General features: G+C 63.6%; 45 protein-coding genes and 5 tRNA genes (1 of these 50 running past the window's edge). 27 read left to right on the top strand and 23 right to left on the bottom strand.

The genetic code is table 11. The annotated features are described in order from the left end of the window. Positions 1-187: 187 nt before the first annotated feature. On the top strand, positions 188-1,348 hold the full coding sequence (locus tag KI609_RS15425; RefSeq protein ID WP_226450124.1) for an IS30 family transposase: 1,161 nt from the start codon (positions 188-190) through the stop codon (positions 1,346-1,348). A gap of 525 nt (positions 1,349-1,873) precedes the next feature. Next, the gene (locus KI609_RS15420) at positions 1,874-6,169 is read left to right on the top strand and encodes an IPTL-CTERM sorting domain-containing protein (RefSeq protein ID WP_226444466.1); all 4,296 of its coding nucleotides are present in this window, start codon (positions 1,874-1,876) and stop codon (positions 6,167-6,169) included. 529 nt (positions 6,170-6,698) lie between these two features. Here KI609_RS15420 and KI609_RS15415 read toward each other — a convergent pair. Together KI609_RS15415 and hemH are read right to left on the bottom strand one after the other, a co-directional pair. Continuing rightward, positions 6,699-9,185: a Lon protease family protein gene (locus KI609_RS15415; protein WP_226444465.1), complete on the bottom strand. Its 2,487-nt coding sequence runs from the start codon at positions 9,183-9,185 to the stop codon at positions 6,699-6,701. A gap of 122 nt (positions 9,186-9,307) precedes the next feature. Further along, positions 9,308-10,420 (bottom strand): ferrochelatase, encoded by a 1,113-nt coding sequence (hemH, locus tag KI609_RS15410; RefSeq protein WP_226444464.1) that lies wholly within the window; start codon positions 10,418-10,420, stop codon positions 9,308-9,310. A 149-nt stretch (positions 10,421-10,569) separates the two neighbouring features. Between hemH and KI609_RS15405 the strand changes: the two genes are divergently transcribed. From KI609_RS15405 to KI609_RS15355, 11 genes are all read left to right on the top strand, one after another. After that, a complete protein-coding gene (locus tag KI609_RS15405; protein ID WP_226444463.1) occupies positions 10,570-11,241 on the top strand; it encodes an amino acid ABC transporter permease in 672 nt (223 codons plus the stop codon). A 9-nt stretch (positions 11,242-11,250) separates the two neighbouring features. Further along, the gene (locus KI609_RS15400) at positions 11,251-11,904 is read left to right on the top strand and encodes an amino acid ABC transporter permease (RefSeq protein WP_226444462.1); all 654 of its coding nucleotides are present in this window, start codon (positions 11,251-11,253) and stop codon (positions 11,902-11,904) included. Between the two features lie 61 nt (positions 11,905-11,965). Then, positions 11,966-12,772, top strand: a complete 807-nt coding sequence (locus KI609_RS15395; RefSeq protein WP_226444461.1) for a transporter substrate-binding domain-containing protein — start codon at positions 11,966-11,968, stop codon at positions 12,770-12,772. 39 nt (positions 12,773-12,811) lie between these two features. After that, positions 12,812-13,591: an amino acid ABC transporter ATP-binding protein gene (locus KI609_RS15390; RefSeq protein ID WP_319003111.1), complete on the top strand. Its 780-nt coding sequence runs from the start codon at positions 12,812-12,814 to the stop codon at positions 13,589-13,591. A 63-nt stretch (positions 13,592-13,654) separates the two neighbouring features. After that, the gene (locus KI609_RS15385; RefSeq protein WP_226444460.1) at positions 13,655-14,404 is read left to right on the top strand and encodes a sugar phosphate isomerase/epimerase family protein; all 750 of its coding nucleotides are present in this window, start codon (positions 13,655-13,657) and stop codon (positions 14,402-14,404) included. After that, positions 14,401-15,351 carry a sugar kinase gene (locus KI609_RS15380; protein WP_226444459.1) on the top strand — a complete coding sequence of 317 codons (951 nt, stop codon included), beginning with the start codon at positions 14,401-14,403 and terminating at the stop codon, positions 15,349-15,351. Before KI609_RS15385 ends, KI609_RS15380 begins: the two co-directional genes overlap by 4 nt. Continuing rightward, a complete protein-coding gene (locus KI609_RS15375) occupies positions 15,348-16,358 on the top strand; it encodes a 2-hydroxyacid dehydrogenase (RefSeq protein WP_226444458.1) in 1,011 nt (336 codons plus the stop codon). Before KI609_RS15380 ends, KI609_RS15375 begins: the two co-directional genes overlap by 4 nt. A 47-nt stretch (positions 16,359-16,405) precedes the next feature. After that, entirely contained in the window at positions 16,406-17,482 is a 1,077-nt protein-coding gene (locus KI609_RS15370) for a LacI family DNA-binding transcriptional regulator (protein WP_226450456.1), read from the top strand. A gap of 183 nt (positions 17,483-17,665) precedes the next feature. Beyond that, positions 17,666-18,370 (top strand): HAD-IA family hydrolase, encoded by a 705-nt coding sequence (locus KI609_RS15365; RefSeq protein ID WP_226444457.1) that lies wholly within the window; start codon positions 17,666-17,668, stop codon positions 18,368-18,370. Between the two features lie 206 nt (positions 18,371-18,576). Continuing rightward, a complete protein-coding gene (locus KI609_RS15360) occupies positions 18,577-19,425 on the top strand; it encodes a DUF2189 domain-containing protein (protein WP_226444456.1) in 849 nt (282 codons plus the stop codon). Next, positions 19,422-19,634 (top strand): DUF2788 domain-containing protein, encoded by a 213-nt coding sequence (locus KI609_RS15355; RefSeq protein ID WP_226444455.1) that lies wholly within the window; start codon positions 19,422-19,424, stop codon positions 19,632-19,634. The genes KI609_RS15360 and KI609_RS15355 overlap by 4 nt, the downstream gene beginning before the upstream one ends. 131 nt (positions 19,635-19,765) lie before the next feature. Here the strand turns inward: KI609_RS15355 and KI609_RS15350 are convergent, their stop codons facing one another. From KI609_RS15350 to hpnC, 7 genes are all read right to left on the bottom strand, one after another. Next, entirely contained in the window at positions 19,766-20,773 is a 1,008-nt protein-coding gene (locus KI609_RS15350; RefSeq protein WP_413463326.1) for a Bug family tripartite tricarboxylate transporter substrate binding protein, read from the bottom strand. Between the two features lie 116 nt (positions 20,774-20,889). Next, complete coding sequence (gene hpnE, locus KI609_RS15345) at positions 20,890-22,248, bottom strand: hydroxysqualene dehydroxylase HpnE (RefSeq protein ID WP_226444454.1); 1,359 nt, start codon at positions 22,246-22,248, stop codon at positions 20,890-20,892. A 232-nt stretch (positions 22,249-22,480) separates the two neighbouring features. Next, positions 22,481-23,320, bottom strand: a complete 840-nt coding sequence (gene hpnD, locus KI609_RS15340; RefSeq protein ID WP_226450452.1) for a presqualene diphosphate synthase HpnD — start codon at positions 23,318-23,320, stop codon at positions 22,481-22,483. A 117-nt stretch (positions 23,321-23,437) separates the two neighbouring features. Continuing rightward, positions 23,438-24,334, bottom strand: coding sequence for an amino acid ABC transporter substrate-binding protein (locus tag KI609_RS15335; protein WP_226444453.1), 897 nt, complete (start codon positions 24,332-24,334; stop codon positions 23,438-23,440). 314 nt (positions 24,335-24,648) lie between these two features. Beyond that, on the bottom strand, positions 24,649-26,058 hold the full coding sequence (locus KI609_RS15330; protein WP_226444452.1) for an L-serine ammonia-lyase: 1,410 nt from the start codon (positions 26,056-26,058) through the stop codon (positions 24,649-24,651). A gap of 77 nt (positions 26,059-26,135) precedes the next feature. Next, positions 26,136-26,867, bottom strand: a complete 732-nt coding sequence (locus tag KI609_RS15325) for a hypothetical protein (protein WP_226444451.1) — start codon at positions 26,865-26,867, stop codon at positions 26,136-26,138. A 375-nt stretch (positions 26,868-27,242) separates the two neighbouring features. Next, positions 27,243-28,148, bottom strand: a complete 906-nt coding sequence (gene hpnC, locus KI609_RS15320; RefSeq protein WP_226444450.1) for a squalene synthase HpnC — start codon at positions 28,146-28,148, stop codon at positions 27,243-27,245. Between the two features lie 184 nt (positions 28,149-28,332). Here hpnC and KI609_RS15315 point away from each other — a divergent pair, with 184 nt between their 5' ends. From KI609_RS15315 to KI609_RS15255, 13 genes are all read left to right on the top strand, one after another. Next, positions 28,333-29,601, top strand: a complete 1,269-nt coding sequence (locus tag KI609_RS15315) for an efflux RND transporter periplasmic adaptor subunit (protein WP_226444449.1) — start codon at positions 28,333-28,335, stop codon at positions 29,599-29,601. A gap of 8 nt (positions 29,602-29,609) precedes the next feature. Next, the gene (locus KI609_RS15310) at positions 29,610-32,792 is read left to right on the top strand and encodes an efflux RND transporter permease subunit (RefSeq protein WP_226444448.1); all 3,183 of its coding nucleotides are present in this window, start codon (positions 29,610-29,612) and stop codon (positions 32,790-32,792) included. Positions 32,793-32,882: 90 nt separating this feature from the next. Beyond that, positions 32,883-32,969, top strand: a tRNA-Leu gene (locus KI609_RS15305). Positions 32,970-33,044: 75 nt separating this feature from the next. After that, on the top strand, positions 33,045-34,358 hold the full coding sequence (gene tig, locus KI609_RS15300; protein ID WP_226444447.1) for a trigger factor: 1,314 nt from the start codon (positions 33,045-33,047) through the stop codon (positions 34,356-34,358). Between the two features lie 131 nt (positions 34,359-34,489). Further along, positions 34,490-35,098, top strand: a complete 609-nt coding sequence (clpP, locus tag KI609_RS15295) for an ATP-dependent Clp endopeptidase proteolytic subunit ClpP (RefSeq protein ID WP_226444446.1) — start codon at positions 34,490-34,492, stop codon at positions 35,096-35,098. Between the two features lie 102 nt (positions 35,099-35,200). Beyond that, on the top strand, positions 35,201-36,466 hold the full coding sequence (gene clpX, locus KI609_RS15290; RefSeq protein ID WP_226444445.1) for an ATP-dependent Clp protease ATP-binding subunit ClpX: 1,266 nt from the start codon (positions 35,201-35,203) through the stop codon (positions 36,464-36,466). A gap of 126 nt (positions 36,467-36,592) precedes the next feature. Next, positions 36,593-39,025 (top strand): endopeptidase La, encoded by a 2,433-nt coding sequence (lon, locus tag KI609_RS15285; RefSeq protein WP_226444444.1) that lies wholly within the window; start codon positions 36,593-36,595, stop codon positions 39,023-39,025. Between the two features lie 87 nt (positions 39,026-39,112). After that, positions 39,113-39,188, top strand: a tRNA-Gly gene (locus KI609_RS15280). A 58-nt stretch (positions 39,189-39,246) separates the two neighbouring features. Then, positions 39,247-39,320 (top strand) — tRNA-Cys (locus KI609_RS15275). A gap of 175 nt (positions 39,321-39,495) precedes the next feature. Beyond that, positions 39,496-39,571, top strand: a tRNA-Gly gene (locus KI609_RS15270). A 152-nt stretch (positions 39,572-39,723) separates the two neighbouring features. Beyond that, positions 39,724-39,816 (top strand) — tRNA-Leu (locus KI609_RS15265). A gap of 13 nt (positions 39,817-39,829) precedes the next feature. Next, the gene (locus tag KI609_RS15260; protein WP_226444443.1) at positions 39,830-40,468 is read left to right on the top strand and encodes a DUF6806 family protein; all 639 of its coding nucleotides are present in this window, start codon (positions 39,830-39,832) and stop codon (positions 40,466-40,468) included. Positions 40,469-40,644: 176 nt separating this feature from the next. Continuing rightward, entirely contained in the window at positions 40,645-41,169 is a 525-nt protein-coding gene (locus tag KI609_RS15255; RefSeq protein ID WP_226444442.1) for a M48 family metallopeptidase, read from the top strand. A gap of 82 nt (positions 41,170-41,251) precedes the next feature. On the opposite strand, the gene KI609_RS15250 is transcribed toward KI609_RS15255, so the two are convergent. From KI609_RS15250 to KI609_RS15220, 7 genes are all read right to left on the bottom strand, one after another. Beyond that, on the bottom strand, positions 41,252-42,199 hold the full coding sequence (locus tag KI609_RS15250; protein WP_226450450.1) for a glutamate racemase: 948 nt from the start codon (positions 42,197-42,199) through the stop codon (positions 41,252-41,254). Between the two features lie 186 nt (positions 42,200-42,385). Next, positions 42,386-43,954: a fumarate hydratase gene (locus KI609_RS15245; RefSeq protein ID WP_226444441.1), complete on the bottom strand. Its 1,569-nt coding sequence runs from the start codon at positions 43,952-43,954 to the stop codon at positions 42,386-42,388. Positions 43,955-44,370: 416 nt separating this feature from the next. Beyond that, positions 44,371-46,530 carry a putative bifunctional diguanylate cyclase/phosphodiesterase gene (locus tag KI609_RS15240; RefSeq protein ID WP_226444440.1) on the bottom strand — a complete coding sequence of 720 codons (2,160 nt, stop codon included), beginning with the start codon at positions 46,528-46,530 and terminating at the stop codon, positions 44,371-44,373. A 287-nt stretch (positions 46,531-46,817) separates the two neighbouring features. Further along, positions 46,818-47,183 carry a Mor transcription activator family protein gene (locus tag KI609_RS15235; RefSeq protein WP_226444439.1) on the bottom strand — a complete coding sequence of 122 codons (366 nt, stop codon included), beginning with the start codon at positions 47,181-47,183 and terminating at the stop codon, positions 46,818-46,820. Further along, positions 47,177-47,839: a gp16 family protein gene (locus KI609_RS15230; RefSeq protein ID WP_226444438.1), complete on the bottom strand. Its 663-nt coding sequence runs from the start codon at positions 47,837-47,839 to the stop codon at positions 47,177-47,179. Before KI609_RS15230 ends, KI609_RS15235 begins: the two co-directional genes overlap by 7 nt. A gap of 62 nt (positions 47,840-47,901) precedes the next feature. After that, positions 47,902-48,174, bottom strand: a complete 273-nt coding sequence (locus tag KI609_RS15225; protein WP_226444437.1) for an HU family DNA-binding protein — start codon at positions 48,172-48,174, stop codon at positions 47,902-47,904. A gap of 344 nt (positions 48,175-48,518) precedes the next feature. Continuing rightward, complete coding sequence (locus KI609_RS15220) at positions 48,519-48,803, bottom strand: hypothetical protein (RefSeq protein WP_226444436.1); 285 nt, start codon at positions 48,801-48,803, stop codon at positions 48,519-48,521. A 425-nt stretch (positions 48,804-49,228) separates the two neighbouring features. Here KI609_RS15220 and fumC point away from each other — a divergent pair, with 425 nt between their 5' ends. Further along, positions 49,229-50,614, top strand: a complete 1,386-nt coding sequence (gene fumC, locus KI609_RS15215) for a class II fumarate hydratase (RefSeq protein ID WP_226444435.1) — start codon at positions 49,229-49,231, stop codon at positions 50,612-50,614. Between the two features lie 198 nt (positions 50,615-50,812). Here the strand turns inward: fumC and KI609_RS15210 are convergent, their stop codons facing one another. The 7 genes from KI609_RS15210 to proV all read right to left on the bottom strand — a co-directional run. After that, positions 50,813-51,511: a response regulator gene (locus KI609_RS15210; RefSeq protein ID WP_226444434.1), complete on the bottom strand. Its 699-nt coding sequence runs from the start codon at positions 51,509-51,511 to the stop codon at positions 50,813-50,815. Continuing rightward, complete coding sequence (locus tag KI609_RS15205; protein WP_226444433.1) at positions 51,508-53,154, bottom strand: ATP-binding protein; 1,647 nt, start codon at positions 53,152-53,154, stop codon at positions 51,508-51,510. The genes KI609_RS15210 and KI609_RS15205 overlap by 4 nt, the downstream gene beginning before the upstream one ends. Before the next feature lie 15 nt (positions 53,155-53,169). Then, positions 53,170-53,475: a hypothetical protein gene (locus KI609_RS15200; protein WP_226444432.1), complete on the bottom strand. Its 306-nt coding sequence runs from the start codon at positions 53,473-53,475 to the stop codon at positions 53,170-53,172. A 137-nt stretch (positions 53,476-53,612) separates the two neighbouring features. Continuing rightward, positions 53,613-54,446, bottom strand: a complete 834-nt coding sequence (locus KI609_RS15195; protein ID WP_226444431.1) for an intradiol ring-cleavage dioxygenase — start codon at positions 54,444-54,446, stop codon at positions 53,613-53,615. A 294-nt stretch (positions 54,447-54,740) separates the two neighbouring features. Next, positions 54,741-55,772: a glycine betaine/L-proline ABC transporter substrate-binding protein ProX gene (gene proX, locus KI609_RS15190; protein ID WP_226444430.1), complete on the bottom strand. Its 1,032-nt coding sequence runs from the start codon at positions 55,770-55,772 to the stop codon at positions 54,741-54,743. A 77-nt stretch (positions 55,773-55,849) separates the two neighbouring features. Continuing rightward, complete coding sequence (gene proW, locus KI609_RS15185) at positions 55,850-57,214, bottom strand: glycine betaine/L-proline ABC transporter permease ProW (protein ID WP_226444429.1); 1,365 nt, start codon at positions 57,212-57,214, stop codon at positions 55,850-55,852. Further along, positions 57,211-57,671 carry the 3' portion of a glycine betaine/L-proline ABC transporter ATP-binding protein ProV gene (gene proV / locus KI609_RS15180; RefSeq protein WP_226444428.1) on the bottom strand. The gene runs 844 nt beyond the window's last position, so 461 of the gene's 1,305 nt are visible here — the last part of the coding sequence; the start codon falls outside the window, past its right edge; its stop codon occupies positions 57,211-57,213. Before proV ends, proW begins: the two co-directional genes overlap by 4 nt.

Raw genomic sequence — 57,671 nt, 5'->3', positions numbered from 1 at the left:
GCTGTTTTGCGGAGTGCTCACGCACTCCAATTTTCTGGGGCAAAGTCAGTCATCTCTGGCGGCGTGTGGCGGGGAGCTACCGCCGGCAGTGCTTCTCGCCGCGATCTGAACGTGACGGCTTTAGGCGGCAGATTCAACCGGTCGATGCAACACACTAACCACCGCGTAGGCGCAAGGAGTGTTGCAGATGAAACAGCGACCAAGAATCTACTATTCAGATACCCAGAAGGCGCTGATGTGGGAGCGCTGGAAGCAAGGCTGGACGCTGCATGAGATCGGCAAGCTCTTTGATCGCGCCCACTCGTCGATCCATCGGATACTTGCAGAGACGGGCGGATTCCGGCCTGCGCAGCGATCACGTGCAGCAATTGCATTGACGTTGGCAGAGCGCGAGGAGATCTCGCGGGCGATGGTGTCAGGCGAATCGATTCGCTCCATCGCAACGCGGCTCGGGCGAGCACCGTCGACGATCAGCCGAGAGATCAAGCGCAATGGCGGCTGTGATGGCTACCGTGCAACTCAGGCAGATGAAGCGGCTTGGAATCGAGCGCAGCGCCCAAAGCGCTGCAAGCTCAGGCAGAACCGTGCATTGGCCCGGATCGTGGCTCACAAGCTGCGGATGCTGTGGTCGCCGGAGCAAATTGCAGGTTGGCTCAAGCAAACTTATCCTTGCGACGAGAGCCAGCACGTGTCACACGAGACCATCTACCGCAGTCTGTTCATTCAAGCGCGTGGCGCCTTGAAGAAGGAGCTGTTGGAGCACCTCAGACGCACTCGTGGAATGCGCCGATCACGGCACTACACACAGAAGACGGCAATTCACGGAAAGATCGTTGACGCTGTTTCGATCAGCGAGCGCCCCGCTTGCGTCGAGGACCGGGCAGTGCCTGGTCACTGGGAAGGCGACTTGGTCTTTGGCAGTGGCAACAGCCAAATTGCGACACTGGTTGAACGTCAAACGCGATACGTGATGCTGGTGAAGCTGAATGGCAAAGACTCGCAGTCGGTCGTCAAGGCACTCATCAAGAGCGCCAGCAAGCTACCGCAGGAACTGTACAAGTCACTGACCTGGGACAGAGGCTCGGAGATGCATGCTCACAAGCAATTCACGATGGCTACCGACATCCAGGTGTACTTCTGCGACCCGCGAAGCCCATGGCAGCGGGGAAGCAACGAGAACACGAACGGCTTACTCAGGCAGTACATGCCCAAGGGCATGAATCTCTCGGGTCTCTCACAGCTTCAGCTCAACGCCATTGCGAGACAATTGAATGAGAGGCCGCGCAAGACGCTGGGCTTCCACACACCCGCTGAGATGTTCAGCGAATGTGTTGCATCGACCGGTTGAATCTGCCGCTGGTTGCTGTCGCTCAACACGCAGTCGTTGAACGACTGCTTCGATCAAGAGCCAACGGTGAATAGCATAGACGGGTGCTTCTATGACCTTCGAAAACGGGTCCCCCCAAGTGATCACCCATGGTCCGTGGCACCTTGAAGACGATGAGCTAGAGTCGCTTCAATTGAGGGGCGTCCATTATGGCAACCGTTGCAGCCGTTGCCCATCGCGAGCTTTTGGGGCAAAGGCGATGGTTGGTTGGAAGGCACTGTCGCTCCCCAAAAATCCCGAACGCACCGCTTGCGCCCTAAAAAGAATATCTATCGTGGCCTCACCCACAAAACGTGGTGGGAGTTGAATTCGTGGCGTTACACAAACAGGCATTGAGTCAAGAAATTAAAAGATAGTAGTTTCAATAAAACCGTGATTCACTGCGTGCACTTACTAAATGGCGCGCCGCGGCTCTCAATGATAAAAATCCCCCAAATTCTTGCCTTCTGGCGGGCGCTGTTTGTCCTTGCGCTGGCTTGGGGGTCCTTGACAGCAACCTCCTCGGCATTTGCTGGCTCACAACCGCGTCCACTGCTTCAGTCCACCGGTATTTTGTTTATTGAGAGCGATGTTGCCGACTACCAGCGACTGGTGGCTGACGCGAGTCCCTTGTTGAATATCGTCGTGTTGGATGCCAAAGAAGACGGCCTGCAGCAGATGGCACTGGCATTGGCTGGCCGCAAAAATGTTTCGGCCCTTCATCTGATCTCGCACGGTGCTAAGGGTGCGCTCGCCTTGGGCTCCCTGAACCTTGACCGCATGGCATTGTTGGAGCGCGGTGCAGATTTGGAGCGAATACGCACTGCGCTGATCAACGGTGCGGATCTATTCTTGTATGGCTGCGAAGTGGGACAGGGGCCTGAGGGACGGGAGTTTGTTGCCATGCTGGCCAACGCAACCGGTACGCAGGTCGCGGCTTCCACCAACCTGACGGGAGCGCGCCAACTCGGTGGGGATTGGTTACTCGAGCAGCGCACCGGTGCCATGCGCCATGCGGCTTTAAACTTTCCCGCATATATCGGACTTCTGCCCACAGTGGCGGGAACGGTGGCGCTGCCTTTCGGCCATCCTGACGATAATTTTAAGTACGCCAAATTGACGGATGGCCTGGCAGATACCGGCACCGTTGATATTCCCGGCGTCGTGTATGAGTTTTACTTCGCCGATGTCGGCAATACCCAGACCGGGCGCATCACCAACATCGATCTGGCCGGCGGTACGGGGTCGATGATGCTGTATTTCAATATTGGCGCCGGTCAGTACGGTCCCGTCAGGGCGCTGATCATTAAGACCCAGCTGAACCGGATGTTTGGCTTGTCCCAATTTCGAATCCAGGACGTGCAAGGACTCAACGCCATCTATACCGCAACGCCATATCGGAATAACGTCGCTGGTACCGCGCACACCTTTAGCACCAGCAGTAACACCAGTCCCGTATCTGTCAACTTGCCGGCCCAATTTAACAATATCGATGAAATCCGCATTACCAGCAATGGCGGCATAGGCGGGGAAGGGGCGAATCTGTTCCAGGAAGGGTTCAACAATTTTGTCTTCATCGACCCCACTGCCAATGCTGATCTGAGCGCCCTGACCTCCTCGCAGGGCAGCTTTACCTTTAACTCCAACACCACCGCCTACAGTTTTTCGGTGCCATTCGCCACGACCAGCACCACGATCACGCCGACCGTGGACACCCCCGGAGCGACGGTCACGGTCAACGGCGTCACGGTCGCCAGCGGCGCCGCCTCCGCGCCGATTGCGCTCAATCCGGGCAGCAACACCATCACCACCATCGTCACGTCGCCGGACGGCAACGTCACCAAGACCTACACGCTCACCGTCAGCCGCGTACCGTCGACCAACGCCAATCTGAGCGCGCTGGCGACCTCCAGCGGCACCCTGACGCCGGGGTTCGCCGCCGGCACGCTCTCTTACACGGCCAGCGTCACCAACGCCACCAGCTCGCTGACGGTCACCCCGACCGTGGCCGACAGCACGGCGACGCTGACGGTCAATGGCGTGGCCGTCGCCAGCGGCAACGCCTCCGGCGCGATTGCGCTGTCGGTCGGCAGCAACACCATCACCACCGTGGTCACCGCGCAAGATGGTACGACCACCAAAACCTACACAATCACCGTGACCCGCGCCGCGTCCGCGAACGCGAACCTTACCGCGTTGTCGCTCTCGAGCGGCACCTTGTCGCCCGGGTTCAACGCGGCCACCACCAGCTACACGACCAGCGTCGGCAACGCCACCACTTCGCTGAGCGTGACTGCAACGGTTGCCGACGGCACCGCGTCGGTCACCGTCAACGGGGTCGCGGTCACCAGCGGAGCCGCCTCAGGCGCGATCCCACTCAATGTCGGCAGCAACACCATCACGACGGTGGTAACTGCCCAGAACGGCGCGACCAATACCTACACGGCGACGGTGACCCGCGCTGCCTCAGCCAACGCCGACCTGAGCGCACTGTCGCTCTCAAACGGCACCTTGGCCCCGGCGTTCGCCGCCGCCACCACCGGCTACACGGCCAGCGTGAGCAACGCCACCACCTCGCTGACCGTGACCCCGACCGTGGCCGACAGTTCGGCCACGGTCACCGTCAACGGGGTCGCGGTCAGCAGCGGCAACGCCTCCGGCGCGATCGCGCTTGCGGTCGGCAACAACATCCTCACCACGGTGGTTACGGCCCAGAACGGCACGACCACCAAGACCTACACGGTGACGGTGACCCGCGCCGCGTCATCGAACGCCGACCTGAGCGCGCTGTCACTCTCGAGCGGCACCTTGGCGCCGGCCTTCGCTGCCGCCACCACCGGCTACACGGCCAGCGTGGGCAATGCCACCACGTCGCTGACCGTCACCCCGACCGTCGCGGCAGGTACCTCCAACGTTACCGTCAATGGCGTGGCCACCACCAGCGGCAATGCCTCCGGCGCAATCGCCCTCAATGTCGGCAGCAACACCATCACGACGGTAGTCACTGCCCAGGATGGCACGACCACCAAGACCTACACCGTTACGGTAACCCGCGCCGCATCGGCCAATGCCGACCTGAGCGCGCTATCGCTCTCAAGCGGCACGATGTCGCCGGCCTTCGCCGCCGCCACCACCGGCTACACGGCCAGCGTGGGCAACGCCACCACGTCGCTGACCGTCACCCCGACCGTCGCGGCAGGTACCTCCAGCGTTACCGTCAATGGCGTGGCAACCACCAGCGGCAATGCCTCCGGCGCAATCGCCCTCAATGTCGGCAGCAACACCATCACGACGGTAGTCACTGCCCAGGACGGCACCACTACCAAGACGTACACCGTCACCATCACGCGCGCTCTGCCGTCGGCCAACGCCGATCTGTCCGCGCTGTCGCTATCGAGCGGTACCTTGAGTCCGGCCTTCGCCTCCGGCACCACCAGCTACACGGCCAGCGTGGGCAACGCCACCACGTCGCTCACGGTAACCCCGACCGTGGCCGACGCTACGGCCAGCATCACGGTGAACGGTGTTGCCACCGCCAGTGGCAATGCGTCTGGCGCAATTGCGCTGGCCGTGGGGGCCAATACCCTCACTACGGTCGTCACGGCCCAGGATGGCATCACCACCAAGACCTACACCGTGACAGTCTCCCGCGCTGGCTCGGGCGACGCCAACCTGTCGGCCCTGGCGTTGTCTGGCGGCAGTCTCTCCCCGGCGTTTGCGCCAGCCACCACGAGCTACACGATGTCGATCGCGGCTGCGAGCGCCAGCATCACAGCCACGCCTACGGTGAATGAGCCAAACGCCACGGTCACAGTCAACGGCGTTGCCGTGGCCAGCGGCAACGCGTCCGGCGCCATCGCCATGAACACCGGTTCGAACACGCTCACGGTCACCGTCACTGCGCAGAACAGCGTCACCAAAACCTACACCGTCACCGTAACGCGCGCGGTCTCGGCCAATAACGACCTGGCTGCGCTGGCGCTGTCAAGCGGCTCCCTGAACCCCGTGTTCAGCGCGGCCCAGCAGAACTACACCGCCACCGTTCCGGACGCTTCCATCACCGTCACGCCGACGGTGGCCGACAGCAGTGCCAGCGTTACCGTCAATGGACAAGCCACCATCAGCGGCAACGCTTCGGCTTCCATTGCACTCAACGTTGGGTCCAATGTGGTCACCGTGGAAGTGACCGCCCAGAATGGCACCCCGAAAAGCTACACGGTCAATGTGACACGTTCGCGCCCCACCACAGCAACCGGCACCAGCCCAACCGGCGGAGGCTCCGTCAGTGCCAGCCTGGCGGGGCCTGCGGGCTGCGGGTTTGATCGCGCTGCTTTTATTCCTCTCACGGGTGGCGCGGGTTCTCCTCCAGCCGGTGGCACCGCTGGATACGGGTTTTCTCAAGGGCTTTTTGATGTGATCGTGGGAGGTTGTCCCAACGGTGCAGCTGTGACGATCACGCTCACTTATCCGCAGCCGTTCCCAGCAGGCGCGGTGTACATGAAGTACGGGCCCACGCCGAGTCAAAACTCACCGCACTGGTACCCGTTCGCGGGTGCGACGATCACAGGAAACACGGTGACATTGGTGCTTACCGATGGCAGCCTGGGGGACGACGATTTAGGCATGAACGGCTCTATCGCGGACCCCGGGGGGGTGGCATTGGCGCTGGCCGCAGGCAGTGCGGCCTCAATTCCCACGCTATCGAACTGGGGGATGCTTGTGCTGACTTCTTTGCTTGCAGCAATCGCGGGTCTTTTTTCTCGGAGTAGAAAGAATGCGGGCAAGTCAGCGAGCCGCGCTTGAGTACATGGCCGGTACTGGTCGAAATTTTTGAAATGACGCAATGTGATGGGCTTGGTGCCACGATTGTCAAGGGGCGCTGAGAGGCAGCGATGGGATCGACACCACCAGGACTGTGATATGAAAGCGGTCGATGGTGGGGTGCCCGCCGAGTCGTGGAAACCCTGTGTCCGCAGTAATTCGGACAGCCGCTTTTGAGGGGGCAGTGCCAGTCGACGAACTCAACGGCCGCTTCTTGGTGCTTAGCGTGAGCACGCTTGCCCGCACCCATGGTCAGCAATCGCTGCATTGCACCCATTCATGGGTGCGCTCCAACCAGCTGATTCAGACCGAAGTCGCTTATTTCCAATCTAGGCCGACTGCGCAGAATGTGATGCGTCGATCACGCCCACCACTTCACAGGGGATGCTGGCGTGCCGCATTGAATATGGCATCGATTGCACATTCTCAGCGCGCTCAGGCGTTGGAGAAAAACCGTTGCATCAGGTAAGTCTGCCGCTGCTAAGAAAGGAAACCAAAACATGCGGCCGGCCTACGACCTGTCTCCGCCCCCGCGCCGCATCCCCCCACGCCCGCGCCGCGTATGCCCTGCGTTCTGGCACGCCCGCCGGTAGGCGCGCAGCGTTTGTTCTGCCCGGTGCAGCACCGTGTCGGCCACCTGGGCCGCAATATCTGCCTGGGCCTGTAACAACTCCGCCGGGCTCATGCCCGAGGCTTCGCCGGTGAGCAGGGCGATGCCTTCGCTGACGTGCCCCATGGTGTAGACGCTGAACAGGCCGCGCTCCACGGCGTCGAGGATGGCGCGGTCGAGCATCAGGTGGCGCTGGTTGCGGGCGGGGATGAGCACGCCCTGTGTGCCGTCCAGCCCGGCGGCCACGCAGGCCTGGAACCAGCCTTCGATTTTTTCGTTGATGCCGCCCACGGGCAGCACCTCGCCATGCTGGTTGAGCGCGCCTGTCACGGCAAGGCCCTGGCGCAGGGGCAGCCCTGACAGGCTGGACAGCAGCGCGTACAGCTCGGCGCACGAGGCCGAGTCGCCTTCCACGCCGCTGTATTCCTGCTCGAACACGATGGACGCATTCAGTGCCAGCGGCGCCACGTGGCTGAACAGGGCGGTCAGGTAGCTGTGCAATATCAGCACGCCCTTGTCGTGGATGGGGCCGGACATATCCACCTCGCGCTCGATGTTGAGCAGGCCCTCTTGCCCGGCAAACGTGCGCGCAGTGATGCGCACCGGAAAGCCAAACCGGTAGTCGCCCAGGTCGATCTGCGTCATGGCGTTGATCTGGCCTGCCACGGTGCCGTGCAGGGTGATGAGTCGCTCGCCTTCGGTGATGGAGTCGTGCAGCTCTTCTTCGGGCTGGTTGTGGCGTTGGATGCGGGCTGCCAGCGCTGCCTGCACATCGGGCGCTTGCACCAGGCTGGCGTTGCGCGCCTGGCACAGCGTGGCGCTTTCGATGGCCAGGGCTTCGGTGTGCGCAAAGCGGGCGCTTTGGCGGTGCTGGTCGTCGGCTTCGCGGTGGGTTTGCTCCAGCAGCAGGGCCACGGCGTCGGGCGCGAAGTGGGGCAGGCCGTTTTTTTTGCAGCTGTGTGCCACCAGGATGGCTGTGGCGCGGTAGGTGGCGGGCGTGGCGGCAAAGTGGTCTGAAAAATCCACTTTCACGCGAAAACGCCGCGCGGCATCGGGGTCGGCCTCCTGCAGGGCGTAGTACTCGTCCACCGAGCCGATCAGCACGATCTTCACATCCACGTCCACCGGCTCGGGCTGCAGGGCCACGGTGCCGCCGAGGCCATGGGCTGCGCCGCCCCCGCCTTCTTCGATCTGCAGGCGGCCGCAGCGCAGAAAGCGCCGCAGGCGCGGCCACAGGCCTTCTTCGGCGGCCAGGTCGTGCAGGTGCAGCAGGATGAAGCCGCCGTGCGCCTTGAGCAGGCTGCCCGCATGCACGCTGGCGTGGTCGGCCTGCACGGTGTCGGCGTCCGACCCGTGCTCGATGCTGCCAAACAGCGTGCGCACGGTGGGGTTGTCCTCTACCATCACGGGGGCGGTTTCACGGCCGTGGTTGTCCACCACCAGGTTCACCTGGCAACGGGCCTGCAGTTCGTCGAGGGCGTCCTTGCGGTCGTCTTCTGCGTCGGTGCCTTGCTCTGCATCCCCGGGCTCGAACAGGTCGATGTGGTCGAGCACGGCGCGCTCCACTTGGTCGAGCCACTGCGTGAGCTTGACGGCGTCCTTGATCTGTTTGCGCAGGTCCTGGCGGATGTCGTGCAGGGCGTGTTCCACCAGGGGTTTGATGGTCTGGCGGCGCACGCCGGCCAGGGCGTCGTCGCGCGCGCGTTCCAGGGGGCGGGCGGCCTCCAGAAAGCGGGCGATCTCGGTGCGCAATTCTTGTTCGGCCGCGTCGATCTCGGCGCGGCGCTCGCGGGGCAGGGCGCGGGCCTCGTTTTCGGTGAGCGGTTGGCCCTTGGGGCCGGTCAGGGTGAACACCATCTGCCCGCCTTCGCGCGACAGGCGGAACTGGCGCGCGTCGGCAAAGGCCTCGAGCACGGCAAAGGCTTCACTCTCCTGGGTTTGCCAGTTTTTCTCGATGCGCCCGGCCTCGGCCTTGAAGTCGGGGCTGGTCAGGCGCTTGGGGATGTCAACCTGAAGGTTGCGTGCCATGTCGGCCATTGCTTGGCGCAGCTTGCGGCCTTGGCCTGCAGGCAGGCGCAGGGCGCGGGGGCGGTCGGGGGCGTCGAAGTTGTGCAGGTAGCACAGGTCGGGGGGCACGGGGCGCTGGCTGGCTGCCGCCTGCATGGCCTGGCGCAGCAGCGAGGCGCGCCCGCTGCCCACCTCGCCCAGCACGAACAGGTGGTAGTTGGGCTGCTGCATTGCCAGGCCGAACTGTGCTGCGGTTTGCGCACGCCCCTGGCCGATCCAGGGCAGGGGCAGATCCTGCAGCTCGGCCGTGCTGGCAAAGTCCAGCGATTCAGGCGCGATGGTCAGCCGCAGTTGGTGAGGGGCAAGGGAAGAGGCGGGCATGGGGGCGGGTGGTTGGAGAGGCCAGGGCGGGCGTCAGCGGCTGTCGTCTCGGAATATGAATAAAAATGGCTGCTAGCGCTTGATGGATAAGCGCTGGAAGCTATATAAACTATAGCAATCTGTCAATGTGCCACGGGGCAAGCGCCTGTCGGCGCGCCACCCGCCAGCGCGTGGCTGCGGGCATCGGCCAGCGCGGCGGCTGTGGGCGCCTCGGTAGGCCAGCCCGCCAGGTGCTGCTGGGCCACGCGGCTCAGTGCGGTGATCCAGTGGTGGTTGTCGTTCAGGCAAGGGATGTAGTGAAACTCCTTGCCGCCCGCGTGCAGGAACGCCTCGCGCACCTCCATGTTGATCTCTTCCAGCGTCTCCAGGCAGTCGCTGGTGAAGCCGGGGCACACCACGTCCACGCGCCGCGTGCCGGCCTTGCCCAGCGCCTCGATGGTGGGCTGGGTGTAGGGCTCCAGCCACTTGGCCTTGCCAAAGCGCGACTGGAAGGTGATGCGGTAGCGGTCCTCGCGCAGGCCCAGGCGCTCGGCCAGTAGGCGGCCGGTCTTGCGGGCCTCGCAATGGTAGGGGTCGCCCAGGTGCAGCGTGCGCTCAGGCACGCCATGAAAGCTCATCACCAGCTGGTCGGGCTGGCCGTGGGTCTTCCAGTGCGATTCGATGGTGCGGGCCAGCGCGTCGATGTAGCCGGGGGCGTCGTGATAGCGGTTCACAAACCGCAGCTCGGGCACGTTGCGCGTGGCGGCAGCCCAGGTGTAGACGGCGTCAAACACGCTGGCGGTGGTGGTGGCCGAGTACTGCGGGTACAGCGGCAGGATGAGGATGCGCGTGGCGCCTTCGGCCTTCAAGGCATCGAGCTGGCTGGCGATGGACGGGTTGCCGTAGCGCATGGCGTGGCGCACCAGCACCGCGTGGCCTGCTTCGCCCAGCCAGCCGCGCAGCAATGTGGCCTGCTTGGCAGTCCAGTGGGCCAGGGGCGAGCCTTCGGGGGTCCACACGCTGGCGTATTTGGCAGCCGACTTGGCGGGGCGGGTGCGCAGGATGATGCCGTGCAGGATGGGCCACCACACCAGCCGGGGAATCTCGACCACGCGGTGGTCGCCCAAAAACTGCGCCAGATAGCGGCGCACGGCCGGGGCCGTGGGTTCATCAGGCGTGCCCAGGTTGCACAGCAGCACCGCAGTACGTTCGGCCTGGCCGTGGGTGAAGGGGGGGTCTGGGTGGAAAGAAGGCATGCGGCATTTTCACCCACGCGCCCGGGCTGTGGCGGGCGGGGGCATTTGGGCGCGGTCGGCCTGTTTTTTGCCGGGCTTCGGGTTATCCCCGATGTTTGTATGAAACCGGTTTCATAAACTCTCGCCATGTCAGAAAACAGGCGTTTGCCGTGAACTACCAATTCCAGTTCGAGTCCGTATTTGCCGCGTGGCCCTTGCTGCTCAAGGGCACCTGGATCACCGTGCAGTTGTCGCTCACGGCCACCGTGCTGGGGCTGGTGGTCGCCATCGTTTGTGCCTGGGGCAAGACCTCGGGGCCGGGTTGGGTGCGCTTTGTGGTCAATGCCTATATCGAGCTGATCCGCAACACGCCCTTCATCGTGCAGTTGTTCTTCTTTTTCTTTGCGCTGCCCTCCATGGGCCTGCGCTGGTCGCCCTATACCGCCGCGTTGACGGCCATGGTGGTCAACCTGGGGGCCTACGCGGCAGAAATCGTGCGGGCGGGTATCGAGTCCATTCCCAAGGGGCAGATCGAGGCGGGCAAGGCGCTCAACCTCAAGCCCTGGGAGATCTTTCGCTTCGTCATCCTCAAGCCCGCGCTCAAGGCCATCTACCCGGCGCTCACCAGCCAGTTCATCTTGCTGATGCTGAGCTCGGCCGTGGTGTCGGTGATTTCGGCAGACGACCTGACCTCGGTGGCGGCCAATCTGCAATCGCAGACCTTCCGCAGCTTTGAGATCTACATCGTGGTGGCGGCGATCTATCTGGCGCTGGCGCTGTCGTTCTCTGCGCTGTTCAAGCTGATCTATCAGCGCGCCCTGAACTACCCCGACCGTCGCTGAGGATTGGCCATGCGTACCTTTGGATTTTCCGAGTTCCTTTTCATCGTGCAGGCCGCGCAGTGGACGCTGGCGTTGTCCGCCATGGCCTTTGTGGGTGGCTCGTTGCTGGGCCTCGTCGTGGCGCTGTCGCGCACGTCAGAGAGCCGCGTGGCGCGCTGGGTTGCCACCTTGTTCATCCAGGTCTTTCAGGGCACGCCACTGTTGCTGCAGCTGTTTCTGATCTTCTTTGGCGCGCCGGTGCTGGGGCTGGACATCAACCCGTGGGTGGCTGCGGGTGTGGCGCTGGTGCTCAACAGCGCCGCCTTTCTGGGCGAGATCTGGCGCGGCTGCATTGAGGCGATTCCGCGTGGGCAGTGGGAGGCCGCGCAGGCGCTGAATCTCAACTACCTCTCGCGCATGCGTTTTGTGGTGCTGCCGCAGGCTTTCAAGATTGCATTGCCGCCCACCGTGGGCTACGTGGTGCAAATCATCAAGGGCACGTCACTGGCTGCCATCATTGGTTTCACCGAAATCACGCGGGCGGGGCAGATCATCAACAACGCCACGTTCCAGCCGTTGCAGGTGTTCAGCACCGTGGCGGCGCTGTATTTCATCATTTGCTGGCCGCTGTCGCTGCTGGCCGCGCACATGGAGCGCAAGCGCGCCCGTGCTCTGGCGCGCTGACCCACGCGCAGCAACCCTCTTTTTTTGTTTCTCGTTCACACCAACCACCAGGAGACATGCGATGACTTTTTCTTTACAACGCCGCACCGCAACCGCCGCTTTGGCCGCTTTGGGCCTGGGCGCCGTTCTGACGGCTTTTGCCCCCCTGGCCTCGGCACAGTCCGTTGCCGACATCAAGAAGAAGGGCGAGATCACCATCGGCATGCTGGTGGACTTCCCACCCTATGGCACCACCAACGCACAAAACCAGCCCGATGGCTATGACGCCGATGTAGCCAAGCTGCTGGCCAAGGACCTGGGTGTCAAGGCCAACATCGTTCCTGTCACCGGCCCCAACCGCATTCCCTTCCTGCTGACCAACAAGGTCGATGTGCTGGTGGCTTCGCTCGCCATCACCCCCGAGCGCGCCAAGCAGGTGCAGTTCTCGCAGCCCTATGCGGCCGCCACCATCGTGCTGTACGGCAAGACAGGCACCGCCATCAAGAGCGCAGCCGATCTGAAGGGTGTGCGCGTGGGCGTGGCCCGCGCCAGCACGCAGGACGTGGCCGTGACCAAGGCCGCCCCTGAGGGCACCGAGATTCGCCGTTTTGACGACGACGCCTCGGCCATGCAGGCGCTGATGTCTGGCCAGGTCGATGCCATCGGCTGCTCAGTCACCGTGGCCGCCCAGATCGCCAAGCGTGTGCCCGCCAACACCTATGAGAACAAGTTCAACCTGCTGCAACAGGCCATGGGCATTGCCATGCGCCCCGGCCAGGACGAACTGGTGAAGGCCGTGAATGACTTCGTCGCACGCAACACCGCCAATGGCGAGCTGAACAAGCTGTACCAGAAGTGGCTGGGCGCCGACCTGCCCAAGCTGCAGTAAGACCCCAGCGAGCAACAGAGTGAGCACAAGGAGCCATTGATGAGCGACGCAGTCACGACCGCCCCCGGCACCCCGCCGATCATCCGCATGGAGGGGGTCAACAAGTGGTACGACAGCTTCCAGGTGCTCACCGACATCAACCTGTCGGTGCGGCCGGGTGAACGCATCGTCATCTGCGGGCCATCGGGCTCGGGCAAGTCCACGTTGATCCGTTGCATCAACCGCCTGGAGACGGTGCAAAAGGGCCGCATTGAGGTCGATGGCATCGACCTGACCGCTGGCGGCAAGAACGTGGATGCCGTGCGCGCCGAGGTCGGCATGGTGTTCCAGCAGTTCAACCTGTTCCCGCACCTGACCATTCTGGAGAACTGCACGCTGGCCCCCATGCGCTCGCGTGGCATGAGCAAGGCCCAGGCCGAAGAGGTTGCCATAAAGTACCTCACGCGGGTGCGCATCCCCGAGCAGGCCCACAAGCACCCCAGCCAGCTGTCGGGCGGGCAGCAGCAGCGCGTGGCCATTGCGCGAGCGCTGTGCATGGCGCCCAAGGTGATGCTGTTTGACGAGCCCACCTCGGCGCTGGACCCGGAGATGGTCAAGGAGGTGCTCGACACCATGATCGGCCTGGCCGAAGACGGCATGACCATGCTGTGCGTGACGCATGAAATGGGCTTCGCCCGCAGCGTGGCAGACCGTGTGATCTTCATGGCCGACGGCAAGATCCTGGAGCAGGCGCCGCCGCAGCAGTTCTTTGGCCAGCCGCAGCATGAGAAAACGCGGCAGTTCCTGGGCCAGATCCTGAGCTCTCACCACGCGCATTGAGACCCGATGGGCGTGCCGTTGAAGGCCTGCGTCCCATCTCTTGATGGAGCCTGAAAGAAAAACATGAAGGTATTGATTTCCCTGTCCTCCTTTGGCTCGGCCGAAACGGGGCGCCACGGCCAGCTGTGGTGCACCGAGCTCGCCAACCAGGCGGGTGCCGATGGCGTGGAAGTGCGGGGCGAGTTGCTGCACGATGCGGCTACGGAGTTGCCCGCTTTGGCAGGCTTCGCGGCGGTTTATTCCAGCCCTGAGGGCCTGTGGACCGCGCAGGGCCAGCTCGATGAAGCAGCGTTGGAGCGGGGCCTGCGCGCTGCGCAGGTGCTGCGCGCGCCGCGCTTGAAGATGGCGATTGGCGGTTTTGGTGCAGCGTCGCATCCGTCGCTGGCGCGCCTGAAGGTGCTGCTGAGTGCGGTGGATCCATCCGTCGAGCTGGTGATCGAAAACGACCAGACCGCAACGGCCGGCACGCTGCCCGCGTTGCAGGCTTTTTTTGACGCGCAAGCGCGCGCGGGGCTAGACCTGGGCATGACGTTTGACATGGGCAACTGGCATTGGCAGGGTGAGTGCCCGCTGCAGGCGGCGCAGGCGCTGGCCCACCGTGTGCGTTATGTGCATTGCAAGGGCGTGCAGCGCCAGCCGGGCAAGTGGGTGGCGGTGCCGCTGATGGATTCGGTGGCGCCATGGCGCGCCGTGCTGCGTGCGCTGCCTGCGGATGTGCCGCATGCCATCGAGTACCCGCTCATCGGCGACGACCTGATCGCCGTCACACGCGCCGAGCTGGCCGTGATCCGTGAAGCGCGGAGATTGCCATGAGCACGCACGAATTTGACGTGGCGCTGTTTGGCGAAGCCATGCTGCTGCTCGTGGCCAACGAGCCCGGGCCACTGGAGAACGCCACCGGCTTTCACAAGCGCACGGCAGGGGCTGAGACCAATGTAGCCATTGGCCTCGCGCGCCTGGGCCTGAAGGTGGGTTGGGCCAGCCGCCTGGGCACAGACTCCATGGGCCGCGCGCTGCTGGCCACCATGCGGGCGGAAGGCATTGATTGCTCCCATGTGGTGTGTGATGCCACGCAACGCACCGGTTTTCAGTTCAAGGAGCGCGTGACCGATGGCCGCGACCCGCAGGTCGAATACCACCGCAAGGGCTCGGCCGCGAGCCAGATGGGCCCTGCCGATGTCGATGAGCCATGGCTGCGCAGCGCACGCCACCTGCATGCCACGGGTGTGTTTGCGGCCATTTCAGACACCAGCCTGCGGGCGGCAACGCGCACACTGGAGGTGATGCGGGCGGCGGGCCGCACGGTTTCTTTTGACCCCAACCTGCGCCCTACGCTGTGGTCGTCGCCGGAGACCATGCGGCAATCGATCAACGAGCTTTCGCGGTATGCCGACTGGGTGTTGCCAGGCATGGAGGAGGGTGTTTTCCTCACCGGCGAAACCACTCCGGAAGGAGTTGCCCGGTTTTATCGGGAGCGTGGTGCACGCCTTGTGGTTGTCAAGCTGGGTGCGCAAGGCGCCTACTTTGACAGCGATGTCGCCGGCACGGGCCACGTGGCCGGGTTCCCGGTGGCCGAGGTGGTGGACACGGTGGGCGCCGGTGACGGTTTTGCGGTGGGCGTCATCAGCGCGCTGCTGCAGGGGCGTACGGTGCCCGACGCCGTGCGGCGCGGCGCCTGGATTGGTGCGCGTGCGGTGCAGGTGCTGGGCGACACCGAAGGGCTGCCCACCCGTGCGCAACTGGCGGAGGCAGGTCTATGACGCGTGAGCCGGTGGCACGAAAGAACGTCCTGGTTTTTCGGGCGCTGCCGCCCGATCAGCTTGCACGGCTGCAGGCCGTGCACGCAGTCACCGTGGCCGATCCGCGCCAGGCGGCGCAGCGCCCGCTGTTTGATGCCGCCTTGGCCGACGCCCACGGCTTGATTGGCTCCAGTTTTCCGATCACTGCCGAGTTGCTGGCGCAGGCCCCGCAGTTGCAGGCGATTTCCAGCATCTCGGTGGGGGTGGACAACTACCCGCTGCAGGCGCTGCAAGCGCGTGGCATCGTGCTGTGTCACACCCCTGGGGTGCTGGATGAAACCGTTGCCGATGCTGTGTTTGCCCTGTTGATGGCGACATCGCGCCGGGTGGTGGAGCTGTCGCAAATGGTGCGCGATGGGCAGTGGACCAGCAACATCGGCGAGGCGCTTTTTGGCAGCGATGTGCACGGGAAAACGCTCGGCTTGTTGGGCTTTGGCCGCATTGGCCAGGCCGTGGCTCGGCGCGCGGCGCTGGGGTTTGGCATGCCCGTGCTGTACCACGCGCGCCGCCCGGTGGACCTCACGGCGCAGGCGCCCGAACTGTTGGGCCGGGCGCAGCATGTGCCGCTGGCCAACCTGCTGGAGCGCTCGGACATCGTGGTGGCTTTGCTGCCCCTGTCAGACAGCACGCGGGGCTTGGTGAACGCCAGAGTTTTTGCAGGCATGAAACCAGGCGCCATTTTTATCAATGCAGGGCGTGGCGCCACGGTGGTTGAAGAGGATTTGCTGGCGGCGCTAGACCACGGCTCGCTGCGTGCGGCAGGGCTGGATGTGTTTGCCATTGAGCCGTTGCCGCTGTCGTCGCCATTGCGCACGCACCCGCGTGTCACGCCGCTGCCCCACATCGGTTCGGCCACCCACGACACGCGGCACGCCATGGCTGCGTTGGCCACCACCAATTTGCTGCAGGCACTTGCTGGCGAACGGCCTGCGGCGGTGTATGAAGCCTCTGGCGGCGCTGGCGTATGAGCAAGCGTGCCTCTGTGCCCGGGGATACTGCTGTTTCAGCGCCAGCCATGGCGGTGGCGACAGTGGAGGGGGCCAGAGCACGGCCCACGATTGCCGATGTGGCGTTCGAGGCGGGGGTTTCCAAAGCCACGGTATCGCGGTTTTTCAACCACCGCGAGCGCTTGCTCAGCCCTGACATCGCCACCCGCGTCGAGGCGGCCATCGCTAAGCTGGGCTACGTGCCCAGCCCCATGGCGCAGGCCCTGAGCCATGGGCGATCGCGCTTGATCGGCCTGGTGGTGGCAGACATCACCAACCCGTTCTCCGTGGCCGTGTTGCGTGGCGCCGAGAAAGCCTGCCAGGACGCGGGCTACCTAGTGATGTTGTTCAACCTGGGCAACGACCGTCAGCGTGAGCGCATTGCCATTGACGCCCTCGCCAGTTACCAGGTGGACGGTTTCATTCTCAATACCCAGGGGCAGGACGAAGGCCATGCCGAGGTGAACGCGCTGCACGGCCGACCCGCCGTGCTGGTGGACCGCCGCTATGCGGGCCTCAACGCTGACTTCGTGTCGCTGGACAACCCGGGCGCCATGCGCGCGGCCTGTGACCATTTGATTGCTGAGGGCTGGAGCGACCTGCTGTATATCACCCAGCCCCTCAAGGGCGTGAGCTCGCGCCTGGAGCGGACAGCGGCATTTTCGCAATGCGTGGCTGCGCGCGGGGCCAACGCCATCGGCGAGATCCTTGAGTTGGTCGACGCGTCGGACGAGACGTTGGACTCTGCCCTGCGTGTGCTGTGGCAGCGCGCGGGTGGGCCTGGCTGTGCACACCGTCGTGGCGCGGTGGTGGCTGGCAATTCTGTGGTCACGCTGCGGGTGGCGGCGGCCATGGTGCGGCTGGGGTGGAGTTTTGGCGTTGATCTGGGGTTTGTCGGCTTCGACGACCCCGAATGGGCCCCCTTGATCGGACCGGGCCTGACCACCGTGGCCCAACCCACGGATGCCATTGGCCGTTGCGCGGCGCAGTGTCTCATCGAGCGGCTGCAAGGCATGCAAGGCCCTGCTCGCGAGCGCTTGTTGCCAGGGCAACTGGTGGTGCGGGGGTCGTCGGTGTCGCCTGTGGGTGCTGCTGCACACCGGTAAGGCGCTGCGGCGTGCCGGGTTGTGGCTACCGGCGCCGCCGTGACCGTGTGATGGGGTGCGCTGACCTTCGTGCGTCGAAGGGCTGCGTTATCCTTTGTGGTTGCCAACCCGCTGCCGACCCTTTGCCACGCGCTGCGGTAAGGAGGCTTCCGATGTGTGTATTTCTCAGACGGTCTGTCCATCATGCTCGCTCCCTCCCTCGACGTTTCTCGCGTTCGCGCCATCACCATCGACCTCGATGACACCCTGTGGCCGATATGGCCCACCATTTCGCGCGCCGAAGCGGTGCTGCTCGATTGGCTCACCCATCATGCGCCGGCCACGGCGGCGCTTTTTTCGGATGTGCAGGCGCTGCGCGCCATCCGCGATCAGATGGTGACCTTGCGGCCCGATCTGCGCAGTGATCTGAGCGCCTTGCGGCGCGAGTCCATCCGTCTGGCTCTCACCCAAGCTGGCGACGAGCCCGCCCTGGCCGAGCCTGCGTTTGACCTGTTTTTTGCCGAGCGCCAGCGCGTGGAGCTGTTTGCCGATGCGCACGACACGCTCGCCTTCCTGTCGTCACGCTACCCGGTGGTGGCCTTGTCCAACGGCAACGCCGATGTGCACCGCATTGGCATCGGCCACTACTTTCGTTCCAGCATCAGCGCATCGGTGTTTGGCGTGGCCAAGCCCGATGTGCGCATTTTTCATGCTGCTGCCAGCGCCGCACAGGTGGCACCCCACGAAGTTTTGCATGTGGGTGACGACGCCACGATGGACGCCCAGGGGGCTTTAGACGCGGGCATGCAGGCCGTGTGGCTCAACGCAGCCAACCACCCCTGGCCCCACGGTGTGCCACCCCATGCGACGGTCGACAATCTCACCACCTTGTGCAAATTGCTGGCCTGAACAGTCAACACGTCGGTGACTCCCGCCACCTGTGCCATTGCGGCACGCGCTTGCAATGCTGACAACACCTCTCTCCTGACAACGCCTCTCATAGCCCCTTTCTATTTCTTGTCGCAGGTCAAGGTATGGGCGCGCTTTGGCCGCCTGTGCTTGATCCCCTCGGTGAATGCCGCCACACTCCCCGGTCGCTCCGTGACCTTGCCGCCATGCCCTCCAACCCCCTTGTCGTTTTACCCGCCGTTCGCTCCATCGGCCTCATGACGCCCATGACATGGCTGGTCCTGGCGTGGCGTGACATGGCGCGTGCGGGCTGGGTCAGCTTTGCGCATGGGCTGGCGCTCAGCCTCTTTGGGGCGGCCCTCTTCGCCGTGGGGCACCACCGGTTCTGGCTGCTGGCGGGGGCGCTGTCGGGCTTTCTGGTGGTGGCACCCGTGCTGGCTACCAGCCTGTATGCACTGAGCCGCTCCCTGGAGCGCGGCGAGCCCGCCAACTGGGGCGTGGTGCTCAAGACCTGGCTCAACTGGCAAAACAGCCACGTCAATAAATGGGGCAACGATTACTGGTGCATGGTGCAGTTCGGGGCGCTGCTGGCGTTGGCGGCGTCGGGCTGGGTGATGACGTCGGCGGCGCTGATCACACTGCTGGCCCCCGTGCCTATCGAGACACCACTGGACTTTTTGCGCCACGTGGTGATGGCCAAGGAGGGCTGGTTGTTTGAGCTGTGGCTGGCGTTGGGCAGCCTCATGGCGGCGCCCATTTTTGCGTCGACCGTGGTGGCCATGCCGCTACTGCTGGACCGCCGTGCCACGCTGCTGCAGGCCGTGCTGGCCAGTTGGCAGGTGGTCGTCTGCAACCCGCTGCCCATGGCCTTCTGGGCGGCGATCATTCTGGGGTTCACGCTGTTGGGTTTGGGCTCGCTTTTGCTGGGGCTGATTGCCGTGATGCCCATGTTGGGCCATGCCAGTTGGCATGCCTACCGCGATCTCGTGGATGCGTCCGTTCTGCCGGAGCGTGATCCCGTCACGCCAGCACGCCAAAGCGGGGTGTCATTGTGATCTTCGGTTTTACCGAGGCGCAGATCTCGGGCTTTTTTCTGACTTATGGCGTGGGCGCGTTCATCGTCTACATGCTCTTCATCATCGGCCAGCTGGCCTGGGAGTCCAAGGCCGGGCGCTTTGGCACTTTTGTGCTGTTTCTGGGCCTGGGCGTGGGTTTTCTGGGGTTCATCGCCAAGGTGATGATCCAGTGGTGGCTGGAGAGGTGACCTGACAGTGCCGCACATCGGCACGGCGCACCACGCGGGGATTGGTGTCGTGTCAACGCCCCTTTGTCGGGCTGTACGCCGATGACTTCGCGCACGCTCGACCCTTGAACGTTGACACGCCACCAGGTGCCTCAGTCTGGTTTGACCTTGGCGCGCAGCAGCACCTTTTTCCAGCGCTGCTGTTCTGCGGCAATGAATTGCGCGAACTGGGCAGGGGTGTTGCCAATCGCCTCGGCGGCATCGGCGTTCAGGCGCTCCAGCGAGGCGGGGGCCTTGACCGCCTTGGCCGTTTCTACGGCCAATTTGTCGAGGTTGGCCGGGGCCAGGCTGGCTGGGGCAAGCATGCCGTACCACTGGGTCATTTCAAAACCCGGAAACCCCTGCTCAGCCACCGTGGCCACGTCGGGCAACTGGGGCAAGCGTTGGGACGAGCCCGTCGCGATGCAGCGTACTTTGCCCGACTTGATGAACGGCAGCATGGCGGCGGCGCCCACGGCGGCAGCGTCAAGCCGGCCCGAGAGCAGGTCGGTCATCATGGGCCCGGTGCCACGGTAGGGCACGTGCAACATGAAGATATCGGCCGTCATCTTGAGGTATTCAAACGCCAGGTGTCCGGCGCTGCCGTTGCCTGCAGAGCCGTAGCTGAGCTTGGCAGGGTTCTTTTTCGCGTAGGCGATGAACTCCTTGAGGTTCTTGGCGGGCACATCGGGATGCACCACATACAGGCTGGGCACCTTGGCCAGCAGGCTCACCGGTTTGAAGTCCTTGTTGGCGTCGTAGGGCAGTTTGTCGAAGATGAAGGGGTTGACCGCGAGCGTGCCAATGTGGCCCAGGATCAGGGTGTGCTGGTCGTCGGCACGTGCGACTTCCTGCATGGCGATGTTGCCGGCCGCGCCCGGTTTGTTGTCCACGAACACGCTCTGGCCCAGCGTTTTGGTCAGCTCTGCTGCGGTCGAGCGCGCCACGATCTCCGAGCTGCCGCCCGGTGCAAAAGGCACGACAAAACGCACCGATTTGCTGGGCCAGGTCGCCTGTGCCCAGGCAGCGGCAGGCAGCACACCGCCCAGTGACAGCGCGCCGCTGGCGGCGAGCAGTTGGCGACGGGTGGGGCACATGGGCGAGGATGGGGGCATCAGCATGGGGCAGTCTCCTTGGCAGTGTTGCGGCTAAAAAATGGGCCGCAGCCATGGTGCACCGCCGCGCTGTCGAAATGCTGTCAGCGGCATGGGGAGTTTCCCGGGGGGCGTCGACGGGGTCAGCCCCTCATCGCCGCCGCAGCCGTGCCGCTGAGCACGGCCCCCTCCAGGGTGGCGGGGTAGGGGCCATCCACATAGTCACCGCAGGCTGACAGCCCCCTCAGTCCCGCCATCCCCGCCATCACCTGAGCGCCCGGCCGTTGCAGTCCTGGCGTGCAGGCAAATGTGGCGCGTTTTTCCACCACCGTCTGCACTGGCGTCATGGGCGCTGCGGACGGCAGCGCCAGCTGCGCAGCTGCTTGCTGCAGCACTTGTGCCTGGACCAGCGCGCGGTCGCCCGTGCTGGCACTCACCACAAAAGCCAGCAACCCATGGAGGCCGTCGAGCTGCCCCCGGTCGAACACGAATTGCGCGGGGTGTTGTGGGGTGTTGCGCAGGGCCAGCATGGGCTGGCGCAGGCGCACGCCGGGTGCGTAGGCATACACGGTGGTGATCGCTTCAAAGCGCAGGGCTGCAGCGGCGGCGCTCCAGCGCGCCGCCGCTTGCTGTTGCACCGTGCCCAGGTCAGGGCACGCTGCCAGCCCAGCCACCAGGCGGCTGGCCTCCCACGGCGAGCAGGCGAGCGTGACGTGGTCAAACGCGAGGGCGTCAGCAGGTTGCGCGCTGCTTGCGTTGCCGCAGGCTATCTCCCAGCGTCCGTCTTGCCGTGGCACAAGGCTCTGCACACGCTGCCCTGTCAACACGGATCCGCCTGCGCGCTCCAACCATTGCGCCGCCGCTTGTGGAAACAGGCTCCCCAGGTCGGTGCGTGGCAGCAGCAGGTTGGAGCCACCGCGCCCGCTGAACAGGCTGTCCTGTAGCACGCGCAAAAAAATCTGGCCACTGGCTTCGCGGGCCGGTGTGTTGAGCGCCGATACACACAGCGGGTCGATGAAATCGGCCAAAAGGCGGGGCGTGAGGGTGGTGCACAGCTGGGCCACCGACGTGTCAGGCGCGCACCGAAAGCCGCGCAGCTGCCATGCCGAGGCCGTGCGCAGCAGCGCGAGCTTGTCCTGCCAGCCCCAGCCCCGGGCCGTGGCGATGCCCCACAGGGCGTCCAGCGGCGGCGGTGCATCGGGCAGTTGCAGCCCCTGGCCGTCAGGAAACAACAGCGCAAGCGGCAGCCGCAACAGGGCGGTGTCGGGGTTCACGCCCACCAGCCGCATCAAGCGCAGGCTCTCGGCGTAGGCACCGATAAGGATGTGCTGGCCATTGTCCAGCGCGACGGACGTGCCGTCTGGCAGCGTGGCGGGCATGGCACGCGCGCGGCCGCCGACACTGCGTGCCGCCTCGAACACGGTGACCTGGCGGCCCGCCTGCGTGTGCGCGATGGCAGCGGCCATGCCGGCCCAGCCCGCGCCGATGACGGCGATCTTCATGGCAGACCGGCAACCGTGCGGGCCACTGGTTTTGCCGCAGGGCCGCCCCAAGGCGAAACGCGACCCCTTGCACCAGCGAGGCGCAGGGCATGCCTGCTGCTGGGGGCAGGGAGCGACATGCAGTGCGCGACCGTGGGGGCCACTGGTTTTGCCGCAGGGCCGCCCCAAGGCAAAACGCGACCCCCTCGGGGGGCAGGGAGCGACACGCAGTGCGCGACCGTGGGGGCCATCCTCACATCCGACCCAGCGCCTGCACCTTCCAGGCCAGCCAGAATTTGCGCAGCGGCGTGAGGCGGATACGCTGGTGCAGCACCTGAAAGTTCTCGTGTTCGATCTCGCGCAGGAGGGTGCGGTAGATGCTGGCCATCATCAGGCCGGGTTTTTGGGCGCGACGGTCGGCGCTGGGCAGCATGGCGAGGGCCTCGTCGTACAAGCGGTGTGCGCGCGCGGCCTGAAATTGCATGAGCGCCGTGAATCGGTCCGAGTACTGGCGCTTCAAGATTTCGTGCGCCTTCACATCAAACTGCTGGAGCTCGCTCACTGGCAGGTAGATGCGGCCCAGCATCGCGTCTTCGCCCACGTCGCGGATGACGTTGGTGAGCTGAAAGGCCAGCCCCAGCGTGTGTGCATATTGCGTGGTGCGCTCGTCGGTCTGGCCAAAAATGCGGGCTGCCACTTCGCCCACAATGCCCGCCACCAGATGGCAATAGCCCTTGAGACCGGCAAAGTCGAGGTAACGCGTTTGCTCCAGATCCATCTGGCAGCCGTCAATCACGGCCTGCAGGTGGCGCTGTTCGATGCCGAACTGCGCTGTGTGGGGCATCAGCGCCAGCATCACCGGATGGCTGGGTTGGCCCGCATACGCCTTGGCGACCTCGGCTTGCCACCACGCCAGCTTGGTGCGGGCCACGCCCGGGTCGGTCACTTCGTCGACCACATCGTCCACCTCGCGGCAAAACGCATAAAACGCCGTGATGGCCGCGCGGCGCGGCGCTGGCAAGAAGAGAAAGGCGTAGTAAAAGCTGCTGCCCGAGGCCACGGCTTTTTGTTGTACGTACTGCTGCGGTGTCATGGGGGGAGATTGTCCCATGGGCCAGCGCACCGCCCGTGAAACCGGCACGGCCAAAAAACAGTGCACCCGGGGAACTGGCTGGGCCAGGCCACCGGGTGTGTCTCCCTCAAGGGAGCATCAAAACGCGATCTGCTCCACCCCGATGTCACTGGGGCGCCGCAGGGCTTCCTTCATGAACATGCTCAGGGGCAGCGTGCCTTGTTCGGAGCTGAACCACTTCTTGTAGAGCGCGGTCATTTCGCCGTTCTGAATCATGCGGCGCGTGACGCGGTCGACCAGTTCCTTGAATTTGGGGTCGTCCTTGCGCAGGCCGATGCTGTAGGGCTCGACAGACAGGCGTTTATCCAGGAACTGGTACCCGTCCATGGATTTGCCCAGGCGGGTCAGCGGGATCCAGATGCCTGCGTCGTCGGCAAAGGCGGCATCGGCCTCACCCTTGGCCAGCGCATTGACCGCGTCCAGCGTGCTGTCCACCAGCACGTAATTGAATTTGCGGGTGAAGGTGCGTTCGTTGGCACGCAGCAGGTTTTCGTTGGTGGTCTTGCCTTGCACGGCGATTTTCTTGCCCTGCAGGTCGTCCAGCGTCTTGATGCCAGAGTTTTTGCGCACCAGGAAAGCCGACGACGCCACAAAGATGTGGTGGCTGAACGCAATTTCTTTTTGCCGTGCGGCGGTGTTGGCTGTGCCGCCGCATTCCAGATCGACCACGTTGTTCTTCACGTCGGTGATGCGGTTCTTGCCGTCCACCAGCAAATACGTCACGCGCAGGTCAGGGCGCTTCAGTTCTTTTTTGATTTCTTCGAAGATCTGCAGGCAGATATCTACCGTGTAGCCCTGCACCTTGCCCGTGGATGCATCCTTGAAGGAAAAAGGAAGGGACTTTTCCCGGTGGCCCAGCCGCAGTTCCCCGGAGCTGGCAATGTGGGAAAGGGTGTCTTGTGCCAAAGCAGGGGCACTGGCCAGGGCAAGGGCAGCCATCAAAGCCCAGGGGTTCAGCTTGGAAAATAGTGACATCTTGAAAAGCAAAGTGAGGTGGTTCGGACAGCGCACAGTCCTGCCCGGTTTCTCGATTGTCATTCGCCCCGGGGCGTTCTGGCACGCCGGAACGAGATCAGGCTTGCGGCGCGTCAGCATTCCACAACGTTTACCCTAGGTTCGCCTGCATGGCTACCGTTGTGCAAGGGGGCATGTCATGCCGATGTGGCGCGTGATTTTTTTAACGGCTTTGGCCTGTGGCGCTTGTGGATAAAGCGCAGGATGCTATCAATTTTGAATTGACTGCCAGGGCGCGCCTGGTCGTGGTTGTTGCCGTGCGGTGGCGGTGGTGCTCAGCACTCCACGACATTCACGGCCAGTCCTCCACGCGACGTCTCTTTGTATTTGCTTTTCATGTCGGCGCCGGTCTGCATCATGGTCTGGATGACCTTGTCGAGCGAGACCACGTGCTGGCCGTCACCGCGCAGGGCCAGGCGGGCGGCGTTGATGGCCTTGATGGCGCCCATGGCGTTGCGCTCGATACAGGGGATCTGCACCAGACCGCCCACCGGGTCGCAGGTCATGCCCAGGTTGTGTTCCATGCCGATCTCGGCGGCGTTTTCGATCTGCTCGGGCGTGCCGCCCATCACGGCTGCCAGGGCGCCGGCAGCCATGGAGCAGGCCACCCCTACCTCGCCCTGGCAACCGACCTCGGCGCCCGAGAACGACGCGTTCTCTTTGTAAATGATGCCGATGGCGCCCGCAGTGAGCAAAAAGGTGGCGATGCCGTCTTCGCTGGGCTGGTTCGCGCCTTGCACAAAGTTCACGTAGTAATGCAACACCGCAGGGATGACACCGGCTGCGCCGTTGGTGGGGGCTGTCACGACGCGCCCGCCCGCAGCGTTTTCCTCGTTCACGGCCATGGCGTAGAGGTTGACCCAGTCCAGCATCAACAACGGGTCGCGCAGCGCGGCTTCAGGCGAGCGGCTCAGTGCGCGGTGCAGCTCAGCCGCGCGGCGGCGCACCTGCATGGGGCCGGGGAGGTTGCCGGCGCTGGCGCAACCGCGTTGCACCGCACCCGCCATGGTCTGCCAGATGGCCATGAGTTGGCGATGCACCTCGGGGGCACTGCGCCAGTGCTGCTCGTTGGCGACCATGAGCTGGGCGATGGTCATGTGCGTGGCCTGGCACTGGGCCAGCAGCTCGGCGCCCGTGCGAAACGCGTGGGGCAGGCCCCGGCCATGGCCTGCCGCATCGGGCCCGGCGCTGGCGGGTGGGTTGAGCACGCGTTCACCCGCTGCATCCATCACAAAGCCGCCGCCCACCGAGTAGTACTCGCGCATGGCGATCTCGTCGCCCCGCGCGTTGTAGGCCCTGAAACACAGGCCGTTGGGGTGCAGCGGCAGACTTTTGCGCCGAAACAGCAGGTGGTCTTTTTCGATGAAAGGCACGGTGTGTTCACCCATCAGTGCCAGGGACCGGCGGGTGCGGATGTCGGCAATGGCGGGCGCGATCTGCTCGGGGTCTATGCGGTCGGGCTCATGCCCGGCCAGACCCAGCAGCACGGCGCGATCCGTGCCGTGGCCGACGCCGGTGGCCGAGAGCGAGCCAAACAGCTCCACCGTCAGACGGTGTACTGCCGCCAACCCCACGGTGGCTTGCAGCTGGCAGGTGAACTGCCGGGCGGCGATCATGGGCCCCACGGTGTGCGAGCTGGAGGGGCCGATGCCGATCTTGAACAAGTCGAAAACGCTGACGGACATGGAGGGTTTCTCTCTGGTGGGGTGGCCTAACGGGCCTGAAAGTCTTTCGCTGCGGTGCCGAGCCGTGGCTGGGCGGCCTAGTCGCGCGGCGGCCTTGGGGTGGCGCGCGACGACAGGGATGAGTGCAGAAAAGAAGCCGCTGCAATCAGCACCGCCCACGCGATCAATACGTCCCAGAACCCCAAGACCAACCACACAGGCGCCAGCAGCGGGCCCGCCAGCGGTAAAACGTAGAAGGTCAGTCGGGGTGTCCAGAACCCCGTGGCTTTCATGCAAGGGGATGAGAAGGGGTCGAATGTGCCGGGTGAGCAACCCAGGCTGTGCAAGACCGAACGCGCTGTATCGGTGCCGACGATGGGGGTGCCCAATGCGACGCAAAAGGCGATAAACCCCAGCAACAAAAGCCAGAAGGCAGCGCGCGCTGACCACCGCAGAACATCCGTGCGGTGCACGGTGAGGGCGAGGGGCTGGGGGCTCCAGCGTCGCCACCACGCGGTTGCTTGTGTGGGGTGTTTTTCTACCCAGCGTACCGCGCCGAGGGCCAGCAGCCACAGTGCGATGAGCCCCCAGAAGTTGCTCAGCAGCGTGAAGGCGTAGTCTGCGGGGCTGTTGGCGGACAGGAAAGGTGCCAGACGCAAGGCCACTGGGTTCGTGAGCCACGAGCAGGTGCGCAGCGTGGGGTCGGCATGGGGCTGGCACTGGAGCTGGTCCATCACGTGCTCGGCCACGGTGCCGCCCACGAACCCGAACACGAGGCAAAAAAGGATGAGGCCCCATTGAAGGGCTTTGAAGACAGTGGTGGCGGACACGTGGAGGACCTTTGGGCAAGCGCACATCGACAAATTGCGCAGGCGTGAGGTGAGGTGTGGTGAGGTGAGGTGTGTACCGTTGTTGTTGTTGTAGGGGGCCAGGCGGCGCGCGGGTCCAGCCTTGGCGGCGACCCATGCGCCATGCGGTGGCTGTGGGCGCAAGACTAGCCTGCTGTTGTGGCAATGCCATGCACGCTATCCCTGCCCCCTCCGGGTGGGCCTTGGGGCGAGGGAGGGGCGTGGGGTGTGTTTTTGCTTCTTAATTGATAGCTGATTGCGCTTAATGCATAAGCGCTACAGCCTGTTTTTGCATAAATATGCGTCGCCAGCCGTTTGTCAATGTCAGCGGGGCTTGCGGCCCATGAATTTTGCTTCTCACATGGCCAGCGCGCGCGCCAGCATCACCAGCCAATCCCCGGTGCGCAGGCGCGGGCGGGTGTGCAGGTTGGCGCCGCGCAGGGCATCAACCTTGTCCAGAATGCGCAGGCCGCCCTGGACCACCAGCCTCAGCTCCCAGCCCGCGCGGCCGGGCAGTCGGTGTACCAGCGGAGCACCGATGTGCATGCTGGCGCGCGCCCACTGCGCGCAGTCCGCAATCAGGCGCGCGTTTTCGGGGGAGCTGCGCAGGGCCTGCAGGTCGGCCTGGCTGGCACTGTGTGCCGCGACATCGGCGTGGGGCAGGTAATAGCGGCCTCGGGGGATGTCCACGCTCAGGTCTTGCCAGAAATTGATCAACTGCAGTGCGGTGCAGATGGCATCGCTTTGGGCCAGTGCGGTGGTGTCGGTCACGCCATACAGATGCAGCAACAGGCGACCCACGGGGTTGGCCGAGCGCCGGCAATAGCCCAGCAGCTCGGTGCGATCCGCGTAGCCTGCGGCGTCGCGGGTTTTGGCCACGTCCTGGGCAAAGGCGCTGAGCAGATCTTGCAGCAGCGGCACCGGCAGGTGGTGGCTGCGCAGGACGCCCTGCAACGGCCCGAAGACCTCGGGCCAGCGGGCCGAGGGCGGCTGATTTTGTGCGATGGCCTGCAGGTCAGCGTGGTAGGCGGCCAGATCTGCCAGCCGGGCCGGGGCTGGCGCATCGCCTTCGTCGGCGATGTCGTCGGCGGTGCGGGCAAAGGCATAGATGGCGGCAATGGGCTGGCGCAGGTGCGGAGGGCACAGCACGGAGGCCACGGGGAAGTTTTCGTAGTGCGTGACAGGCGCGGCCACTGCAGCGCCGAGCGGCTGCGGTGCGGGGGCTGCGGGGGGCGTTGAGGAGGGGCTGGTGCGATCATTCACACCCGGGATTGTCGCTTGACAAGGCGGGGGGCTTCTCATAGATTACTAACCGGTCAGTCAGTAACTACAATAATGCATTCAATGGGACCAGGGGCTGGCCGATCCCCCGTCGTAACGCAGGCATGTGTGCTTGCGTTTTGCGTGCAGCTCCCTGTGGCCCTTTTTTACTTTCACCGGATTTCCCATGCGCACACCCTCCGCTTCGCGGCCTTTTCAACGGTATTCACGGTATTGGCTGGTGCTGGCCACGGCAACGCTGCTGGCCGCCTGCTCACGCCCCGCACCGCCCGAGGAGCCTGTGCGCTCGGTGAAACTGCTGACCGTAGGGGTGGGAGCGCTGCAGTCCAACCTGGAGTATTCGGCCGAAGTGCGGGCCCGCGTGGAGTCGCGCCTGGGCTTTCGGGTGGCGGGCAAGATCGTGCAGCGTCAGGCCGAACTCGGCCAGCGCGTGAAGGCAGGGCAGGTGCTGGCGCAGCTCGACCCCAAGGACTACCAGCTGGCCGCCGATGCGGCGCGTGCGCAACTGGCTGCGGCCACCACACAGCGTGACCTGGCGGCGGCCGATTTCAAGCGCTACCAGGCGCTGAAGGACCAGAATTTCATCAGCGGCGCCGAGCTGGAGCGGCGCGATGCCACGCTCAAGGGCACGCAGGCCACGCTGGATCAGGCACGGGCGCAGCTGTCGTCGCAAGGCAACCAGGCCGCTTACACCACGCTGGTGGCGGATGTGTCGGGGGTGGTCACGGGCATCGACGCCGAGCCGGGCCAGGTGGTGGCTGCGGGCACGCCAGTGGTGCGCATTGCGCAGGACGGCCCGCGCGATGTGGTGTTTGCGGTGCCTGAAGACAAGGTGGCGCAGATCACGCGGGGCTCTGAGGTGGCGGTGCGCGGCTGGGCGGGTGGGGAGACGATGGCAGGCCGCGTGCGCGAGGTGGCCGCCAGTGCCGACCCTGCCACCCGCACCTATCAGGTGAAGGTGGCGATTGAAGGTGCACAGGCCCCGGCGCTGGGGTCGACGGTGTATGTGACACCCAAGGCGCTCAGCCATGCCGGCCTGGCAGCCATCAAGCTGCCGACCAGCGCGTTGCGCCAGCAGGGGCAGGCCACGGCTGTGTGGGTGTACGACGCTGCCAGCGGCACCGTCAAGTCGCAGGTGGTGCAGATCGCCACGGCCGACGGCAACGAGGCGGTGGTGGCTGTGGGCCTGACGCCGGGCATGCAGGTGGTGGCGACCGGAGTGCATGTGTTGTCGCCAGGGCAAAAGGTCACTATTTATCAGCAAAAAGCGGCTCAAACGCCCGTCAGTAAAGCGCAAACAGCTCCTAATTCAGTAGTGATCCCTGCGCTGCCAGACAGCCCCGCTGCCGCTGCCTCGACCGCAGGTGCAGGCCCAGCCGTGGCTCCTGCTGCATCCGCCGCGCCTGCGGCTGCTACGGCCTCTGCCGCCCACTGAGGCCCGACATGAAACAAATACAACCCAAAGAGGGGTTCAACCTCTCCAAATGGGCGCTCGACCACCCGGCGCTCACGCGTTATCTGATGGTCGTGTTGATGCTGCTCGGTTTTGCGGCCTACTTTCAGCTCGGTCAGGACGAAGACCCGCCGTTCACTTTTCGCGCCATGGTGGTGCGCACGTACTGGCCTGGCGCCACGGCGCAACAGGTGGCCGAGCAGGTCACCGACAAGATCGAGCGCACGCTGCAAGAGGTGCCTTATGCCGACAAGATCCGCAGCTACTCCAAGCCCGGCGAGTCGCAGATCATCTTTCAGATCAAGGACTCGTCCAAGGCCAGCGAGGTGCCCAACGTCTGGTACTCGGTGCGCAAGAAAATCGGCGACATGCGCTACACCCTGCCGCAGGGCATCCAGGGGCCGTTCTTCAACGACGACTTCGGTGACGTGTATGGGGTGATCTACGCGCTGGAGTCCGACGGCTTCAACTACGCCGAGCTCAAGGCATTTGCAGACGACGCACGCCAGCAGTTGTTGCGCGTGCCCGACGTGGCCAAGGTGGAACTCTTCGGTGTTCAAGACGAAAAGGTCTTCATCGAGATCTCGCAAAAGCGCCTGTCGCAATTGGGCCTGGACATGAACCAGGTGCTGGCCCAGTTGGGGCAGCAAAATGCCGTGGAAGCCGCAGGCGCCGTCCAGACCCCACAAGACCAGGTACAGGTGCGTGTCGAGGGGCAGTTCAACGCCATCGAAGACCTGCGTGCCATGCCGATCCGCGGGCCATCGGGTGCGCAATTGCGCCTGTCGGACATCGCCGAAATCCAGCGCGGTTATGTGGACCCGCCCGCCGTCAAGGTGCGGCACCAGGGGCGCGAGGTGATTGCGCTGGGGGTTTCCATGACCAAGGGGGGCGACATCATTGCCTTGGGCAAGGCGCTGCATACCGCCACCGAACGCATCGCCAGCACGCTGCCCGCAGGCGTGCAACTGGTGAACGTGCAAGACCAGCCCAAGTCCGTTTCCACATCGGTGAACGAGTTTGTGAAGGTGCTGATCGAGGCCGTGGTGATCGTGCTGGCGGTCAGTTTCATTGCCCTGGGCCTGCACAAGCGCCCTGGCGAGCAGCCGTTTTACAAGCGCTGGTATATCGACCCGCGCCCCGGGCTGGTGGTGGGCATCACCATTCCGCTGGTGCTGGCCGTGACGTTTCTGGCCATGTGGTACTGGGGCATTGGCCTGCACAAGATATCGCTGGGTTCGCTCATCATTGCGCTGGGCCTGCTGGTGGATGACGCCATCATTGCGGTCGAGATGATGGTGCTCAAGCTCGAAGAGGGCTACGACAAGGTGCGTGCCGCCACCTTCGCGTATGAGATCACGGCGATGCCCATGCTCACGGGCACGCTGATCACGGCGGCGGGATTTTTGCCCATCGGTATCGCCAAGTCGGTCACGGGTGAATACACGTTTGCGATTTTTGCGGTGACGGTGATTGCGCTGGTGCTCAGCTGGATTGTGTCGGTGTATTTCGTGCCCTACCTGGGCACGCTGCTGCTCAAGATGCCGCCCCATGTGCTGGCTGCACAGGCCAACAAGGGCATCACGGACGACCCACACGAGGTGTTTGACAGCCCTTTTTACACCGTCTTTCGCCGGTTGGTGAACTGGTGTGTCGAGCACCGTTGGCTCACCATCGGTGCCACTGTGCTCACGTTTGCGTTGGGCATCGTGGGCATGGGCAAGGTGCAGCAGCAGTTCTTCCCGGATTCGAGCCGCCCCGAAATCATTGTGGACATCTGGTTCCCCGAGGGCACCTCGTTTGCGGGCAACGAAGCGGTCACCAAGCGGGTGGAGCAACGGCTGATGTCGGAGCCCGGCGTGAGCACCGTGAGCACCTGGGTGGGCTCTGGCGTGCCGCGCTTTTATCTGCCGCTGGACCAGGTGTTCCCGCAGAGCAACGTGTCCCAGTTCATTGTGGTGCCGCAGGACCTCAAGGTGCGCGAATCGCTGCGTGTAAAGCTGCCTGCGCTGCTGGCCCAGGAGTTCCCCGAAGTGCGCGGCCGCGTCAAGCTGCTGCCCAACGGGCCACCCGTGCCCTACCCGGTGCAGTTTCGTGTGGTGGGGCCTGACCCGCTGGTGCTGCGTGAGCGTGCCGACGAGGTGAAGGCGCAACTGCGGCAGAACCCCAACATGCGCGGTGTGAATGACAACTGGAACGAGCCTGTGAAGGTGCTGCGCCTGGAGGTCGACCAGGCCAAGGCGCGCGCTTTGGGCGTGACGAGCCAGTCCATTGCGCAGGCCTCCAAGACCATTCTGTCGGGCACGCAGGTGGGCCAGTTCCGCGAAGGTGACAAGCTGATCGACATCGTGCTGCGCCAGCCGCTGGATGAGCGCAACGCCATTACCGACATCGCCAATGCCTATCTGCCCACGGCCTCTGGCAAGTCGATCCCGCTCACGCAGATCGCCAAGCCCGTGTTCACCTGGGAGCCTGGGGTGATGTGGCGCGAGAACCGCGACTACGCCATTACCGTGCAAGGCGACGTGACCGAGGGGCTGCAGGGTGCCACGGTGACGGCAGGGCTGTTGCCGGCGCTCAAGGAGATTGAAGCGCAATGGCGTGCCGCAGGGCAGGGTGGTTATCGCATCGAAGTGGCGGGCGCTGTCGAGGAAAGCTCCAAAGGCTCGGCGTCGATTGCTGCGGGCATTCCGATCATGCTGTTCATCACCTTCACGCTGCTGATGCTGCAATTGCATAGCTTCAGCCGCGCGATGCTGGTGTTCCTGACCGGGCCACTGGGGCTGGCAGGTGTGGCGGCGGCTTTGCTGCTGCTCAATCGCCCGTTTGGTTTTGTGGCGCTGCTGGGGGTGATTGCGCTCATGGGCATGATCCAGCGCAACTCGGTCATCCTGATCGATCAAATTGAGCAGGACCGGGCAAGGGGCGTGCCTGCGTGGGATGCCATCGTGGAATCTGCCGTGCGCCGCCTTCGGCCCATTGTGCTGACGGCTGCGGCGGCGGTGCTGGCCATGATCCCGCTGTCACGCAGCGTGTTCTGGGGCCCGATGGCTGTGGCCATCATGGGCGGGCTGGTCGTGGCGACCGTGCTGACACTGTTGGCGCTGCCCGCGATGTATGCCGCCTGGTTCCGTGTCAAGCGGCCAGCGCTTGAGGTTCTTGGGGGTGCTTGATAAGCAGCGTGCCCGCATCAGGTAAAATAGAAGGTTGACCGATTTCACACAGGCGGCAGCTCAGCTTGCCGCCTGTTTGTTTGTAGAACCGCGCGGGTGGCGAAATTGGTAGACGCACCAGGTTTAGGTCCTGACGCCAGCAATGGTGTGGGGGTTCGAGTCCCCCCCCGCGCACCACCCATGTGAGACTTTGCGGAACACGGCGCTGCTGCGCTGCAGCCAGCACGATCCACATTCATAAGAGGAATAGCCATGGCCGTTACTGTTGAAACCCTTGAGAAGCTCGAGCGCAAGATTACGCTGAGCGTGCCCGTCACCCTGATCCAGTCCGAAGTCGACACGCGCCTGAAGCGCCTGGCCCGCACGGTCAAGATGGACGGTTTCCGTCCTGGCAAGGTGCCCATGAATGTGGTGGCCCAGCGTTATGGCTACTCGGTGCAGTACGAAGTGCTCAACGACAAGGTCGGCGAAGCCTTTGCCGTGGCCGCCAACGAAGCCAACCTGCGTGTGGCCGGCCAGCCCCGCATCACCGAAAAAGAAGGCGCTCCCGAAGGTCAGGTCACTTTCGACGCCATCTTCGAAGTGTTCCCCGAGGTCAAGATTGCTGACCTGTCCGACGCCGAAGTCGAAAAATTGTCCGCTGAAGTGACCGATTCGGCCATTGACAAGACGATCGACATCCTGCGTAAGCAGCGCCGCAGCTTCGCCCAGCGCGCCATGGACGCTGCAGCACAAGACGGCGATCGCGTGACGGTCGATTTCGAAGGCAAGATCGACGGCGAGACCTTTGATGGCGGCAAAGCCGAAGACTTCCAGTTCCTGGTGGGCGAAGGCCAGATGCTCAAGGAGTTCGAAGACGCCGTGCGTGGCATGAAGTCTGGCGAAAGCAAGACGTTCCCCCTGGCATTCCCTGCGGAATACCACGGCAAGGATGTGGCTGGCAAGACCGCTGACTTCCTCGTGACCATCAAGAAGATCGAGGCCGCCCATCTGCCCGAAGTGAACGACGCCCTGGCCAAGTCGCTGGGTATCGCGGACGGCTCTGTCGACGGCCTGCGTGCAGACATCAAGTCCAATCTGGAGCGCGAAGTCAAGTTCCGTCTGCTGGCCCGCAACAAGGCGGCCGTGATGGACGCCCTGGTGTCCAAGGCCGAGCTGGACCTGCCCAATGCCAGCGTGCAAGCTGAAATTGCCCGCCTGCTCGAAGGCGCTCGCGCTGAACTCAAGCAACGCGGCATCAAAGACGCCGACAAGGCGGAGATCCCTGAAGACGTGTTCCGCCCGCAGGCGGAGCGCCGCGTGCGCCTGGGCCTGGTGGTGGCTGAGTTGGTCAAGGCCAACGAACTCCATGCCAAGCCTGAACAGCTCAAAGCCCACATCGACGAGTTGGCCGCCAGCTATGAAAAACCAGAAGACGTGGTGCGCTGGTATTTCAGCGACCGCCAGCGTCTGGCCGAAGTCGAAGCCGTTGTGATCGAAAACAACGTGACCGAATTCGTGCTGGGCAAGTCCAAGGTGGTTGAGAAGGCCGTGTCGTTCGACGAATTGATGGCACAACAGGGCTGATAGGCCCTGGCCACCCCGGGCAGCGAGTTTTTCACCCACCCGGGTGCTGGTGATACACAGCAGGGGCTTGTGCTTTCGCGCACAAGCCCCAACTCATTTCTGGGTACAGTACCTGCTTGACTGGAGTAAATATGAGCGCATTGGAAACACAAGGCTTGGGCATGGTTCCCATGGTCATCGAGCAGTCGGGCCGTGGTGAACGGTCTTACGACATCTACTCACGCCTGCTCAAGGAACGCGTGATTTTTCTAGTGGGCGAGGTCAACGACCAGACGGCTAACCTGGTGGTGGCGCAGCTGTTGTTCCTGGAGAGCGAGAACCCTGACAAGGACATCTCCTTCTACATCAACTCGCCCGGTGGCAGCGTGACGGCCGGTATGGCGATCTACGACACCATGCAGTTCATCAAGCCCGACGTGTCCACGTTGTGCTGCGGCTTCGCCGCCAGCATGGGTGCCTTCCTGCTGGCAGCCGGGGCCAAGGGCAAGCGTTTTTCGCTGCCCAATTCAAAGATCATGATTCACCAGGTGCTGGGCGGCGCGCGAGGCCAGGCAACGGACATCGAGATCCATGCGCGCGATATCCTTCGCACCAAGGACCAGATGAACCGTATCCTGGCTGAGCGCACGGGCCAACCGCTGGAGAAGATCCAGCGTGATACCGAGCGTGATTACTTCATGACCGCCGACGAGGCCAAAGACTATGGCATTGTTGACCAGGTGATCAGCAAGCGCTCCTGAGCACCATAGGGTCGCCGTGCGGCGTTTTCCCCTGGGGAAGACGCCGTTTCTTATTTGGTTATCATCCCGACAACTTTCCGTAACAAGCAAGGCATTGCCCCCATGGCCGAGAAAAAAGGCTCTTCCAGCGAAAAAACCCTTTACTGTTCTTTCTGCGGCAAAAGCCAGCATGAAGTGAAGAAGCTGATCGCCGGTCCGTCGGTCTTTATCTGCGACGAGTGCATTGACCTGTGCAACGAGATCATTCGCGACGAGCTGCCCGCAGGGGACGCGGTGCGCGAAGGCCGCAGTGATCTGCCTACGCCGGTGGAGATCAAAACCAACCTCGACAACTATGTGATTGGCCAGGATGTGGCCAAGCGCACCTTGGCCGTGGCTGTGTACAACCACTACAAGCGCCTGCGCCACAAAGACAAGGCCCATAAGGACGATGTAGAGCTGTCGAAAAGCAATATTTTGCTGATCGGCCCCACGGGCTCCGGCAAGACATTGCTGGCGCAGACCTTGGCGCGCATGCTCGACGTTCCTTTTGTGATGGCGGATGCAACCACGCTGACCGAGGCGGGTTACGTGGGCGAAGATGTCGAGAACATTGTCCAGAAGCTGCTGCAAAGCTGTAACTACGATGTCGAACGTGCCCAGCGTGGGATTGTCTATATCGACGAAATCGACAAAATTTCGCGAAAGTCGGACAACCCCAGTATTACCCGTGACGTGTCGGGTGAGGGCGTGCAGCAGGCGTTGCTCAAGCTGATCGAAGGCACCATGGCCAGCGTGCCGCCGCAGGGCGGCCGCAAGCACCCGAATCAGGACTTTTTGCAGATTGACACCACCAATATCCTGTTCATCTGTGGCGGTGCGTTCGCGGGGCTTGAAAAAGTCATTGAGAACCGCACTGAAGCCTCCGGTATTGGTTTCGGAGCATCGGTCAAAAGCAAGAAACAGCGGTCGTTGACCGAGGTCTTCACCGAGATCGAACCCGAAGATCTGATCAAGTTCGGCCTGATCCCTGAGCTGGTCGGCCGGATGCCGGTGGTGACTGCCTTGGCAGAGCTCAGCGAAGATGCGTTGGTGCAGATCCTGACAGAACCCAAAAACGCGTTGGTCAAGCAGTACAGCAAGCTTCTGGCCATGGAAGGTGTCGATCTGGAGATCCGCCCTGCCGCGTTGAAGGCCATCGCTCGCAAGGCACTGGCGCGCAAGACGGGAGCCCGTGGCCTGCGCTCCATCCTGGAGCAATCGTTGATCGGAACGATGTTTGACTTGCCCAACACCAGCAATGTGGAAAAGGTGGTGCTGGACGAGTCCACCATCGAAGAAAACAAGCCTCCGCTGCTCGTTTATCGCGAAGCGGCCAAGAAGGCCTGAAATGACCGGCGCGGGCGCCTTGTTGTCGCCCCTTGAACCATCAACCCTGGCGGCAGTGCGGCTGCACGCCAGGGTTGAAAATCCCCGCATGTGGACCATATTCCACAGAGTACTTTGAGGATTCTCATGTCCGGACATACCCCCCTGCCTGCTACCCCCCTTGATTTGCCGTTGTTGCCATTGCGCGATGTGGTGGTTTTCCCCCACATGGTCATCCCGCTGTTCGTGGGCCGTGCCAAGAGCATCAAGGCGCTTGAGATGGCCATGGAGTCGGACCGTCGCATCATGCTGGTCGCCCAAAAGGCCGCGGCCAAGGATGAGCCATCGGTCTCGGACATGTTTGACGTCGGCTGCGTATCGACCATTCTGCAGATGCTCAAGCTGCCCGATGGCACCGTGAAGGTGTTGGTCGAAGGCCAGCAGCGTGCCCAGGTGACCTCCATTGACGATGCGGAGACCCACTTCCTGGCCACCGTTACGCCCGTTGAAGCCGTGCCCGACGCTGGCAAGCCCAGCGAGATCGAGGCATTGCGCCGTGCGGTGATGCAGCAGTTTGACCAATACGTCAAGCTCAACAAGAAGATCCCTCCCGAGATCCTGACCTCGATCTCCAGCATTGACGATCCCGGCCGCCTGGCCGACACCATTGCAGCCCATTTACCGCTCAAGCTGGAGAACAAGCAGGTGGTGCTTGATCTGTCCGATGTGAAGGCGCGACTCGAAAATCTGTTCGAGCAACTCGACCGTGAGGTTGACATCCTGAATGTCGACAAGAAGATTCGGGGTCGCGTCAAACGTCAGATGGAGAAGAACCAGCGCGACTTCTATCTCAACGAGCAAGTCAAGGCCATCCAGAAGGAGTTGGGTGAGGGCGACGAGGGGGCCGACATTGACGAGATCGAGAAGAAGATCAAGCTCGCCAAGATGCCCGCCGAAGCGCGCAAGAAAGCAGAGGGCGAGCTCAAGAAGCTCAAACTGATGTCACCCATGTCTGCCGAGGCATCTGTGGTGCGCAACTACATCGAGGTCCTCACGGGGCTGCCGTGGAGCAAAAAAACCAAGATCAAACACGACTTGGTGAACGCCGAAGAGGTGCTCAACGAAGACCATTACGGTCTGGACAAGGTCAAGGACCGAATCCTTGAATATCTTGCAGTGCAACAGCGCGTTGACAAGGTAAAGGCTCCGATCCTTTGCCTGGTGGGGCCTCCGGGGGTTGGCAAGACCTCGCTGGGGCAGTCCATCGCCAAGGCAACGGGACGCAAGTACGTGCGCATGGCTTTGGGAGGCATGCGCGACGAGGCGGAGATTCGTGGACACCGTCGCACCTACATCGGCGCACTGCCGGGCAAAGTGCTGCAGAGCCTGTCCAAAATCGGGACGCGGAACCCGCTGTTCCTGTTGGATGAAATCGATAAGCTGGGCACCGACTTCCGGGGTGATCCGTCAAGCGCGCTGCTGGAGGTGCTTGATCCAGAGCAGAACCATACCTTTGGCGATCACTATGTGGAGGTCGATTTCGATTTGAGCGATGTGATGTTTGTCGCCACATCGAATTCGATGAACATCCCGCCTGCGTTGCTTGATCGCATGGAGGTCATTCGTCTGTCGGGTTACACCGAAGACGAGAAGACCAACATCGCCATGAAATACCTGCTGCCCAAGCAGCTCAAGAACAATGGCGTAGAGGACAAAGAACTGCTCATCACCGAGGCAGCCGTGCGCGACATGGTGCGTTACTACACCCGAGAGGCTGGCGTGCGTTCGCTCGAACGTGAGTTGTCCAAGATATGCCGCAAGGTGGTCAAGGGGCTGCAGCTCAAGAAGCTGGAGCCGCAGGTGGTCGTGACGGCGGACAACCTACCTGATTTCTTGGGCGTGCGCAAATACACCTATGGCCGTGCAGAGCTGCAAAACCAGGTGGGACAGGTCGTAGGGCTGGCGTGGACAGAGGTAGGCGGTGATTTGCTGACCATCGAAGCGGCCATCATGCCCGGCAAGGGCGTGATCACGCGCACCGGTTCGCTGGGCGATGTCATGAAAGAGTCTGTGGAAGCTGCACGCACAGTGGTGCGCAGCCGGTCGCGCATGCTGGGTATCAAGGATGAAACTTTCGAGAAGCGCGACATCCATATTCATGTGCCAGACGGTGCAACGCCCAAGGATGGGCCCAGTGCTGGCGCAGCAATGACCACGGCTTTCGTGTCGGCCCTCACCGGTATTCCGGTGCGCGGCGATGTGGCCATGACAGGCGAGATTACCCTGCGCGGTGAGGTGACGGCCATCGGTGGTCTCAAGGAAAAATTGCTTGCAGCATTGCGTGGCGGCATCAAAACCGTGTTGATTCCCGAGGAGAACGTGAAGGACCTGCAAGAGATCCCCGATAACGTAAAAAGCGCCCTGGAAATCGTGCCGGTGCGCTGGATCGACAAAGTGCTTGAGATCGCCCTGGAAACCAAACCTGTGCCATTGACGGATGAGGAAGTTGCGGTGGTCTCGACGCCAACGGCGGACAAAGCGGTGGCCTCATCGGTGGCAGCGGACGGATTGAAACATTGAAGTAAATTTTTTTTGGAAGCCCCGAAAAATGCGCTACAATTCATTCCATCGCAGCAAACGTTGTACAATGTGAGGCTTCGGTAAAATGCGGGAATAGCTCAGTTGGTAGAGCGCAACCTTGCCAAGGTTGAGGTCGAGAGTTCGAGACTCTTTTCCCGCTCCAATTTCCAAAAAAAGGGAAGCAATCGCTTCCCTTTTTTTTCAGATGGTTGGGGTTTTTGGGCGCGGTAGCAAAGCGGTTATGCCCCGGATTGCAAATCCGGTTAGTCCGGTTCGACTCCGGACCGCGCCTCCAGTTCGCTCGGAATTGCCCTGGGCTTTTATCCCTTATGGGGTGGAAGCTGATGAGGGACGAAGAGAGATTGGGACGAAAAGTTTTTTGGCTTGCAATCCTACAGGCCAAAAAATAGATGTATAATTTGAGGCTTACTGATTCACGCTGATGATTGCATCGGCAGGGTCATTGAAATGCGGGAATAGCTCAGTTGGTAGAGCGCAACCTTGCCAAGGTTGAGGTCGAGAGTTCGAGACTCTTTTCCCGCTCCATTTTTGCAAGGGAAGCTTCGGCTTCCCTTTTTTCTTGGCGGTGTAGAGTGTTGTTCGGTTGTGTCGGCACTCTGCAACCAGATACGACAGGGCATTGCGCGCGCGTGCTGCCCGGGTTACGCTGCGACGCAGGTGTGCGTTGGTCAGCCGGCGCCCCGATGGTGAAATTGGTAGACACTGCGGACTTAAAATCCGCCGCTTTCCTGAAAAGGGGCGTGCCGGTTCGACCCCGGCTCGGGGCACCATTACGATTCAATCATGTCAAGTTACAACGCTCCCTTCGAAATCCACGTTCACGGACAGGTTCAGTTGCGCGCCGATGCGAGCTTCGACCAGATCCAGGATGCACTCAAACCCCTGTGGAAATACGCTGGTGCCCGCTCATTGGCGGACGGCGCGGCCAGCGCCTACGAAGAAGAGCCGGGTATCAAGTTCGATGCACAAGAGCACGTGCTGCAGATGTGCTGGACCGTGCGGGGCGATGAAGACTTTCGCCAGTCGCTCGATGAGATGTGCATGAGCCTCAACGAACTGGCCGAGTTGGGTGCTGCCATCGAAGTGACGTTCTACGACACCGATTTCGATGAAGACGAAGAAGACCAGGGCGCTGAATCCCGTGATGATTTCGTCATGTTGTTTGTGGGTCCCACGCCAGCGGCCATCATGCAGGTGCAGCGCGATCTGCTGGTGCAGGATGTGGTGAACATGATGGAGCGCCATTTCGATGGTGCTGAACTCGGTGGTGTGGTTACCGAAATCGACAAGTTATTCAGCCAGCGATTTGACGCGCTGGTGAATTCGTTGGAAATTGGCAAACCTCCCCGTGGGCCTGGTGGCTCTGGCTCTGGTGGTGGCCACAGCAATGGTGGTGGTCGTCGACCACGCCACCTGCACTGAATCTCCATAGGTCAATAGGGGGTGACGCCCGGCCTAGCCCAGCCACGCGTGTGGCTGGGAAGGCGATGTGGAGCGCGTGGCAGCCGTCGTATTCGCAGTCCTCGCAGCCACTGCCCGGCCAGAGAGGGATGCGCTGTGGTGACCCCTGGGGCCTGTAGGTTCACCTTCTCTCGCTAATGAAGTCCGACCTTCCTTATCTGCGTTCATACCCTGAGTCCCTGCAGGACCAGGCGCGCGATTTGCTCGCGCAAGGGCGCCTGGGCACGGTGCTGCAGCGCCGATACCCCGCAGCCCATGCGGTGCGCAGCGACAAGGCTTTGTATGAATACGCGCAAGATATCAAGGCGCGGTTTTTGCGCAATGTGGGCACGGTCAACAAGGTGCTGTTTGACAGCAAGATTCATGTGGTGCGGCACGCTCTGGGGCTGCATACCGCCGTGTCGCGTGTGCAGGGCAACCGGTTGGCGGCCAAACATGAGATTCGTGTCGCCGCGATGTTCAAGCAGGTGCCCGACGAGTTTTTGCGCATGATCGTTGTGCATGAGCTGGCCCATCTGCGAGAGAAGAACCACGACAAGGCGTTCTACCAGCTGTGTACCCATATGGAGCCGCAGTACCACCAGTACGAGTTTGATTTGCGCCTGTATCTCACGCATGTAGAACATGCAGGGGAGCTGCTCTGGGGTTCTGATACTGAGTGACGACGGGTTAAAAACTATTGCTGCAAATTTGATAGCTGCCAGCGCTTTCTGCTAAAGCGCTGGCGGCCATTTTGGCCTGTATTCAGGGCACAGAAACCATCGCGCAGCAGTGTGCGGGCAGGTCGAGCCAGCGGCGCGCCCCGGCCTGCAGCAGTTCAACCGGGCCAGTGGTCAACAGGCGAACGTTGGGGTGAGCTGGTGGCGTGGGTTCGGGCATGCGCGTTGGGTCCGGCAATGTTTCTATCCCCTGCGCCGCTGATCCGTTTTCTTCCGGCGGACCCGCATTGAGCAAGTTTCCAGCCTCCAGCAATCGCCGTGTTTGGCGCGCGACCGGCGCCCCGGTTTCGATGAATTGCACGTTGGGCCCGACCAGCGCCCGCAGTTCATGCTCCACAAAGACGTAATGGGTGCATCCGAGCACCAGCGTATCCATCTGCCCGGGGGCGGTGCCGAAATCCCCCATGGCGCGGATGTAGCGCTGGCACAAGGCGCCGGTCTCGGTGGCGGTGATCGCATCCGGCGCAGCGCCATCGCGTGCCATGGGCAGCGCGACACTGCGCTCGACGGCATGGGCCAGGCCGTCGCAGGGTTGCAGGACAAAATGGGCTTGATCGGCCAGAGAGGCCATCAGCTTGCCGAACTTGGCGCTGGTCAGCGTGCCCCGGGTGCCGATAACCCCCACGTGCCCTGTTTTGGTGGCTGTGAGGGCCGTTTTGATGGCCGGCTCCAAGCCCACCAGCGGCAGTTCGGGATGGCTCTTGCGCACCTCATGAATGGCCGCTGCAGTGGCAGTGTTGCAGGCCACCACCAGCGCTTTGATATGGTGCTGTTCACACAGGTACTGCGTGATGGCATGGGTTCGCGCGCTCACATAGGCGTCACCGCGCTCGCCATAGGGCGCGTTGGCACTGTCGGCGAGATACACAAAGCGTTCATGGGGCAGTGCGGCCAGGAGTGCGCGCAATACGCTCAAGCCCCCCACGCCGCTGTCAAACACACCGATGGGTCGATGCTGCTGCGCCGAGGTCACGGGCCCTGCGCCAGGCGTGTGGTTGTGTGGTGGTGTGAGCGTGGAGGACAAAGTGTTCACCGGCAGGGTCCGTGGCGACCGAGGGCACTTGGCGCTGTGTGACGGAACGCGACGTGTCAATGATTACATTCGCGTGCCGTCTGTGTTGCGACCAAGGACCTCGGCCTGGTTCCGTTTTTTGAGGTATCAGGCGGCCGCCGCCACGCCAATGCCCTTGAATTCACCGGTGGCGATGCGCTTTTGCCATTCGGCAGGGCCCGTGATGTGGGCGCTGGTGCCACCGGCGTCCACTGCCACGGTCACGGGCATGTCCACCACGTCGAACTCGTAGATGGCTTCCATGCCCAGGTCGGCAAAGCCCACGACCTTGGCGGTCTTGATCGCTTTGCTGACGAGGTAGGCGGCGCCGCCCACGGCCATGAGGTAAGCGCTCTGGTGCTTCTTGATGGCCTCGATGGCGACCGGGCCGCGCTCGGCCTTGCCCACCATGGCGATCAGGCCGGTCTGGGCCAGCATCATCTCGGTGAATCCGTCCATGCGCGTGGCGGTGGTCGGGCCTGCGGGCCCCACGGCTTCGCCCTTCACCGGGTCCACAGGGCCCACGTAGTAAATGATGCGGTTGGTGAAGTCCACGGGCAGCTTCTCGCCCTTGGCCAGCATGTCCTGGATGCGCTTGTGTGCGGCATCGCGGCCGGTCAGCATCTTGCCGTTGAGCAGCAGCGTGTCGCCGGGCTTCCAGCTGGCCACTTCTTCCTTGGTCAGCGTGTCCAGGTTGACCTTCTTGCTCTTGTTGTAATCGGGTGCCCAGTTCACGTTGGGCCACAGGTCCAGGCTGGGGGGCGTGAGGTACACGGGGCCCGAGCCGTCCATCACGAAGTGCGCGTGGCGCGTGGCGGCGCAGTTGGGGATCATCGCAATCGGCTTGCTGGCCGCGTGCGTGGGGTACATCTTGATCTTGACGTCGAGCACCGTGGTCAGGCCGCCCAGGCCCTGTGCGCCGATGCCCAGGGCGTTGACCTTTTCAAACAGCTCCAGACGCAGCGCTTCGACTTTATCGAGGGCCGGGCCGCCGCTCTTGGCGGCTTCGGCCTTGGCCTGCAGCTCATACATGTCCAGATCGTCCATCAGGCTTTCCTTGGCCATGAGCACCGCCTTCTCGGCCGTGCCGCCAATGCCGATGCCCAGCATGCCGGGCGGGCACCAGCCAGCGCCCATGGTGGGCACGGTCTTGAGCACCCAGTCCACCACGTTGTCGCCGGGGTTGAGCATGTACATCTTGGACTTGTTTTCCGAGCCGCCGCCCTTGGCTGCCACGGTGATGTCCACCGTGTTGCCGGGCACGATCTCGGTGAAGATCACGGCGGGCGTGTTGTCCTTGGTGTTCTTGCGGTCGAACTGTGGGTCGGCCACCACGCTGGCGCGCAAGGTGTTGTCGGGGTGGTTGTAGCCACGGCGCACGCCTTCGTTGATGGCGTCGTCCAGGCTGCCGGTGAAGCCTTCCCAGCGCACGCCCATGCCCACTTTCAAAAACACGTTGACGATGCCGGTGTCCTGGCAGATGGGGCGATGGCCGGTGGCGCTCATCTTGCTGTTGGTCAGGATCTGCGCAATCGCATCCTTGGCGGCCGGGCTTTGCTCGCGCTCGTAAGCACGCGCCAGATGGGCGATGTAGTCGGCGGGATGGTAGTAGCTGATGTATTGCAGCGCAGCGGCTACGGATTCGATGAGGTCGTCCTGGCGGATGGAGGTGGTCATGGCTGTCGTGGGGGAGTCTTTATGGGGAACGCAAACACGTGGGTGTCGTGCCCGCCGCACGCACCACCCTGCAACCAGCGAAGGGATGCAGGGTGTTGTGCTGAACGCAGCAGGCAGGCAGGCCGTATTTTGACAGACCCCCACTGGCAGCGTGTTGCGCTCGGGCAATAGGCGCCACGGGCGTTGGTGCGGTAGACGCGCTGGGTGCAATGCAGACAGAGGTATGTCCATGATGGATGCGCGCCGCGTTGATGCGGAGCCCATTTGCCAGTTCCCCCGCACCGCCACAGGGCACAGAGGCCACGCCGGGCTCTACGCGGGCGTGACCACGCCCGCCTGTTCCCCTGCGCTTCCCATGGTGCTGCCCGCAGCCTGGATGGATGGAGTCCGGGGCGATCCGCCGTGGTTCTCTGTGATCAGTCCGGAAAACTGCCAAACACCGAGGGCGTGAAGTCAGCGCTGCCTGCAGGTTTGTCGCCCTGGGTCCACGCCAGCAGCGTGTCGGCGGGCATGGGCCGCGCGAAGAAAAAGCCCTGCAATTCATCACACCGCATCGCCAGCAGAATGTCGCGCTGGCCTGCCGTTTCCACCCCTTCGGCCACCACGCGCAGGCTCAGCGCATGGGCCAGCCCGATCACGGCGGCCACCACGGCGCGGGCGTCTTCGCTGGTTTCCAGATCGTTGACAAAACTGCGGTCGATCTTGAGCTGCTGGGCGGGCAATTGGCGCAGGTAATTCAGGCTCGAATAGCCGGTGCCAAAGTCGTCGATGGACAAAAACACACCAATCCGGGCCAGCCCTTCCAGCGTGTGCTGGGTGGCCTTGATGTCTTCCATCGCGACCGACTCGGTGATCTCGCACAACAACTGTGAGGCGTCGACGCCGTGCAGCGTCAGCGCCTGCTCAATGCGCTCGGCCAACCCGCTTTCGCGCAGCTGGTGCACCGACAAGTTGATTGCCACACGCATGCGCAAACCGCTGCGTGCCCATTCGGCGGTTTGGCGGCAGGCCTCGTTGATGACCCAGTTGCCCAGGCGCACGATCAGCCCGAAACGCTCGGCCAGGGCAATGAAAATCATCGGGCTCACCATGCCATGCTGGAGGTGGTTCCAGCGCAGCAGCGCCTCGACACCGCTGATCTGGCCGCGCGTGCCGTCGATTTTGGGTTGGTAATGAAGCGACAGTTCGCCCCGGTCCAGCGCCTGGCGCAGGTCATTTTGCAGCTCCAGCTGCTCCGAGGCGTCAGAACCCATGTGCGGCTCGAACAGCGCATAACAGCTGCCGCCTGCGCGTTTGGCGGCGTACATGGCGGCATCGGCGTTGGCCACGAGCTTGGTGCGGTCACCGTGGTCCGGGTGCACAACAATGCCGATGGAGCAGGCGATCTGAACGTTCTTGCCCGCTATGTCAAACGGCTTGGCCAAGGCGGCCAGGACCCGGTTGGCGACGGCGACGCAGGCCGCCACACTCGTCACATCCTCCAGCAGGATCAGAAACTCGTCGCCGCCCACCCGCGCCACGGTGTCGGACTCCCGCGCCTCGGTCTGCAGGCGGCGTGCGGCGCTGCGCAGAATTTCATCGCCCGCCGCGTGGCCAAACGAGTCGTTGATGGGTTTGAAACCGTCCAGGTCGACAAACAACACGGCCAGCCGGTCCACGACATGCAGGTGATTGGTGCGGTCCAGGCGCAACACGGCATGGATGAGCCGGTCTTCGAACAGCAGCCGATTGGGTAGGCCCGTGAGCGGGTCGGTGAACGCGCGCTGCTGCAGCTCGTCATTGGCGGCCTGCAGCCGCAGGTTGCTTTCCTTGAGCGACTTCGTGAGGCGCTCGGCAGTGCTTTGCAGCCGGGCGTCGAGGATGGCGGTGAACAGCGTGCTCACCAGCAGCATGCCGGTGGCCAAAATCACCAGTGCAGTCAGCCCGGGGCCGCCCAGCTCCCCGGCACTCAGGCACACCGAGCCCACGGCAAACTCGGCGGCGGCCATGCCGGTGTAGTGCATGCCACAGATGGCCACCGCCATCAAAAACGATGCTGTCAGTTGATACACCAAGCGCTGCCCCGGTTTCACGCGGCGCAGCAGTTGGAAAATCGTCAGGGCCGTGGCCGAGGCCAACACCGCAATCACGACCGACAGCGCCACCAACGCAGGGCTCCAGACGATACCGGGCGACATCTGCATCGCTGCCATGCCGATGTAGTGCATGCCGCTGATGCCTGCACCCATCACGAGGGCGCCAATGGCCAGCTGCGTGCGGCCAAGACTTTCGCGGCTCGCCAGACCGAGCGCCATGGCGGACGCGCCCACTGCCGCCAGCCACGACAACAGCGTCATCCCGCCCGCAAACCCGATCGCAATGGGCAACTGGAACGCCTGCATGCCCAGAAAATGCATCGACCAGACGCCCGTGCCCATCACGACAGAGCCGGCCATCCACCAGGCCCGCCCCACGCGCCCTTGGGCCGTGCGCACGCGGCGCGCCAGGTCCAGCGTCACATAAGAGGCCAACATGGCAATGGCAAACGATGCAGCCACCACCAAAAGCTGGTAGCTGGAGGTCATGAACTGGGTCATGGTCTGAAAAAATGCAGGAGGGAGGGGGACGGCCGAACCGGGATGTGTCGGTCTGGACACGCGGCGCGCGCGTTGCACGGGCCGGTCAAGCTGCGCGCAGTGTAAAGAGAGATTCCCATCTCTGCTGGCGTGGGGAATTAGGGTGGTGCATCCTGTGTGAAGGGAGTTGAGATAAACAAACCCAAAACGTCGCGATAAATCGGGATTTAAGGGAATGTTTGGGGATAGGGTGAAACGGGCCGCTGTAACTTGATTGCATTGGGTGAAACCCATGCGGCCCCCAGAAGCTAGACCATCAGCTGCATCTGGTCGTCGCGAGTCTGTCTTGCGAGGCGAGCCTTTACCCGGCTGATGAGCTTGCGCATGCCGCGTTCACCCATGCCGTACTTTAGCGCCAGCTCGCCGTAGTTGTCGCCGTTGAAATGGCGATAGATCTCGACCTCCATCAGGGACAGCTTACGGCGCTGGTCCTTGGGGATGTTGATCAGTTGACCACCCCAGTGGTCGGCGATGTGATCAGCAAGCGCATTGGCCATGACATTGGCTGCTGTTTCCGCCAAGCCATATTCCTCAAGGCGTTTCTCAACGAAGGCCACGAGGTCCTCGAATAGCTCGTTACGCCGCTCTGCCATTCTGGATTCTGGGTTCAGCATGCGGCCTCCTTGGCTTTGAGAACAGCCAAATTGGGATGGATTGGGCGTCCTAGCGCGTCCATGAAGCATTCCCAAGCCCACCAGTGCTTGTCGAAGCCCTCGCCCTCGATCAAATACAGTTCCGCACGCTGGGCGAGCTCGATCTGCCGTTCTGACAAGGGCGCAGCTCGGCGGGCCTCCATCAGCTCTTGGCGCAGCGCCGCCACGGCGGCGGGCAGGAACCGCATGGCCCACTTCTTGAGGGTCTCGATCAAGGTGTCAGTGACACTGCTACGCACCCAGCGAAGGTCATCGACCTTGGCGATCCGCTTCACATATGCAGCGAGGGCACGCTCCGAGGGATCGTTCACCACACCAAGCGCATGCAAGAACAGCCACAAAGCCCGCACCTTGCTGGTATCGCGGTTGATGGTTTGCGTACGGTCTCCGGTCTTTGGACGCACCTGGAAGCCCTTGGTCTTGAGGTGTTCCAAAACATCCACCATGCCTGGAACACCCATCGTCGTGAGAGATGCGGACTTTCCAATGGACAGCAGGATGGACCGATATGTCGGCTCATCCAGGCCATGCTTCTGGCCGAGTTCGCGCTTTGCCACGTGGATCAGCTTGATCAGCGTGGCGCGGCGGTTGTTGGCGGGGGCGTTGGCAGTGGTCATAAACGGTGTTCCAGGTGGCTCACCAGAGCCCCCAGGTCGGGGGCTCCAGAAAACCGGCTGGATCAGTTCAGCGCTTCCTTGAACGCCTTGCCAGGCGTGAACTTGGGTGCCTTGCTCGCTTTGATCTTGACGGGGTCGCCAGTGCGCGGATTGCGGCCAGTGCGTGCCGAGCGCTTCGTCACCGTGAACGAGCCAAAGCCCACCAACGTGACAGAGCCGCCCTTCTTCAGCGTTCCCTTGATGGCCTCGGTTGCAGCTTCCAGGGCGGCACCTGCTGCGGTCTTGGAGATACCGGCCTGGTCGGCCATGCGTTCGATCAATTCAGACTTGTTCATGAATCACTTTCTAGGGTTGAGGAAACCGGTGGAACGGCACCGGTGACCGGATCGGGCAGCGACTGGAGGAAACGCTCCCGATCTGCGGTAGTTGATGGATGGCTCGGGCACACACCGCAAATCCCACCGGCCTGACGCGCCCCAAGGCGGCCGGTGCGCGTGGCACTGCGCTATCCGGTCAACAGCCGTTGCTCTGCGCGTCCGGGTATCCGCGAGTGCTTCAAAGCCTTCGACATGGAGGCCCTCAAGCTGGACTACACCGTGGGTGGTGGTGCCAACCGTGTCGAGCGCGGCGAGCTGATCATCTACAACTGGGACCTTCAGGCAGAACCGGCTGGGCTGTTCTAGAGAGCTGCCGCGCTGCTCCCGAGGAAATTGGTGGTGTGCAGGCTGTACTTGGCCTTAGCGTCGGCGACAGCGTCATAAATCGCCCCTTGGCACGCTTCCGGTAACTTGGTGATGGCTGGCCAATCCAGTAGCTCCCAGTTGGCTCCCGTAAAGATGTCCGGACGATGCTGCGGCCAAATAGCGGCTCCGACTTGTGACATATGGCCCTCAGACCGCTGGTCTTGGCCGATGGCTTGGATCAGATGTTGGCGAAGTTGGTCCGTGGTGACTTGAATGCGCATAGGGGCTCCTGGAGAAGTTGAGCCCCCATGGTGGCGTCACGACCTTAGGAATGGAAGGTGGAAACTGCGTGGAATCGTCGCCGACGCGTGCCGTCAAGGTTCCCCCTTGACATAGGATGCAATTTCGTTGCTGCAGGTGAAACGCCAATGTCAGGGGTTTATCGCAGCAAGTCACATCGAGTTTTCGCGCCGCGCTTCACCTGTGGTCGCTGCCGCGCGCCATGAACGCCTGTGTTGTAGCAACCAATGTTTTGCAAATGAGAATTGTTCGCTCGTGAATAATGTGGCCGGGCACCTTGCGGCATCATTTTTCGACTGCGGACGGGGCCTTGTCGTCGCCAACCACTGCCGCCCGCGCTGCGGCGGGGCGCCGGTATTGATTGCCCCACCTCTTTTTTCTGTTGATTTTTGGAGGACTCCTGCCCATGACTACCCGTACCGAGCGTGACACCTTTGGCCCTATCGACGTGCCTGCCGACAAGCTCTGGGGCGCGCAGACCCAGCGTTCGCTGCAGAACTTTGATATCTCGGGCGAGCAGCAGCCACGCGAGATCATCAAGGCGCTGGCCCAGGTCAAGCGGGCGTCGGCGGTGGTCAATCACGCGCTGGGCCTGCAGGACGCGAAGAAAACAAACGCCATCGTGGCGGCAGCCGATGAAGTGATCGCCGGTCAACACCCCGCAGAATTCCCGCTGGTGGTCTGGCAAACCGGCTCGGGCACGCAGACCAACATGAATGTGAACGAAGTGCTGGCCAACCGTGCCAGTGAACTGCTGGGCGGCGAGCGTGGCGAAGGCCGGCTGGTGCATCCCAATGACGATGTGAACCGCAGCCAGTCGAGCAACGACGTGTTCCCCACCGCCATGCACGTGGCGGCCGTGCAAGCGCTCACGCACCGCCTGCTGCCGGCCATCGCCAAGCTGCGCGCCACGCTGGCCCAGAAGGCCCAGGACTTCGACGGCATCGTCAAGATCGGCCGCACCCATTTGCAGGACGCCACCCCGCTGACGCTGGGCCAGGAGTTCTCGGGCTACGTGGCCCAGCTCGACCACGGCGAGCGCCACGTGCGCGCCGCGTTGCCGCACCTTTGCGAGCTGGCTCTGGGCGGCACCGCCGTGGGCACGGGCTTGAACGCGCCCAAGGGCTACGCAGAGCGGGCCGCCGCCGAGCTGGCGCGCTTGACCGGGCTGCCCTTTGTCACCGCGCCCAACAAGTTCGAGGCCCTGGCCTCGGTCGATGGCCTGGTGTTTGCGCACGGCGCGCTCAAAACGCTGGCAGCCAGCATGATGAAAATCGCCAACGATGTGCGCTGGCTGGCCAGTGGCCCGCGCAGTGGCATTGGTGAACTGAGCATCCCCGAGAACGAGCCGGGCTCATCCATCATGCCGGGCAAGGTCAACCCCACGCAAAGCGAGGCGGTGACCATGCTGGCCGCGCAGGTGTTCGGCAACGATGTCGCCATCAACTTCGGTGGTGCCTCGGGCAATTTTGAGCTCAACGTGTTTCGCCCCATGGTGGCCCACAACTTCCTGCAGAGCGTGCGGCTGCTGGCCGACGGCATGGTCAGCTTCAACGACCACTGCGCAGTAGGCATAGTGCCCAACCGCGAGCGCATCAGCGAGCTGGTGGACCGCTCGCTGATGCTGGTGACCGCGCTCAACACGCACATCGGCTACGACAAGGCGGCGTTCATCGCCAAGAAGGCGCACAAGGAAGGCACCAGCCTGCGCGAAGCCGCCGTGGCGTCAGGCCACGTCACCGGCGAGCAATTTGACCAGTGGGTGGTGCCCGCCGATATGGTGGGGCGGTGATGCTGGCGCTCTTTGGCGCCCTTAGTCCCCATGGTGCCTTTAGCCGCTTGACGATGGATCGTGGGCAGCGCGGCCACCTTGGAAACAAGAAATACCGTTCAAAATGGCGTGAAGCGCTTACGCATCAAGCGCTATTAGCTATCAAATAAGGAGTGGTTTGCGTGGGCAGAGAGAGCGCTTGCTCCGCCTTGCCGCCGCTCAGTCCGCCGCCGCCGGGTCGAGCGCAAAGCCCACGCCGTACACCGAGCGAATCCAGTCGCTGCCATCGCCGCTGGCGGCCTTGAGCTTCTTGCGCAGGTTCTTGATGTGGCTGTCGATGGCGCGTTCGTTCACGTCCAGCGTGTCGTCGTAGGCCTGGTCGAGCAGCTGCGCACGCGAGAAGATGCGGCCCCGCTGGCGGGCCAGCACTTGCAGCAGGCGGAATTCGCGCCGCGTGAGGCCTAAGGGGGTTCCATGCAGTGTGGCCTGCCACTGCGATTCGTGCAGCGTCAGCGCGTTGACCTTGGTGCTGGCCGCCGGGTCCTGGTCGGCCGCCGCCGTGCGGCGCAGCACGGCCTTGGCGCGGGCCACCACCTCGCGGGGTGAGAAGGGTTTGCAGATGTAGTCGTCTGCGCCCAGCTCCAGGCCGATGAGGCGGTCCACCTCTTCGACGCGGGCGGTCAGCATGATGATGGGGTGCTGCGTGTGGCGCCGCGCCTGGCGCAGGATCTCCAGCCCATCTATGCCGGGCAGCATGATGTCCAGCAGCGTGAGGTCGGGCGGCGTGGTGAGCATGCTCGCCAGCCCTGCGGTGCCGGTGGCCTGGTGCTCGACGGTGTAGCCTGCGTGGCGCAGGTAGTCCACCACGATGGTGGCGATGTCGGGTTCGTCTTCGATGACAAGAATGCGGTGGCTCATGGTGCTGTGTTGTCGAGAAGGGGCAGGCTGAGCGTGATCCGCAGGCCGCCGAGGGGGGATTTTTCGGCCATCAGCGTGCCGCCATGGGCCAGCACGATGGCGCGGCAGATAGCCAGGCCCAGGCCCGAGCCGCCATGGTCGCGGTTGCGCGAGGTCTCGGCCCGGTACAGGCGTTCAAAAATGCGCGGCAGTTCGGACGAGGACACGCCGGGCGCGCTGTCGTCCAGCTGCACCTGCCATTGCGCCGCACCGCTGGCATCGGTGGCCTCGCGCGCGGTGATCTGCAACTGCCCGCCTGCGTCGGTGTAGCGCAGGCTGTTTTCGAGCAGGTTCATGAACACCTGGTGCAGTTGTTGCGCGTCACCTTGCACCACGGGGGCTGGCGACTGTGCGGCCAGGGTGTCCAGCCCCGCCGTGTCTACGCTGATGCCTGCCTGTTCCAGGCGCGGGCGCATCGACGCCAGCGCTTCGGTCAGCAGCGAGAGCGGGTGCACAGGCACACGGGCCGATGGTGCGCTGTTGCCTGCAGCGTCCAGGCTGGCGCGCAGGTCGCCCACCAGCTGGATCAGCCGCATCACCTGCCGGTGCAGGCGCAGGGCGGTCTTGTCGTCAAACGCGCGGATGCCGTCTTGCACGGCTTCGATTTCGGCGCGCATGGCGGCCAAAGGCGTGCGCAGCTCGTGGGCCACATCGCCCAGCCACTGGCGGCGCGATGCCTCGACGCTGCCCAATTGCTCGGCCATGGTGTTGAAGATGCGGGCGAGTTCGGCCATCTCGTCGTGGCCCTGCACGGCTACGCGGGTGTGCAGATGGCCTTGTGCAATGCCACGCGCGCCGTTGGCCAGCGCCTCGACCGGCGCCAGCCAGCGCCGCGCCAGCCAGCCCGAAAGCAGCAGCGCCAGTGCCAGGCCCGCCAGCCCGGTCCAGACCATAAAACCCAGGTGTTGCGCGAGAAAGGCCCGGTCGGCCTCGCTGTGCACGCCCTGCGGCGGCGCGAGCAGCAGGTGGCCAATGGTCTGGCCATCGTGGCCGCGCAATACCAGGCGCGCGCCCCCGGGCTGGGGGGCGGTGCCCACCACCAGCCGCTCTTGTGCATCCAGGAGGCCCAGGCGCGGGTAGAGGCCATCGGCGTGGCGCGGTGGGCGGAGCGGCCCGTCGTTGTCAAACGCGCGCATGTCTGGCAGCCCTGGGGGTGGGGGTGCATCGGGCAACGGCCAGCCTCCGGGCGGCAGCCCCATGTCTGCTTCATAGGGTGAAGGCAGCGCAGAGGGCGGGGGCGTGCTGCGGCCTCGGCCCTCGTTGTCGGAGGCGGCGGCCTCGGCGGTGTTGCGCGGCACGTCTGGCCTGCGCAGGAAAGGCGCCGGGTGGCTGAGTCGGCCCCACAGCAGGGGCTGGTTGCGCAGGCTGTTCCATCCGCCCGCCTGGAGGTAGTGGGCCTGCAGGCGCTCGGCCAGCCAGTCCATGCGGGCCAGCTCGATCTCGGCCACATAGGGCCCCAGCCCCCGCTGCAGGCCCAGACGCGAGAAGCCCGCAAAGATGAGCAGCATGGCCACCAGCAAGGCGGCCAGCGCAATGAAGGCTTTGCTGTGCAGGGTCAGGCGAGGCAGCCGGGGCCACCGAGGCAGCGAGGGACGATTGGGCATGGGCGGGGCGACGGGTCAGCGGGCTGGGGGCGGGCCACCTGCGCCGCCCGGGCCGCCAGGGCCGCCAGGGCCCCCTGCGGGCATGGCAACCAGGGTGCCGCCCATTGTGCGGCAAGTGCCCGTGAGTGATTTGCCGTCGGGCATGGTCAGCGTCACGCTGGCGCCTTCGGTTTTGTCTTTGCACGCGGCGTAGGCCTCTGGGGGTGGAGCGGGCGGGGTCGAGCGGTCCTGGGGCTGCGAAAACGCGGGCGCTGCGGCCGCCGCAGCGGTGGCCAGTACGGCCAGGGCCGCATAGGTGAGCAAGGGGCGTTGTGGTGTCATGGAGGGAGTGCTTTCGGGTGGTGGTGAAGGGACGGGCGGGGGAAGGGAGGAGGGTGGAGGAAGTGCTGCGTGCTATGGATGACGGTTGTTCCGTTGCTGTGCCGTGTCTGTGCGATGGGCGGTGCGGACGCTTGCGTTCAGGCCGCGATGGACAGGGTGATGCTGGCCGCGTAGCCGCCATCGCTGTTGGCCTGCACCGTGGTCATCTCCAGATCGGTGCCGTCACTGAACACGTTGTCGGTGGCAAAACTCATGGACGCCAGGTTGCGCACGCTGGCGCTGTAGCCCGCGTTGGCGTTGTAGATGCTGCTTAAAACCGCCGTGGGGAAGGCCAGCTGCGTGGTCTTGATGGCGTTGCGCGCATTGCTGGCTGCTGCAAGGCTGGGGTAGACCTCCAGGTGCATGTGGGGCATGCGGCCGGCGTAGCAGCCGGGCACGACGGTCGTGAAAGTGACGGTGCCGTTGGTGTCGGTGGCCTGCACGCCGCGCAGGTGGTTGTCGGCAATGTTGCTGGTGGTGTAGACCGAATAGTTGCCGTCCTGGGTGCAGTGCCACAGGTAAATGGCGTAGCCCGCCAGCGGGGCGCAACTGGCGCTGGCGTTGGTCAGCGTGATGGCGATGGTGAGCGGCACGCCGCCGACCTGGGTGGATGAGCCGATGGAGCTGCGGATGTCCGAGCGCACGATGCCGCTCAGGGTCAGCACGTTGTAGCTGTTGTTGCTGACCGTGGAGCCATCGGCCGGGTAGGGGCCTGCGGTTTCGTCAGGGGCCACGGAACAGGTGGCACCAGCGCCGGTGGTGGTGCCTGTGCCCGATCCGGAGCCAGTTCCGGTCGTGGTGGTGGTGTCGCTGGCGTCGGCTTCGGTATCGCTGCCGCTACCGCTACCGCCGCAGCCCAGCAAGGAGGTGAGGCCCAGAGAGCTCAAGGCGCTGAGCGCAAGGCGGCGGCTGGTGGGGGCGGTGCGTTCCATGGGTTCTCCGAAGGGTGGGAATGGCCTGCACTGTGCCGCCCGAATGCGGAGGAATTTGGGAGCGCCTTGATGCCCTGGTTGTCATAGGAGTACTCACTTTTTGATAGCTGGTTGCGCTTGTTGGTAAAGCGCTAGAGGCTGTTTTTATATAAATAATTGCCCGCTGCAATGGGTAACGCCCAGGGGGCATCGCTGCTGGCCGTCGCCACAAAAAAGCCGGCACCCCACCCCGTGGTGTGCCGGCCGGCTGCTGCGCGCTGCGGCGACGCCAGCGGGCGCAGGGCGTGTTGGCGTTTATTTGGCGGCAGCCAGGGCCTGGTCGATCCAGCCGTCAAACGTCTTTTGGTGCCCCTTGATCCAGCCGTCGGTGTGGCGGGCCAGATCGGCGGGCTTGTTCTGGCCGTTCTTCATGGCCAGGTTCTGGGCGTTGATGTCACCCACGGGCAGTTGCATCAACTCAAACAGCTTGGCAGCAGCCGGGTTCTTTTCCACAAACTGCTTGTTGGCCACGATGCGCTGGTTGTTCAGCACAAAACCGTAGTTCTTGCCGTCAGGCAGCGTGGTGTCGAGCTTGGCCTGCTCGCCGGGCAACGACGAGTGGGGCACTTGCAGCCACACCACGTCCTTGCCGGGCTGCAGCACGCCGCTCACCCAGTAGGGGGTCCAGGTGTAGTACAGGATGGGCTTGCCTTGTTTGTAGCGGGCGATGGTGTCGGCAATCAGCGCCGAGTAACTGCCCTGCACGTGGGTCACCGTGTTGCTGAGCTTGAAGGCCTTGAGCTGGTGCTCGATCACGGCTTCGCAGCCCCAGCCGGGGTTGCAGCCGGTGAGGTCGGCCTTGCCGTCGTCGTTGGTGTCAAACAGCTGGGCCAACTTGGGGTCGCTGAGCTGGCTGATGTGGGTGATCTTGTATTTGTCGGCCGTTTTTTTGTCGATCAGATAGCCCTGCGCAGCATTTTGCGAATAAGTCCCCGCGCGCGACAGCTTGGCGTCGCCGCCCGCATTTTTGTAGAAGTCGGCGTGCAACGGATCCCAGTGGTCGGCCATGAACGTGGCGTCCCCGTTGGCAATCGCCACGTGGGCTGTGGCGTACTCGATCTCCTTGATGGGTTGCACGGCGTAGCCCAGCTTTTGCAGCGCGCGGCTCACCAGCAGGGTCTGAAAGGTTTCTTCGGCAATCGAGCTTTGCAGCGGCTGCGCGGCGATGCCCTTGCCGGGCAGGTCTTTCGCATGCGCGGCGCCAGCAAGGCCGAGCGCCACCAGGCTGGTGGCCAGCAGGCTGCGGGCGGCGAGGGTGGGCGTGAAACGGTGGTTTGTCCATGTCATGGATTTTTCTCCTGGGTTGCAAAACTGAATCGATTGAGGCGCAGCAGCGCTGCGGCATTTAGATCGTGAACACGTTCTTAATGACCTGCTCCAGCCAGCCTTGTGTGAGGCGCTGGCTGTTCGGCTGGCTGCTCGGGGGCGGGGCGCGCTGTCGCGGTGAGCGCATCGGCCGCTGTGGGCGGGGCCGCGCCCAGGCCTGCCGCGGCGCGCCGTTGCATCAGGCGCCACACCAGCCCAGCGGGGCCGGTTTGCCACCAGTGGCGCACGCCGCGGCGCGGCTGCCCCAGGGACTGCGTGATGCGGTCGAGCGTGATGGCCAGCAGCACGATGCCCAGGCCTCCCACGGTGGCCAGGCCTATGTCCAGGCGGCCGATGCCGCGCAGCACCATTTGCCCCAGCCCGCCCACGGCGATCATCGAAGCGATCACCACCATCGACAGCGACAGCATCAGCGCCTGGTTGATGCCGGCCATGATGGACGGCATGGCCAGCGGCAGCTGCACCTTCACGAGCATCTGCAGCGGCGACGCACCGTAAGCGCGGCTGGCTTCGATGAGGTCGGGCCGCACCTGGCGGATGCCCAGGTTGGTCAGGCGCACCAGCGGGGGCAGCGCAAACACGATGGTCACCACCACGCCCGGCACGTTGCCGATGCCAAACAGCATCACCACGGGCACCAGGTAGACGAATGCCGGCGTGGTCTGCATGGCGTCGAGAACGGGGCGCATGAGTCGCTGTGCCCGGTCGCTGCTGGCCAGCACAATGCCCAGCGGCAGCCCAAGCAACACGCAGAACGCCAGCGACGTGAGCACCAGCGACAGCGTGACCATGGCCTCGGGCCAGATGCCCAGCATGGCCACCAGCAGCAGCGAGATGACGGCGCCCACCGCCAAGGCACGCCCGGCAAATTGCCACGCCAGCACGCCAATCAGCGCAACCATGGCCAGCGTTGGCATGCTGGTGAGCATGTTCTCGACCCCGGTCAGGGTAGCGTCGATGGGCGCACGCACGCTTTGAAAGAAGGGGCGGAAGTGGTCCACCACCCACGCCAGGCCCTGATTGATCCAGCTTTCCACGGGCAGCGATCCGTCAAACAACTGGCTCAGGTGCAAGCCGCCCGCTGCCGAGGGGTCGGCTCCGCTCGCCACGTCGGGTGACGCGGGTGGGGCGGCCAGCCAGTCGGTGCCGCCGCTGGCCGAGTTCGTCGTGTCGCTGGGCATGGTGGACGCCGCCCACGGGTCGATGGCGGCGGCGGGCGTGTCGATGGGGGCTGCACCGCCGGGGCTGGCAGGGGCGGCCATGCCGTTGTCTGTGGGTGATGCCCACGGATTGGTGTCTGCGGGCGGGGGCAGGGTGGTTTCCGGGATGGGGGTGGTCGCGTCGGCCTGCGCCAACAGCACGGCGGGGGTGGGCTCAGTCAGCGGGGTGGTCATGGCGTTCATGCGACGCTTTCTGTGTGAACGGTGGTGGTATCTGTCGGCTGCGTGTGCTGCATAGGCGCAGCTGCGTGGGTGGCCTGGACTGTGGGCACGCTGGGCGGCACGGGGGGCGTATCGCGGTCCAGAAACCGCAGCAGCGTGGTCTTGCTGATGGCACCGCGAAAGCGTCCGTCCGCCTGCACCACGGGTAGCGCGCAGGGCGCCTGGGCCACCTGGCCGAACAGGTCGGCCACCGTGGCGTCGGCGGCAATAGGCGGTACATCGGCCATGAAAGCGTGCTGCAAGCCTATGGGCCCGCTGTGACCGCGCAGTGCGGCACGCAGCGAGTCGGCCGACACCGTGCCCAGATAACGCTGCGTGGGGCTGACCACATAGGCGAAGTTGTCGTCATGCCCTTCGATGAGCTGAAGCGCGGCACGGCAGCCACGGTCGGTGTGCTCGCGCACCACGGTCAGGCGCT

Origin of the sequence: Acidovorax radicis, assembly GCF_020510705.1 — a bacterium.
Lineage (GTDB): Bacteria > Pseudomonadota > Gammaproteobacteria > Burkholderiales > Burkholderiaceae_C > Acidovorax > Acidovorax radicis_A.
Note: the sequence above shows the minus strand (reverse complement) of the source record. Positions and strands in the feature narration are given on the sequence as shown.

Bases quoted from the DNA above. Each gene is read 5' to 3' on its own strand.
- KI609_RS15425 (WP_226450124.1), top strand. From the start codon at position 188: ATGAAACAGCGACCAAGAATCTACTATTCAGATACCCAGAAGGCGCTG.
- KI609_RS15415 (WP_226444465.1), bottom strand. From the start codon at position 9,185: ATGCCCGCCTCTTCCCTTGCCCCTCACCAACTGCGGCTGACCATCGCG.
- hemH (WP_226444464.1), bottom strand. From the start codon at position 10,420: ATGCCTTCTTTCCACCCAGACCCCCCCTTCACCCACGGCCAGGCCGAA.
- KI609_RS15400 (WP_226444462.1), top strand. From the start codon at position 11,251: ATGCGTACCTTTGGATTTTCCGAGTTCCTTTTCATCGTGCAGGCCGCG.
- KI609_RS15395 (WP_226444461.1), top strand. From the start codon at position 11,966: ATGACTTTTTCTTTACAACGCCGCACCGCAACCGCCGCTTTGGCCGCT.
- KI609_RS15390 (WP_319003111.1), top strand. From the start codon at position 12,812: ATGAGCGACGCAGTCACGACCGCCCCCGGCACCCCGCCGATCATCCGC.
- KI609_RS15385 (WP_226444460.1), top strand. From the start codon at position 13,655: ATGAAGGTATTGATTTCCCTGTCCTCCTTTGGCTCGGCCGAAACGGGG.
- KI609_RS15380 (WP_226444459.1), top strand. From the start codon at position 14,401: ATGAGCACGCACGAATTTGACGTGGCGCTGTTTGGCGAAGCCATGCTG.
- KI609_RS15375 (WP_226444458.1), top strand. From the start codon at position 15,348: ATGACGCGTGAGCCGGTGGCACGAAAGAACGTCCTGGTTTTTCGGGCG.
- KI609_RS15370 (WP_226450456.1), top strand. From the start codon at position 16,406: ATGGCGGTGGCGACAGTGGAGGGGGCCAGAGCACGGCCCACGATTGCC.
- KI609_RS15365 (WP_226444457.1), top strand. From the start codon at position 17,666: ATGCTCGCTCCCTCCCTCGACGTTTCTCGCGTTCGCGCCATCACCATC.
- KI609_RS15360 (WP_226444456.1), top strand. From the start codon at position 18,577: ATGCCCTCCAACCCCCTTGTCGTTTTACCCGCCGTTCGCTCCATCGGC.
- KI609_RS15350 (WP_413463326.1), bottom strand. From the start codon at position 20,773: ATGCTGATGCCCCCATCCTCGCCCATGTGCCCCACCCGTCGCCAACTG.
- hpnE (WP_226444454.1), bottom strand. From the start codon at position 22,248: ATGAAGATCGCCGTCATCGGCGCGGGCTGGGCCGGCATGGCCGCTGCC.
- hpnD (WP_226450452.1), bottom strand. From the start codon at position 23,320: ATGACACCGCAGCAGTACGTACAACAAAAAGCCGTGGCCTCGGGCAGC.
- KI609_RS15335 (WP_226444453.1), bottom strand. From the start codon at position 24,334: ATGTCACTATTTTCCAAGCTGAACCCCTGGGCTTTGATGGCTGCCCTT.
- KI609_RS15330 (WP_226444452.1), bottom strand. From the start codon at position 26,058: ATGTCCGTCAGCGTTTTCGACTTGTTCAAGATCGGCATCGGCCCCTCC.
- KI609_RS15315 (WP_226444449.1), top strand. From the start codon at position 28,333: ATGCGCACACCCTCCGCTTCGCGGCCTTTTCAACGGTATTCACGGTAT.
- KI609_RS15310 (WP_226444448.1), top strand. From the start codon at position 29,610: ATGAAACAAATACAACCCAAAGAGGGGTTCAACCTCTCCAAATGGGCG.
- tig (WP_226444447.1), top strand. From the start codon at position 33,045: ATGGCCGTTACTGTTGAAACCCTTGAGAAGCTCGAGCGCAAGATTACG.
- clpP (WP_226444446.1), top strand. From the start codon at position 34,490: ATGAGCGCATTGGAAACACAAGGCTTGGGCATGGTTCCCATGGTCATC.
- clpX (WP_226444445.1), top strand. From the start codon at position 35,201: ATGGCCGAGAAAAAAGGCTCTTCCAGCGAAAAAACCCTTTACTGTTCT.
- lon (WP_226444444.1), top strand. From the start codon at position 36,593: ATGTCCGGACATACCCCCCTGCCTGCTACCCCCCTTGATTTGCCGTTG.
- KI609_RS15260 (WP_226444443.1), top strand. From the start codon at position 39,830: ATGTCAAGTTACAACGCTCCCTTCGAAATCCACGTTCACGGACAGGTT.
- KI609_RS15255 (WP_226444442.1), top strand. From the start codon at position 40,645: ATGAAGTCCGACCTTCCTTATCTGCGTTCATACCCTGAGTCCCTGCAG.
- KI609_RS15245 (WP_226444441.1), bottom strand. From the start codon at position 43,954: ATGACCACCTCCATCCGCCAGGACGACCTCATCGAATCCGTAGCCGCT.
- KI609_RS15240 (WP_226444440.1), bottom strand. From the start codon at position 46,530: ATGACCCAGTTCATGACCTCCAGCTACCAGCTTTTGGTGGTGGCTGCA.
- KI609_RS15235 (WP_226444439.1), bottom strand. From the start codon at position 47,183: ATGCTGAACCCAGAATCCAGAATGGCAGAGCGGCGTAACGAGCTATTC.
- KI609_RS15230 (WP_226444438.1), bottom strand. From the start codon at position 47,839: ATGACCACTGCCAACGCCCCCGCCAACAACCGCCGCGCCACGCTGATC.
- KI609_RS15225 (WP_226444437.1), bottom strand. From the start codon at position 48,174: ATGAACAAGTCTGAATTGATCGAACGCATGGCCGACCAGGCCGGTATC.
- KI609_RS15220 (WP_226444436.1), bottom strand. From the start codon at position 48,803: ATGCGCATTCAAGTCACCACGGACCAACTTCGCCAACATCTGATCCAA.
- fumC (WP_226444435.1), top strand. From the start codon at position 49,229: ATGACTACCCGTACCGAGCGTGACACCTTTGGCCCTATCGACGTGCCT.
- KI609_RS15210 (WP_226444434.1), bottom strand. From the start codon at position 51,511: ATGAGCCACCGCATTCTTGTCATCGAAGACGAACCCGACATCGCCACC.
- KI609_RS15205 (WP_226444433.1), bottom strand. From the start codon at position 53,154: ATGCCCAATCGTCCCTCGCTGCCTCGGTGGCCCCGGCTGCCTCGCCTG.
- KI609_RS15200 (WP_226444432.1), bottom strand. From the start codon at position 53,475: ATGACACCACAACGCCCCTTGCTCACCTATGCGGCCCTGGCCGTACTG.
- KI609_RS15195 (WP_226444431.1), bottom strand. From the start codon at position 54,446: ATGGAACGCACCGCCCCCACCAGCCGCCGCCTTGCGCTCAGCGCCTTG.
- proX (WP_226444430.1), bottom strand. From the start codon at position 55,772: ATGACATGGACAAACCACCGTTTCACGCCCACCCTCGCCGCCCGCAGC.
- proW (WP_226444429.1), bottom strand. From the start codon at position 57,214: ATGAACGCCATGACCACCCCGCTGACTGAGCCCACCCCCGCCGTGCTG.